Origin of the sequence: Mangrovimonas aestuarii (assembly GCF_028767185.1) — a bacterium.
GTDB lineage: Bacteria > Bacteroidota > Bacteroidia > Flavobacteriales > Flavobacteriaceae > Mangrovimonas_B > Mangrovimonas_B aestuarii.
The window spans coordinates 115,343-173,013 of record NZ_JARACK010000006.1; the positions used below are offsets into that span (position 1 = coordinate 115,343).

General features: G+C 36.4%; 45 protein-coding genes and 1 other RNA gene (2 of these 46 running past the window's edge). 28 read left to right on the forward strand and 18 right to left on the reverse strand.

Going from position 1 to position 57,671, the window contains the following annotated elements; translation table 11 throughout:
- Positions 1-370, reverse strand: the start of a protein-coding gene (locus PWU04_RS09195; protein ID WP_274475783.1) for an ATP-dependent helicase. It extends 1,967 nt beyond the left edge of the window; 370 of the gene's 2,337 nt are visible here — the first part of the coding sequence; its start codon is at positions 368-370; its stop codon lies off the left edge, out of view.
- 79 nt (positions 371-449) lie between these two features.
- Positions 450-2,033, reverse strand: a complete 1,584-nt coding sequence (locus PWU04_RS09200) for an AsmA family protein (protein ID WP_274475784.1) — start codon at positions 2,031-2,033, stop codon at positions 450-452.
- Positions 2,034-2,079: 46 nt separating this feature from the next.
- Between PWU04_RS09200 and PWU04_RS09205 the strand changes: the two genes are divergently transcribed.
- Both PWU04_RS09205 and PWU04_RS09210 read left to right on the forward strand, forming a co-directional pair.
- Complete coding sequence (locus tag PWU04_RS09205) at positions 2,080-3,639, forward strand: FMN-binding glutamate synthase family protein (protein WP_274475786.1); 1,560 nt, start codon at positions 2,080-2,082, stop codon at positions 3,637-3,639.
- A 129-nt stretch (positions 3,640-3,768) separates the two neighbouring features.
- On the forward strand, positions 3,769-4,290 hold the full coding sequence (locus PWU04_RS09210; RefSeq protein WP_274475787.1) for a DUF7935 family protein: 522 nt from the start codon (positions 3,769-3,771) through the stop codon (positions 4,288-4,290).
- Positions 4,291-4,294: 4 nt separating this feature from the next.
- Here the strand turns inward: PWU04_RS09210 and PWU04_RS09215 are convergent, their stop codons facing one another.
- The 4 genes from PWU04_RS09215 to PWU04_RS09230 form a co-directional block, all read right to left on the reverse strand.
- Positions 4,295-5,185 carry a patatin-like phospholipase family protein gene (locus tag PWU04_RS09215; RefSeq protein WP_274475788.1) on the reverse strand — a complete coding sequence of 297 codons (891 nt, stop codon included), beginning with the start codon at positions 5,183-5,185 and terminating at the stop codon, positions 4,295-4,297.
- A gap of 15 nt (positions 5,186-5,200) precedes the next feature.
- Positions 5,201-6,100, reverse strand: coding sequence for a patatin-like phospholipase family protein (locus PWU04_RS09220; RefSeq protein ID WP_274475789.1), 900 nt, complete (start codon positions 6,098-6,100; stop codon positions 5,201-5,203).
- Between the two features lie 2 nt (positions 6,101-6,102).
- Positions 6,103-8,109, reverse strand: a complete 2,007-nt coding sequence (locus tag PWU04_RS09225) for a M1 family metallopeptidase (RefSeq protein WP_274475791.1) — start codon at positions 8,107-8,109, stop codon at positions 6,103-6,105.
- A gap of 85 nt (positions 8,110-8,194) precedes the next feature.
- A complete protein-coding gene (locus PWU04_RS09230) occupies positions 8,195-9,880 on the reverse strand; it encodes a peptide-N-glycosidase F-related protein (RefSeq protein ID WP_274475792.1) in 1,686 nt (561 codons plus the stop codon).
- A 118-nt stretch (positions 9,881-9,998) separates the two neighbouring features.
- On the opposite strand from PWU04_RS09230, the gene recG reads away from it, so the two are divergent.
- Positions 9,999-12,101: an ATP-dependent DNA helicase RecG gene (gene recG, locus PWU04_RS09235; RefSeq protein WP_274475794.1), complete on the forward strand. Its 2,103-nt coding sequence runs from the start codon at positions 9,999-10,001 to the stop codon at positions 12,099-12,101.
- Positions 12,102-12,116: 15 nt separating this feature from the next.
- Here recG and PWU04_RS09240 read toward each other — a convergent pair whose 3' ends face one another.
- Together PWU04_RS09240 and PWU04_RS09245 are read right to left on the reverse strand one after the other, a co-directional pair.
- Positions 12,117-13,328, reverse strand: coding sequence for a peroxiredoxin family protein (locus PWU04_RS09240; RefSeq protein WP_274475795.1), 1,212 nt, complete (start codon positions 13,326-13,328; stop codon positions 12,117-12,119).
- Between the two features lie 128 nt (positions 13,329-13,456).
- Positions 13,457-13,750, reverse strand: a complete 294-nt coding sequence (locus tag PWU04_RS09245) for a hypothetical protein (protein ID WP_274475796.1) — start codon at positions 13,748-13,750, stop codon at positions 13,457-13,459.
- 124 nt (positions 13,751-13,874) lie between these two features.
- On the opposite strand from PWU04_RS09245, the gene pheT reads away from it, so the two are divergent.
- Both pheT and PWU04_RS09255 read left to right on the forward strand, forming a co-directional pair.
- Positions 13,875-16,301: a phenylalanine--tRNA ligase subunit beta gene (gene pheT, locus PWU04_RS09250; RefSeq protein WP_274475797.1), complete on the forward strand. Its 2,427-nt coding sequence runs from the start codon at positions 13,875-13,877 to the stop codon at positions 16,299-16,301.
- 124 nt (positions 16,302-16,425) lie between these two features.
- Positions 16,426-17,136 (forward strand): hypothetical protein, encoded by a 711-nt coding sequence (locus PWU04_RS09255; RefSeq protein ID WP_274475798.1) that lies wholly within the window; start codon positions 16,426-16,428, stop codon positions 17,134-17,136.
- On the opposite strand, the gene PWU04_RS09260 is transcribed toward PWU04_RS09255, so the two are convergent.
- Positions 17,126-17,866: a sulfite exporter TauE/SafE family protein gene (locus PWU04_RS09260; protein WP_274475799.1), complete on the reverse strand. Its 741-nt coding sequence runs from the start codon at positions 17,864-17,866 to the stop codon at positions 17,126-17,128. The two genes, PWU04_RS09255 and PWU04_RS09260, sit on opposite strands and share 11 nt — an antisense overlap.
- A 119-nt stretch (positions 17,867-17,985) precedes the next feature.
- Complete coding sequence (locus PWU04_RS09265; protein ID WP_274475801.1) at positions 17,986-18,177, reverse strand: cold-shock protein; 192 nt, start codon at positions 18,175-18,177, stop codon at positions 17,986-17,988.
- A 166-nt stretch (positions 18,178-18,343) separates the two neighbouring features.
- Between PWU04_RS09265 and PWU04_RS09270 the strand changes: the two genes are divergently transcribed.
- Positions 18,344-18,580 (forward strand): putative signal transducing protein, encoded by a 237-nt coding sequence (locus PWU04_RS09270; protein ID WP_274475804.1) that lies wholly within the window; start codon positions 18,344-18,346, stop codon positions 18,578-18,580.
- Positions 18,581-18,611: 31 nt separating this feature from the next.
- Here the strand turns inward: PWU04_RS09270 and PWU04_RS09275 are convergent, their stop codons facing one another.
- Positions 18,612-20,237, reverse strand: coding sequence for an ABC-F family ATP-binding cassette domain-containing protein (locus PWU04_RS09275; protein ID WP_274475806.1), 1,626 nt, complete (start codon positions 20,235-20,237; stop codon positions 18,612-18,614).
- 161 nt (positions 20,238-20,398) lie between these two features.
- Here PWU04_RS09275 and PWU04_RS09280 point away from each other — a divergent pair, with 161 nt between their 5' ends.
- A complete protein-coding gene (locus PWU04_RS09280; RefSeq protein ID WP_274475807.1) occupies positions 20,399-21,817 on the forward strand; it encodes a TlpA family protein disulfide reductase in 1,419 nt (472 codons plus the stop codon).
- Between the two features lie 72 nt (positions 21,818-21,889).
- Here the strand turns inward: PWU04_RS09280 and fsa are convergent, their stop codons facing one another.
- From fsa to ffs, 3 genes are all read right to left on the reverse strand, one after another.
- Positions 21,890-22,543 carry a fructose-6-phosphate aldolase gene (gene fsa / locus PWU04_RS09285; protein ID WP_274475808.1) on the reverse strand — a complete coding sequence of 218 codons (654 nt, stop codon included), beginning with the start codon at positions 22,541-22,543 and terminating at the stop codon, positions 21,890-21,892.
- A 44-nt stretch (positions 22,544-22,587) separates the two neighbouring features.
- A complete protein-coding gene (locus PWU04_RS09290; protein WP_274475810.1) occupies positions 22,588-23,391 on the reverse strand; it encodes an SDR family oxidoreductase in 804 nt (267 codons plus the stop codon).
- A 102-nt stretch (positions 23,392-23,493) separates the two neighbouring features.
- Positions 23,494-23,592, reverse strand: an RNA gene (gene ffs / locus PWU04_RS09295) — signal recognition particle sRNA small type.
- 89 nt (positions 23,593-23,681) lie between these two features.
- On the opposite strand from ffs, the gene PWU04_RS09300 reads away from it, so the two are divergent.
- From PWU04_RS09300 to PWU04_RS09350, 11 genes are all read left to right on the forward strand, one after another.
- Positions 23,682-24,719: a glutaminyl-peptide cyclotransferase gene (locus PWU04_RS09300; protein WP_274475811.1), complete on the forward strand. Its 1,038-nt coding sequence runs from the start codon at positions 23,682-23,684 to the stop codon at positions 24,717-24,719.
- A 20-nt stretch (positions 24,720-24,739) separates the two neighbouring features.
- On the forward strand, positions 24,740-25,132 hold the full coding sequence (locus PWU04_RS09305) for an acyl-CoA thioesterase (protein WP_274475812.1): 393 nt from the start codon (positions 24,740-24,742) through the stop codon (positions 25,130-25,132).
- A gap of 51 nt (positions 25,133-25,183) precedes the next feature.
- Positions 25,184-26,779 carry a hypothetical protein gene (locus PWU04_RS09310; protein ID WP_274475813.1) on the forward strand — a complete coding sequence of 532 codons (1,596 nt, stop codon included), beginning with the start codon at positions 25,184-25,186 and terminating at the stop codon, positions 26,777-26,779.
- 127 nt (positions 26,780-26,906) lie between these two features.
- Positions 26,907-27,464, forward strand: a complete 558-nt coding sequence (locus tag PWU04_RS09315) for a 2'-5' RNA ligase family protein (RefSeq protein WP_274475814.1) — start codon at positions 26,907-26,909, stop codon at positions 27,462-27,464.
- A 50-nt stretch (positions 27,465-27,514) separates the two neighbouring features.
- Positions 27,515-28,045, forward strand: coding sequence for a GNAT family N-acetyltransferase (locus PWU04_RS09320; RefSeq protein ID WP_274475815.1), 531 nt, complete (start codon positions 27,515-27,517; stop codon positions 28,043-28,045).
- 187 nt (positions 28,046-28,232) lie between these two features.
- Positions 28,233-28,682 (forward strand): MarR family winged helix-turn-helix transcriptional regulator, encoded by a 450-nt coding sequence (locus PWU04_RS09325; RefSeq protein ID WP_274475816.1) that lies wholly within the window; start codon positions 28,233-28,235, stop codon positions 28,680-28,682.
- A gap of 4 nt (positions 28,683-28,686) precedes the next feature.
- Positions 28,687-31,095, forward strand: a complete 2,409-nt coding sequence (locus PWU04_RS09330) for a 3-hydroxyacyl-CoA dehydrogenase/enoyl-CoA hydratase family protein (RefSeq protein ID WP_274475817.1) — start codon at positions 28,687-28,689, stop codon at positions 31,093-31,095.
- Between the two features lie 36 nt (positions 31,096-31,131).
- Positions 31,132-31,485 (forward strand): four helix bundle protein, encoded by a 354-nt coding sequence (locus tag PWU04_RS09335; RefSeq protein ID WP_274475819.1) that lies wholly within the window; start codon positions 31,132-31,134, stop codon positions 31,483-31,485.
- A gap of 39 nt (positions 31,486-31,524) precedes the next feature.
- A complete protein-coding gene (locus tag PWU04_RS09340) occupies positions 31,525-32,715 on the forward strand; it encodes an acetyl-CoA C-acyltransferase (protein WP_274475820.1) in 1,191 nt (396 codons plus the stop codon).
- A 104-nt stretch (positions 32,716-32,819) separates the two neighbouring features.
- Positions 32,820-34,634: an acyl-CoA dehydrogenase family protein gene (locus PWU04_RS09345; protein WP_274475821.1), complete on the forward strand. Its 1,815-nt coding sequence runs from the start codon at positions 32,820-32,822 to the stop codon at positions 34,632-34,634.
- A 124-nt stretch (positions 34,635-34,758) separates the two neighbouring features.
- Positions 34,759-36,399, forward strand: a complete 1,641-nt coding sequence (locus PWU04_RS09350; protein ID WP_274475822.1) for a M1 family metallopeptidase — start codon at positions 34,759-34,761, stop codon at positions 36,397-36,399.
- 87 nt (positions 36,400-36,486) lie between these two features.
- Here the strand turns inward: PWU04_RS09350 and PWU04_RS09355 are convergent, their stop codons facing one another.
- Positions 36,487-38,259: a glycoside hydrolase family 15 protein gene (locus PWU04_RS09355; protein WP_274475823.1), complete on the reverse strand. Its 1,773-nt coding sequence runs from the start codon at positions 38,257-38,259 to the stop codon at positions 36,487-36,489.
- 154 nt (positions 38,260-38,413) lie between these two features.
- Between PWU04_RS09355 and PWU04_RS09360 the strand changes: the two genes are divergently transcribed.
- From PWU04_RS09360 to PWU04_RS09405, 10 genes are all read left to right on the forward strand, one after another.
- Positions 38,414-40,630, forward strand: a complete 2,217-nt coding sequence (locus tag PWU04_RS09360) for a bifunctional alpha,alpha-trehalose-phosphate synthase (UDP-forming)/trehalose-phosphatase (protein ID WP_274475824.1) — start codon at positions 38,414-38,416, stop codon at positions 40,628-40,630.
- Between the two features lie 33 nt (positions 40,631-40,663).
- Positions 40,664-41,236, forward strand: a complete 573-nt coding sequence (locus PWU04_RS09365) for a YdeI/OmpD-associated family protein (protein ID WP_274475825.1) — start codon at positions 40,664-40,666, stop codon at positions 41,234-41,236.
- 323 nt (positions 41,237-41,559) lie between these two features.
- Complete coding sequence (locus PWU04_RS09370) at positions 41,560-42,795, forward strand: LamG-like jellyroll fold domain-containing protein (RefSeq protein WP_274475827.1); 1,236 nt, start codon at positions 41,560-41,562, stop codon at positions 42,793-42,795.
- A gap of 161 nt (positions 42,796-42,956) precedes the next feature.
- Positions 42,957-43,694, forward strand: coding sequence for a T9SS type A sorting domain-containing protein (locus PWU04_RS09375; protein WP_274475829.1), 738 nt, complete (start codon positions 42,957-42,959; stop codon positions 43,692-43,694).
- 161 nt (positions 43,695-43,855) lie between these two features.
- A complete protein-coding gene (locus tag PWU04_RS09380) occupies positions 43,856-46,066 on the forward strand; it encodes a LamG-like jellyroll fold domain-containing protein (RefSeq protein WP_274475831.1) in 2,211 nt (736 codons plus the stop codon).
- Positions 46,067-46,236: 170 nt separating this feature from the next.
- Positions 46,237-49,311 carry a LamG-like jellyroll fold domain-containing protein gene (locus PWU04_RS09385; RefSeq protein WP_274475833.1) on the forward strand — a complete coding sequence of 1,025 codons (3,075 nt, stop codon included), beginning with the start codon at positions 46,237-46,239 and terminating at the stop codon, positions 49,309-49,311.
- Between the two features lie 246 nt (positions 49,312-49,557).
- Complete coding sequence (locus tag PWU04_RS09390; RefSeq protein WP_274475835.1) at positions 49,558-50,949, forward strand: sensor histidine kinase; 1,392 nt, start codon at positions 49,558-49,560, stop codon at positions 50,947-50,949.
- A 3-nt stretch (positions 50,950-50,952) separates the two neighbouring features.
- Positions 50,953-51,660, forward strand: coding sequence for a response regulator transcription factor (locus PWU04_RS09395; protein WP_274475837.1), 708 nt, complete (start codon positions 50,953-50,955; stop codon positions 51,658-51,660).
- 505 nt (positions 51,661-52,165) lie between these two features.
- Positions 52,166-53,407: a LamG-like jellyroll fold domain-containing protein gene (locus PWU04_RS09400; protein ID WP_274475838.1), complete on the forward strand. Its 1,242-nt coding sequence runs from the start codon at positions 52,166-52,168 to the stop codon at positions 53,405-53,407.
- Positions 53,408-54,305: 898 nt separating this feature from the next.
- Positions 54,306-54,464: a T9SS type A sorting domain-containing protein gene (locus PWU04_RS09405; protein WP_274475839.1), complete on the forward strand. Its 159-nt coding sequence runs from the start codon at positions 54,306-54,308 to the stop codon at positions 54,462-54,464.
- 54 nt (positions 54,465-54,518) lie between these two features.
- Here PWU04_RS09405 and PWU04_RS09410 read toward each other — a convergent pair whose 3' ends face one another.
- The 3 genes from PWU04_RS09410 to guaB all read right to left on the reverse strand — a co-directional run.
- Positions 54,519-55,181: a DNA alkylation repair protein gene (locus tag PWU04_RS09410; RefSeq protein WP_274475840.1), complete on the reverse strand. Its 663-nt coding sequence runs from the start codon at positions 55,179-55,181 to the stop codon at positions 54,519-54,521.
- A gap of 98 nt (positions 55,182-55,279) precedes the next feature.
- Positions 55,280-56,731 (reverse strand): cell wall anchor protein, encoded by a 1,452-nt coding sequence (locus tag PWU04_RS09415; RefSeq protein ID WP_274475841.1) that lies wholly within the window; start codon positions 56,729-56,731, stop codon positions 55,280-55,282.
- A 172-nt stretch (positions 56,732-56,903) separates the two neighbouring features.
- On the reverse strand, positions 56,904-57,671 hold the 3' portion of the coding sequence (guaB, locus tag PWU04_RS09420; protein WP_274475842.1) for an IMP dehydrogenase. It continues 705 nt past the right edge of the window; the window shows 768 of its 1,473 coding nt (coding positions 706-1,473); its start codon lies beyond the right edge, outside the window — the gene reads right to left on this strand; its stop codon occupies positions 56,904-56,906.

Consider the following 57,671-nt stretch of genomic DNA (forward strand, 5'->3'; position numbering starts at 1 on the left):
TAGCTGAAATCAGCCTTTGGGAATCCTGTGAATCGTAAATAGTAAAATTGCTTGGATACCCTAAACGATCAGCTTCGAACCTTAAGATTTTAGCAAAAATGGAGTGAAAAGTTCCCATCCATAAATTCTTTGCTTCACTCTGACCGACAATAGACGCAATACGCTCTTTCATTTCACGTGCTGCCTTATTAGTAAATGTTAGCGAAAGAATATTAAAAGGATCTACACCTTGACTCATCAAATAGGCAATTCTGTAGGTAAGAACTCGAGTCTTCCCCGATCCTGCACCTGCGATAACTATCATTGGTCCATCTTTTTGGATTGTAGGTGCTAATTGTGCTTCGTTTAATTGACTTAAATACTTCTCCAAACCATTATCATTTTTACGCCGTGAAATTAATCAATGTTAGTTGTTTACCCTTAATATTTATCAATAATTATAAACAAATTTAGGGACTTTTACTAGTTAAGACCTTTAACAGAGCACCTTTGGTATTTTTCCAAATAAAATTAAAAACAGATTTTGTTTTGTCTCTTTCTATGCTCTTTATTTTAGTTTCTTTTTTTTGGTTTGATCTTTTACCACTATCCTTATCCACTACAAGATTTACAATCTTGGAAAGTAGTTTATTCTTCTCGGTTCCATCTTTCCTCAAAACAACCACGTTTAAATCATCGTACTTTATTTGCAGATCTATATTTGAACGTTTTGCATTTCCCTGAATGGCAAGCCTAGTATGATTTATTTCCCCTTCTAATTTGGATCTTAAATTGGGTTCTAAAAATTTATTCAATTGTTCTGCCTTAAGTTTTCCCAACCTAGCGTTAAAAGTAAATGCATCATCTGTATTATTAACATCAAAATTCCAATCCACATCAATTGGTGTATTTCCCATAAAATTAGACTTGACTTTAATTTTTGTTTTAATGGGAGATTTATAGGTATTTGACAAATTTTCGATAGATGCATTGAATTTTGAAAAATCCAGTGTCCCTCCTTTATTTTCCCATTTCACTTTTTCGGTATAGGAAATTTGCCCATCAACAATATTGACCTGATTTACATTTAATGAAAATGGCAAATCTCTCAACATTTCACTGTAAAGCTTCTTCACTGTTAAATCATTTGCAACCAATTTGTCCCGATACACATTAAGTTTGGGAGTCATGACACTCATCAATGAGGAATTTATACATAAGGTTGAGTCAGTAATGAATCTAAAATAAAAACCACTTAATCTCACACTATCGCAAATCAAATCAAAATGATCACGTTCTGTTTTTATTATTCTCGAAAAACGTTCTTTACTATACTTTGTATAAAGCTTTATCTTTGTGAAAACAGAGTTTTCTTTGCTTAAAACCGAATGAGACACATTTAATGTCTCGTACTCTCCTACAGCACATGTCAAATCGTTTAACGATAGTTGGTAATCGTCATAAAGAAATGGAACCTTCTCCTTCAAAGTGCTTTGGGCAGTCTCAACATCATCAATTTCAAAATCAAATTTAGTAACAGATACCATTGTAGAATCTGTTTCTTTATCCACCATTTTGAAGTTCCCATTTTTTACACACAATTGTTTAAACTCCAATCCTTTTTTTATCTTCTCAATATTTAATGTGTTATATTTTTTTGACGGAATAGCTTTGTAGTGATAATATACTATTGAAGGAGATACTAGCTCAATTCCACCAACACTAATTTTATCTGAAAGAAAATAGTTTAAGTAACTTACATTGTTTATCAAAAGCTTTTGAACTTCAACAGTAACAATGAAATCATTGGTTACTTCTCCTTTGTTTAAAACAGATAAATGATCAATCTGCAAATCTCCCTTTAACAAATTCAGGACAATGTCTTGATAGTCGACTTTCACTGTTTCAGGTAATGAATTCGCTAAATAATTTTCAATCTTATGAACCAAAATACTTTTGAGCACAAAAAAGCTTATCACTGCAAGAGTCAGCATTGATATTGACACCCAAACCACTCTTTTTCTTTGCTTTATCATTTTATAAAGATATGCCATTACATGAATTATTTTTTAAATAACTTTACTTACAAAGCTGAATTACATGGATACTATTTTAGATTTTTTAGCCAACCTAAATTGGTGGATGTGGATTTTAATTGCACTAATTATTATCGGCATTAGAGACGTGCTGCAACGTCCTCACACTATAAGTCACAACTTCCCAATCATTGGTCATTTACGTTATTTATTGGAAAGTATAGGCCCTGAAATGCGACAGTATTTTGTTGCTAACAACAGAGAGGAGTTACCATTTAACCGCATTGAACGTGGATGGATTTACGCCTCGGCTAAAAAAGAAAATAATTATGAAGGTTTTGGCACCGACCGCGATATATATGCCCATCAGCATATCTTTATAAACAATGCCATGATACCGTATAAAATTTCTCACGATCACCCCAATGCAGTTGATAAAACTTTCCTCCCTTGCGCAAAGGTTATGGGGCTTTACAATAAACGGGAAAAACCCTATCGCCCGGCTTCTGTGATTAATGTTTCTGCAATGAGTTTTGGATCGTTATCGGCAAGGGCAATTGAGTCGTTAAATCGTGGCGTAAAAATCGCCGATGCCTATCATAATACAGGCGAAGGAGGGCTTTCTCCATACCACAGCCACGGAGGCGACGTGATTTTTCAATTCGGAACTGCCTACTTTGGGGTTCGGGATATTCACGGAAACTTTTCAATGGCTAAACTAAAAGAACTTGTAAATACAAATTCTTTTATAAGGGCTATTGAGATAAAACTATCACAAGGTGCCAAACCGGGAAAAGGTGGGGTACTACCTGCAGCAAAAATTTCTCATGAAATTGCTCGCATTCGCGGGGTTGAAGTTGGTAAAGATGTACTCTCCCCTCCCAACCACTCTGCGTTTTCTAACGTTCCTGAAATGGTCGATTTCATTGAATCTATAGCGAAAGTAACCGGCTTACCCGTAGGGATTAAAGCTGCTATAGGGAAATTGGAGCAATGGTATGAACTGGCAGACATTATGAAGACAACTGGAAGAGGTCCAGACTTTATAACAGTTGATGGTGGTGAAGGAGGAACAGGAGCAGCCCCTCCTAGTTTTGCCGATCATGTTTCATTACCCTGGGTCTATGGATTTAGTGACCTTTACAAGGTTTTTCAAGAAAGAGGTTTAACCGACCGCATTGTTTTTATTGGTGGTGGAAAATTAGGTTTCCCAGCTAAAGCCGCAATGGCTTTTGCCATGGGAGCCGATTGTATTAACGTCGCTAGGGAGGCTATGATGAGTATAGGCTGTATTCAAGCTCAATCATGTCATACCAATACCTGTCCGAGTGGTGTTGCTACACAAAACAAATGGCTACAAAGAGGTATTGATGTCCCATTAAAATCATTACGATTGGGACAATATTTTAAAACCTTCAGAAAAGAGTTTGTTGAAATCACCCATGCGGCAGGATACGAACATCCTTGTCAATTTAAAATGGCTGATATTGATGTTAATGTAGATGATCATCACCTATCAAAGGAGCTTAGTAAAACTTACATGTACAACAAAACACCTGTTCCTTTCACCGACATGCAAACCTTAAAAGATTGCCCTTTCCTAGGGGGCAAGTATCGAAAATAATTTAATGAGGAAACCCTAGAGTAATTTCCAGAATGATGATTTACTTTGTTATTACAATAATGTAAATTTTTAAATGTTGTAAAGTTTGTAAAAACGCATTAAGTTTGCTCAAATTCATAAAAAACTCAAATGAACGCCGATAATATCATTAACCTATTTTCTTACGCAATTCCAACACTAATTACCGGAGCAATCGCCTATTACTTTTTTAAGGAACACACCAAAAATGAAGATGGCCGAAGACGATACATGCTTAAAAAGGATATGCAGGTAAAAGCTATGCCATTGCGTTTACAGGCTTACGAAAGAATGGTTTTGTTTTTAGAGCGAATCAGTCCTTCAAAGCTTTTAATACGTGTGTCACCTACATCGTCTAACAAAGAAAATTACGAATCTTTACTTATCAAAAATATTGAACAGGAATTCGAACATAACCTCTCTCAACAAATCTATCTTAGTGAAGAATGTTGGAACATCATTGTAGCTTCAAAAAATGCTACCATTCAGCTGATTCGCAAAGCAAGTATGTTAGAAAAAACGGACTCGGCCAATAAATTAAGAGAAGTTGTGCTTACCGAAATGATGGAAAAGCAACCTCCAAGTGATGCTGCTCTATCGTATATCAAAAAAGAAGTTAGTGAGATGTGGTAGTTAATTACTCCTCCACAAGATCTCTGTTTTTTGCATAATTAAATCCCTGCTCCCACCACTGTACCATCAATCGTTTACTAAATATCAAAGAATTTTCGGTAAGCTGTGTTGGGGTGTAGTATAGATTGAGCTTAGCATTGTTTGATTTTGCTGCCATTTTACCTATCATTACATCATGATGTTCTACTTGGTCTAATAAATGTCCGAAGAGATTAATCATTAAAGAAAAGGGATTTTTCCCCAAAACCTTAATCCTATCCAATTGTTCCGATTCCAGGATAATAGCATCTATTTCGGTTGCCCCTCTGTTAATTGCTTCTCGTATTGGGATTACACAGCCTAAGCCTCCATCTGCATATTCATAACCATTTACTTTCGCCAAGGACATAAAAGGAATATAGTTACAAGAAATCCAGATCCATTCACAAAACTCTTCGTAATTAAAATCATGAATGGATTTATATTCTACTTGTCCTTTAGATAAATTTGCAACGGTTACAACTACATCTTCTTTAGTGGACTTTATAAGCTCATATTCTTCTATGGTAAAGTTTTTCTTAATATTTCTTCTTAGCGCTTTACTTTCCCCAAAAGTGCGTTTTCTTTTAATAAACTGTAATACCGAGTTTATGTAATTGATTGAAACGTATTCCCTTCCGTCCTTTTTGTGCTGAACAAAAGGATTTATACTAAAAATATCACCTTGCTTAACATTAGTAAAAATATGATACAACTTTTCAACTTTATTCACTGCCAAAAACGGAATAAGCATACTTCCTGTTGAAGTTCCTAAAAACATATCGTACTCTTTACCCAACTCCTGCATAAGATATTGTGCAACACCCCCTGCAAAAGCACCTTTACTTCCTCCTCCCGATATAACTAATGCTCGCATACTTTGGTTTTAGCTCTATTCTAACTGACTTGTTTCTTGGTTCTTAAATTTCGCAAAATTATATCCGCTTTGCCACCACCCTATCATTTTCTCTTCCTTAAAAATGAGAGAATTGGTCGTTAAAACCGTTGGTGTGTAATAAAAATTGATGATAGCATCGTTATGTGTAGCTACGAATTTACCTATCCTAATATTTTGATGTTCTATACGATTTAACATAAAGTTAAACATATTTGTTAGTAAAGAAAAGGCATTTCTAGATGGTAATCGATTTAATTGGCTGATTTCAGTTTGAAGTATGATAGCATCGACCTCTTTTGCCCCCCTATTTATTGCTTCCTCGATAGGAACCATGGCCCCCATCCCTCCGTCTGCATATTCACAACCAAACTTTCTAACTAATGTCATGAACGGTGTATAATTACAGGAAATCCATATCCACTCACAAAAATCTTCATATTCCCAATCGTTAATAGATTTATACTCTACTTGATTTAATGATAAATTAGAAACTGTTACAATAATTTCTTTAGTAGATGATTTAAGTTTAATAAACTCATCTTCGGTAAATGTTTCCCTTATTAATTTTTTTAGGTTGTAACTTTCACCAAAAGTTTTGCTTCCCTTTAAAAAGTTCTTCAACACATTCAGGTGGTCAATGGCAATGGTATCAGTTCCATACTGTGTTTTTATGGTAAAAGGACATACATTAAAAATATGATCATTATTAACCGATGTGAATACTTTTTTAATTTTTTCAGTTTTATTCAAGGCCAAGTGCGACACTAACAAGCTACCTGTAGAGGTTCCCAGAAATAACTGGTAATCCCGTTCCATTTCTTCAATAAGATATTGCGCCACACCTCCGGCAAAAGCTCCCTTACTACCACCTCCAGAAATGACTAAAGCCTTCATTATTATTTTCCTGAATTTTGAATTTCGGTTATTGTTAAACCATACTTTGGGTTCTTTTTTAAAGCACTCAATAAATCCTTGGACGACTTTTTCAGACGCCAATTGAAATGTTTTGATGCATCTACAAGATTTTCTAACGCTTCCCTATTAAACAAATTCATGCTTCTTAGGTACATAAAAGCGCTCTCCCGTACCTGATAATCATATTGCGGAGAAGTGTAGGATACCAGCTCCTGAAAACAATCTTTTTTCTTTTCAGGTTGATAATCGGGTGTAGACAATGAAAGTACCAACCACAGCATGCGTACATTTTTATCATTGAACCCAACTACATCCTTTGTTTTATCTAAATACTTATATCTTTCATCAGGAAAGTTAACCCATAAATGATACAGTGCAGCTTCAATGGTTGCATATGAGGGGTCGTTTAAAAGGCTTTCGTAATCTGTTTTATATTCCAAAGGAATATTTGAAATAGATTGGGCAATGGCTTGCCTAACCTTAAGGTCATCGACTTGAAAAGCTGAAGCTAATCCGTCTACATTTAAATCAGTTACAATTTTTTGTTTTATTCTATAATTAGAGTCCGATTCCAGAAGTGCTTCACAGTCCATAGAAAAACACTCAATGGAAAGATAACCGTCAATCAGTTTGGATTTCTTTCTCAAATGATCAACAACATCATCAAATTCAAAAACATCGCTCTTAAGCCAAATATCCACAAATGAACTTAAATTCTTTTTACTCGTTTTTTCTATCTCCCTGATAAAATCATCGGTAGTAACGTTTTTGAATTTATACTTCGTCAAATAATTTTTCACTCCATTCCTAAATGCATCATCTCCTACTTCTTCCCGTAGCATATATAATGCCAAGGCTCCTTTTTGGTAGAATGTTAAACTACTCGATTTTGGATTAAGCAATGCAGTTCCATTACCTGCTTTTTCCTGATCTTTTAATTGTTCCGCAGACTCATAAAGTCCCCAATAGAAATGATCATCTCCAAACAACGAGCGTTCTGCCAACATAGCAAAATATGTAGCAAAGCCTTCCTGTAACCAATGGTGAGCACCTGAAGTTTCGGTAACTAAATCACCGAACCATTGATGTGCTAGCTCATGGGCATTTACGGTTACATAATTTCTATCCGGAAAGGATTGCTTATCAATAAAAAAAATATCTGAAAATATAGTGGCGCTTGTATTTTCCATACCTGAATACAAAAAGTCGTGCACTGGAATCTGCTTGTAATTTTGCCAAGGAAAAGGCACTCCTATTTCTTTCTCTAAAAAATCGAATATTTCCTTAGAATACCGATAAGTAGGTTCGACCCTATTTTCATACTCAGGATAATAATATAGGTTCATAGGAATTCCTCTAGAGGACTTTAAATTCTTCTGGCTATACTTTCCTATGGCTATTGCCAATAGGTAACTACTCATGGGTTTATCCATATCGTAGCTCCAACGTAAAAGTGAATCATTAACAATTACTTTTTTTAAAAGTTTTCCATTTGCTATAACCTCATACCCCTTGTTGAATGTAATAGATAAATCGAATTCAACTTTTTCGTTCATATCGTCAAAACTGGGCAACCAATGACTAGTGTATTTACCCTGCCCTTGTGTCCATATTTGATTTCTACCTGCGTTATCCCACCCCACAAAATACATTGCTTTTTTTGGATTAACAGAATATTTCATCACCAAGCTATGCTTACTGTTTTCTACCAGAGAATAAGGAATCAGTAATTGATTCTCACTTTCAATAAAAGCTACAGAATTATCATCAACTTCAACCCAATCAAATTGCATAGATCTTGCGTCAACCTTTATAGTATCAATATCAGCCAAAACATCGAAAGCATAGGTTACAGTTCCTGAAACCCTCTTCTCCAAGGGACTAATGAACAAATCTGCTTTAGCGTGGGTAAAATCCAATTTTTGAGATTCTTGAGACCAAACATAAAAGGAGGTAAAGACACTTAAGATAAATACTACATATTTCATACATCTAAGATACTAAAGCTTATCACAAAAAAGAAAGCACACTAAAAAATTAGTGTGCTTAAATATACTTTGGATTGTAAAAAAATTATTCTACGATTTCAGGTTTTTCTATTGGAGAATTGCTTTTTACAACAGCAAATGTTGATATTGCATAATATGCATGTGGATTCGAATTCGAAGATTGAAGGTCATTTGTCCAGTCTTCAAAATCATATTCAAAATCAAAAGCTCCTCCTGCCATGCTATTTGCAAACTGGTCCACTCTTACCGGAACAGCCATACCAGGACACCAGCCCGCTCTATCTGGAGACCAATTTCCATATTGAGGTTGTACTGGATTTTGTCCGCAACCAATAGGTCCCATTTCATGGGTAAACATAGCTGCATTATCAATTCTCACATCATGTGTTCTAAAACACCATTCAGCACAGGGTCTACCATCATTATCTGTTGGTGTTGCGTGTCCCCAACCAGTAATAATTGTTCTCAAATGCGTATTTTCTGCGTTGGCAGGAATATTCACGGTTTTAGTTAAATCAAAAGCAGATGCATCTTCACCATAAATCACACCCTGAAGAGAATTTCCATTATATTGGATCACTCTAGATATCGCGTAATAAGGGTAATCAGGTGTACCTTCAATATAGTCAAAATCAACTGTTACCAACCATCCATCAGCACCCCATACCTCAACAAATGTTCTTAACTCAACATTACCCGTCAACATTGATTTAAAGTCGGTCACATCTATTTCGAAACCACGATCCAATTGATGATTATCAACACCATAAGGAGTTATGTAACGCCCTAATTCATACCATTCACCTGAAGCAACATCCTTCACTTGAACGTTAGCATAAACATCCCAATCATTACATCCTCCTGTAGGACACTCCAACTTAACATACATCTTAATAGATTGCACATCACTTAAGTCCGACGGCAGGTTAAAGGTTTGTACAGAAGATTGGCTTAATCCACTACCAAAAGCCAAGTGTTGTTGATTATATGTTCTATAAGATTCAGGTCCACCAGTTCCCAATAATGAAACTTCAACACTTGTTACTGCTTCACTTTGAATGTTTAACATACCTTCAACCTCACCTACGATTTCCGGATTGAATTTCACATAAACAGTATTTACATTATTAGCATTAGCTGCAGAAATTTGAAGTGAAGTCTCAAAAGTTTCGTTGTCTAATGAAATCTCAAACCCTTCATTAGAAATTAATGATATATCATTTTCCAATTGATACCCCTTAACAGTAAAAGTTTCAACCGATGGTTCTGCGTTTATGGGAACACTTCCAAAGTTAAGCGATAGACTTGATACTTCTATAAAAGGCAATCCCTCACCCATCACATCTAGCACCACAGATTCAGCATCTTCTGACTCAAAAGTTATTGTCCCAGAAATATCACCAACGGCAGATTCTGCAGGAGCAAATCTTACATATACAATATTAGTTGAATTGTTGGCATCTTCCATAGTAATGGTAACCTGTTCTGTAAATGTTTCATCGTCCAATGACACTTCAAAATTATCTGAAGCATTAATAACCATCCCAGCATTTAAATTTTGTCCTTCAACAGATATATTTTTAGAGGCTGAGTGGCTAAGTACATCGGTTGCCTCAAAAATGGTTATTGCACCATTTACAGTAATTTGCGGTTCATTGGTTGTATCGTCATCACTACAGTTTGTTACCGCGATAAACAACAACAAAGCGCTGAAAAATGAAAGTTTCGTTTTGAGTTGAGTTAGTTTCATAAAGTTTATTTTTGTTTTAAGCGCCCTAAATTATAAATTATTAGCATTTTTTTTAGAAAACCTATACTTTAGTTTTCCAATTTTGTATAATCTGTAATAAAGCTATACTTTTCTGTTCATGCCTATTAACCTACAGACCCCAATTGATTATTTAAAAGGTGTTGGACCTAATCGCGCCGATTTATTACGTAAGGAAATGGGCGTACACACTTATCAAGATTTAATTAACCTGTTTCCTAACAGATATCTCGATCGTACCCAGTACTACAAAATTGGGCAATTGCAACCTAACAGTTCAGAAATACAAATCATTGGTCAGGTTGTTAGCCTACAGGAAGTAAAACAAAAACGCGGTAAACGACTAGTTGCTGTTTTCAAGGATGAAACAGGAAGTATGGAACTGGTTTGGTTCCGTGGCCATAAGTGGATAAAGGACAGTATTAAACTGCATAGATCCTATGTCATTTTTGGAAAAACCAATTTTTACAGTGGAAAATTCAGTATGCCCCACCCTGAAATGGAACTTCTTGAAGATCACAAAAAGAGTTTGCGATCTGCTATGCAACCTATATACCCTTCTACAGAAAAACTATCTAACAAAGGTATAACTAACCGTGTAACAGGTAAAATAATACAACAGCTGTTCGTTGAAACCAATGGCCGTTTTGCAGAAACTTTGCCTGAATCACTAATACAAGAGCTCAATTTAATGAGCAAACAGGAAGCACTTTTTAACATTCATTTTCCAAAAGACCAAAATCATCTTGCTCGAGCTCAGTTTAGGTTAAAGTTTGAAGAACTATTTTACATTCAGCTTCAACTCATTTTAAAAAACCTAATCAATAAATCGAAACTTAAAGGTTTTCCATTTGAAATCGTTGGAGACTATTTCAATACTTTTTTTAAATCCTGCCTACCTTTTGATTTGACAAACGCTCAAAAAAGGGTAATAAAAGAAATACGTAATGACATGGGTAGCAATGCCCAGATGAATCGACTTTTACAGGGAGATGTTGGCTCTGGAAAAACTATTGTAGCTTTAATGGCAATGTTATTAGCTTTGGACAACGGCTTTCAGGCCTGCTTAATGGCACCAACTGAAATCCTTGCCACTCAACATTACAATGGCCTATCTGACTATTGCGAATCTTTAGACATAAACATACAATTGCTTACTGGTTCAACAAGTACTTCATCCAGAAAAATTATACATCAAGAACTTGAAAATGGCGAACTACAAATTCTTATAGGTACACATGCACTTCTTGAAGACAAAGTAAAGTTTAAAAACCTAGGACTGGCTGTTATTGATGAACAACATCGCTTTGGTGTGGCACAACGCAGTAAACTTTGGAAGAAGAACATTACACCTCCCCATATATTGGTTATGACGGCAACACCTATTCCTCGAACACTTGCCATGTCTGTTTATGGTGATCTCGACATTTCGGTTATAGATGAACTTCCTCCGGGTCGACAAACCATCAAAACTGTTCATCGCTATGACAACAACCGGTTAAAGGTATTTGGTTTTGTTAGGGATGAAATTGCTAAAGGCCGTCAGGTTTACATTGTTTACCCTTTAATTCAAGAAAGTGAAAAAATGGATTATAAGGATTTGATGGACGGTTATGAAAGTATTGCCAGAGACTTTCCAGCCCCTAAATATCAAATCTCTATTGTTCATGGAAAAATGAAACCAGCAGACAAAGACTACGAAATGCAACGTTTTGCTAAGGGAGAAACTCAAATTATGGTGGCTACTACAGTAATTGAAGTTGGTGTAAATGTACCTAACGCATCGGTTATGATTATTGAAAGTGCCGAACGCTTTGGACTTTCACAGTTACATCAGCTAAGAGGTCGTGTAGGAAGAGGTGCTGAGCAGAGTTATTGTATTTTAATGACCAGCCATAAACTAAGCGATGACAGTAAAACACGCTTGGAAACCATGGTAAAAAGCAGTGATGGTTTTGAAATTGCCGAAGTAGACCTTAAACTTCGAGGACCTGGAGATATCATGGGAACACAACAAAGTGGCGTTCTTAACCTAAAAATAGCCAATATCGTAAAGGACAAAGATATTATGCAACATGCTAGATATCATGCAATGAAACTACTCAAACAGGACCCTAAACTTGCAAGCCCAAAAAATACCGTTGTTTTGGAAACCTACCGTCAATTGAGCAAGTTCAAAAATATTTGGAACTACATTAGTTAATCTAAATTATCATATTTACTCAGCAATAAGCTCATTTACAAAAATATTGAAGTCTTCTACAAACTCAATATATTTTTCACCCGTTGCCGGTCCATCAAATCCAGTGTGTATTTTTCTCACTTTTCCTTGTTTATCAATAAATATGCTTGTAGGATAAGACAGAACTTTATTTAACATTGGTAATTTTTCCTGGGCCTGCTCCTTGCTTGATGTTCCATATTGAGCCAAAAGCACAGGATATGTTATCCCTACGTCTTCTTTTAAACGTTCCAAATTCCCGATGGCTTTCTCCTGTGTTTTCACATACTCAAAAGCCAAGGCTACAACTTCTACTGGCTTATCTTTGTTTTCATTATAGTATTTTGAAAAAAAACGACTTTCATCCAAACAATTTGGACACCAACTTCCCATTAACTGAACTATGACAACCTTATTTTTAAACCTATCATCTTCTAAAGAAATTAAATTACCCATGACATCTGGAAAAGAAAAAGATACTTTGTCATATCCCGGATTAAGAAATGTTAAACTATCGGCATTTGGTAACTCAAATTCCTCATTACGTTTAGCTACAAAAGGTTCTTTAAAGTGGCTACCAGAATAAAATGTTCCAGTCATTGTAGAATCAGTTACTGTAGCGGTAAACAAATAAGCATGAGCTCCGTCGAAGGTAGATAGTTTTAACTTATTACCATCTATTACACCTTCCAAAAAACGATAATCTCCAGTAGTTGTCCTAAAGGTTCCTGTTACTTTTTGACCAGACTGCTTAAACACCCCTTGGGCCAAATACTTTTCTTCATAATCATTTGGGTTAAATATAGTTTCCCAATTCCCTGAAATATCAGTTTTGGACTTCTCTAAAACATCAAAACGTTCTTTTTCTCCCCAAACGGCTTCAAAAGATACTAATCTGTTTAAATTGGGGGTTATATACTTCCCTTTTAAAGTATCTCCATTAAATTTAGCCGCCAAATAACCCTCAAAAACAGGAGGATAAATAAATACTGAATCTTTTTTATAAATAACCTTATTTAAATGAATAATTTCTTCAGCATTATAAATTTCCATCGATTTATCACTAATCACCTTAAAATTAAAAGGTAAAACAGATGAGTCATTGACCTTGAGTTCTGCTCTATAAATACCTTTTTTAAGTTTTGGTTGAACCTTTTTTTGACAACCTATCAAACAAATCAAGCAAGTAATGGCAATAAATTTCCTCATATTTCTTAAAAATCCTGTGGTAAACAAATTCAATAACTCAAAAACAAAAAAAAAAAGACGCTAATTATAAATCAACGTCTTTTCTGTTTAGGCTTCTAACACTTAAAAATTAACTTAATTGCCCTGTATTATTTAGAAGCAGTAGCTAATTCTGCTTTATAATAATCTTCTTGATCAATTAGTACTGCCAACCTTTTCTCGTAAGCTTCTGCAGTCAGGGTGCCTTCATCTTTTAATTTCTTCAAGTGATCTTTTTCTACCTGAATTTGATCTAAATGTTCCTGAGCTAATTGAGCCTTAGTTTTTTGAGGGGCTGTAGCTTCTGTCTTAATAGCTGATTTTGATTGTTGTGCCATGGCACTTTGACTACCAGCCAGGGCTATGATGCCCACTACAGCTATTGCATAACTTAGTTTTTTCATAGGTATATTCGGATTTTAAAATTCGATTTTAGATTAATAAAAGGCTAAAAATACAATTTTTAGGTCAATGTTTGAATGCTATGACCAATATTTTATCTTTGCAGACTTAATATAAGCACCACATATGAAGATTTCTTATAATTGGATTAAACAATTCCTTAAAACAGATTGGACTGCAGAACAAACCGGCGAACTCCTTACAGATTTAGGTCTTGAAGTTGAAGGCATTGAGGCTTATCAATCTGTGAAAGGCGGATTGGAAGGTGTTGTTGTTGGTGAAGTACTAACTTGCGAACAACACCCAAATGCCGACAAATTAAAAATTACCACAGTAAATATCGGTCATGAAGAAGCAGTACAAATTGTTTGTGGTGCACCTAACGTGGCAGCAGGCCAAAAAGTACCTGTAGCAACAATTGGCACAACACTATATACCGAAGAAGGTGAAGCTTGGACTATCAAAAAAGGTAAAATCCGCGGAGAAGCCAGTTTTGGGATGATTTGTGCCGAAGACGAATTGGGTCTAGGGAAATCGCATGACGGAATCATGGTATTAGATGCCAAACTTAAGCCTGGTACCCCTGCAGCAGATATTTTTGAGGTAGAAAACGATCAAGTATTCGAAATCGGGTTAACTCCAAACCGCTCTGATGCCATGAGTCACTGGGGGACAGCTAGGGATTTAAGAGCTGGTCTTATACAGCGTGATATCCATACTGAAATGATTACACCTTCAGTAAGTGCTTTTTATGTTGAAAACAGAACACTTAAGATTGATGTTGATGTACTGAACAAAGATTTGGCTCCACGTTACTGTGGTGTGACAATGACAGGTTTAAAAGTTACTGAATCTCCAGATTGGTTAAAGCATCGCTTAAAAGCTATTGGATTAACCCCAAAGAACAACGTTGTTGACGCTACCAATTATGTCATGCATGAGTTGGGTCAACCACTCCACGCTTTCGATACTAGTAAAATAAGCGGTAATAAAATAGAAGTAAAGACCGTTAAAGCTGGCACTAAATTTATCACTTTAGATGAAGTAGAACGAGAACTACACGAAGATGATTTAATGATATGCGACTCGGAAAAACCAATGTGTATTGCAGGAGTTTTGGGTGGAATTGAATCTAGCGTTAGCCAATCTACAACCAGCATATTCCTTGAAAGTGCCTACTTTAATCCTGTTAGCATCAGAAAGACAGCAAAACGCCATGGTTTAAATACTGATGCTTCTTTTAGATTTGAGCGTGGTATCGATCCTAATATTACAGAGTACGCACTAAAACGAGCTGCACTTCTTATTCAAGAGCTAGCTGGTGGTGATGTTGCCTCCGATGTTATTGATTCTTATCCAAACAAGATTGAGGATAAAATTGTAAGACTAAGTTTTGAAAATGCCAAGAAGCTTATTGGAGAAGAACTTCCTAAAGAAACTATCAAGCGCATATTGACATCCTTAGATATTAAGGTAAATAACGTTACCGAAACAGGCTTAGGCCTAACGGTTCCAGCCTACAGAAATGACGTTTTGAGAGAGGCTGATGTTATTGAGGAAATATTAAGGGTTTATGGTTATAACAATATAGGTATTACCGAAAAACTAAATGCTTCAATTTCCAACAGCTCTAAATTTGAAGATTATAAGCTTCAGAATGTTATTGGAAACCAATTGGCATCACAGGGTTTTTTCGAAATGATGGCTAACTCACTTACAACTCCATCATACATCTCACTTAGTGAACAGCTAAAGGAAGATCACAATGTTACCATGCTTAATCCATTAAGTAATGACTTATCTGTTCTTAGACAGTCTATGTTATTTTCTGGATTGGAATCTTTAGCTTATAACATTAATCGAAAGCGCAATAGATTAAAGTTGTTTGAATTCGGAAAAACATATCATGATTTCAACGGAAATCGTGAAGAATTTAAACATCTTTCACTTTTTGTGACAGGAACAAAGTCATATGAAAGTTGGCATACTCCTGAACAGCCTAGTGATTTCTTCTATTTAAAGGGAATTATCAATGTTATTTTAGAACGTTTAGGCATTTCAAGATATAAAACTGCTCCAATCAATAATGATCTATTAAGCGAAGGGATGCTATACGAATTAGGCAAAATGCAATTGGTTAGTTTTGGTTTAGTTAAAAAAACTGTATTAAAGCATTTCGACATCGGTCAAGAAGTGCTGTATGCTGATTTCAATTGGGACGCCATAATAGATATGGCCAAGAGAAATAAAATATCTTTCCAGCCAATACCAAAATACCCTGAAGTACGTCGTGATTTTGCACTTTTGCTTGACAATAAAGTAACTTTTAACGAGATATACGATATTGCTGGAAAAACTGAAAAGAAACTTTTAAAGGCTGTTAATCTTTTCGACGTTTACCAAGGAAAAAATTTACCAGAAGGCAAAAAGAGTTATGCTGTGAGTTTTACATTCCAGGATGAAGAAAAGACTTTAACAGATAAGCAAATTGATAAGATAATGAATAAACTCCAAAAGAGTTTTGAAACACAACTGGGAGCCGAACTAAGGTAGCCCTGTCAATACAGATATAAGTTTAAAAGTCCTTAATTGCTATACATCAGCAATTAAGGATTTTTTTTTAACATCTATTCTCCTGCTGTTTTCGTAAATTTATGGGTATCAATCACTTGACAAAATGGGGGTAGATATAACATCTAAATTAAAAAAACACCGCAACAAGCAATTAGGTGGTAAAGCCATTTTAAACATGGTTAAAGCGTATTTGGATGAAGACCTCAAACACGACACACAAATTCACAACACTTTAGAAAAAGGATCTAAGAATGAAACAAATACTTTTGATTTGGATCTTCTTGATTCTGATAGAATCTTTCACATTGACTCAATAAAAAAAATATGTATTACTTACCGCCTGAGGTTTTTGGATAGTAGCCTATTTAAGGGAGATTATCCATACGAAGCTATTAAGGAAATAAAACGGCTTGAAGTTAAGCATAACATCAAACTCCATGGATTTAAAATTGTTGCTCCCAGCAAACTTTTTAAACTTGAAAACTACGACGATCCGTTACTATTTGCTCCTATCGGAAACGGTTATTATTTTTTAATTCATCATTGGGGAAATGAACTCAATAAATGGAGAAAATGGCTGATGTTGCCTTTCAAAAATTTGGATACTTTGATTGTAAGTGCTCTTTTAACAACCTTGCTCTTGACCTTATGTGTTCCATGGTCTGTTTACGACTCAGGAAAAGAAACATCTCAGTTTTTATTAGTATTCTTCTTTATGTTTAAAATTGTGGGATTTATCATTATTTTCTTTGGTATTAGTCGAGGAAAAAACTTCAACTCCGCTATTTGGAACAGCAAATATTTCAACCATTAATTTGAATAACGGTTTTGATTAAAGTCATAAGCCCTATTAGAAGAATTAAAATCAGTGATCCCTTTTTAAAATTCTCTTGAGATATTTTGTTTAGTATCAATTTACCTACGTAAGTACCTAAAAATCCTATTCCAACCAAAAAAGGGATATAAATAAGTACCTCATTGGTTACATATCCATTAAGTACATATACGACACTTCTACTAAAATCAACAAAAAAATCAATCCCTGCAGATGTTGCAATAAAGACTTGTTTTTCCAAATTAAAAGCAGCCATCGTAAGTCCACGAATAGCCCCACCAGTACCTAAAATTCCCGCCAACAAACCAGACAAACTCCCTCCTAGAGCAGCTTCTTTTTTATGTGGTTTAAAAACTAAATCCTTTTTAATAAGAAACAATAAACTTAAAGCAACCAAAAAGACACCTAAGAACAACTCCAGCAAAAATGCATCCAGGTACTTACTGGCAATACCTCCTAAAATCACAAAAAGTACTGCAGGAACTCCTATAGTGATCATTAACTGTTTACTTACTCCTTTTCTGAACAGTGCAATTTTACTTAGGTTACTTGCCACATGAAATAATGCTGTAATACCCAATACCGTTTGAAAAGGGAAATAAAAATTGGCAAGGGGCACAAAAAACACTGAAGATCCAAAGCCTCCAATAGTACCTATAATCTCTGCCAAAAGAGCCAGTAAAAGAAATGTGAATTCTAAATTTTTCAATACGGTTAGTATGGTTGTTATTCTAAATTTAAGAAAATAACAGCAACTTATACAGGAAAGTTATAAGCACAAAAAACCCTGCAAATTTGCAGGGTTTTCGTTCACATAAAAAATGAGAATTAAATAACTTTTACATTTATAGCGTTTAAGCCTTTTTTTCCTTCCTTTAATTCGAACTCTACAGCATCTCCTTGAGAAATTCTGTCTACTAATCCAGAAATGTGCACAAAATACTCGCTTGTAGAATTATCTTCAACAATAAATCCAAATCCTTTAGTTTCGTTGAAGAACTTAACTGTTCCGTTTTTCACTGTAATAAAATAATAAATTAATAAAGTCTAAAGATAACATTTAATAAATGCAATCGATAATAAATTAATTTATTTTTTTGGAAACAAAATGTAATTCAAACACGACAATAAATGCACTCCAAATATTTTGTATATTTATTAGACTATACCTTAAAAGCAAAGCCTAATGATAGAGTCTGAATACACACGAATATATACAGGAAGTTTTATTGTAATGCGTCGCATATTGGATGACCTTGAAGAAAAAGGTATCAACGCCATAGTTAAAGACGACTCCGAATCTGGAAGATTAGCAGGCTTCTTAGCTCCCATACCTGGACAACAAGAGCTTTATGTACACAACGACGAATTAGTCATTGCTATGGAAATTGTAAACACTGTTAAAGCTGAATTAGAGTTATAAAAAAAGTCCTGAAAAATCAGGACTTTTTGTTTTATGCTGTTACCGAGTACATTTGATTTCTCTGCTCCTTAATTTTAGGATCTTGCATATATTCATCAAACGTCATGTACCTATCAATTACTCCATTTGGCGTTAACTCTACAACACGGTTACCCACAGTTTGAGCAAACTCGTGATCGTGAGTCGTAAATAATACTGTTCCCTTAAAATTCTTTAAGGAATTGTTGAAAGCGGTAATACTTTCAAGGTCTAAGTGATTTGTTGGTTCGTCCAACATTAACACGTTAGCTCTAATCATCATCATTCTGGACAGCATACAACGTACTTTTTCCCCTCCTGATAACACGTTACACTTTTTTAAAGCTTCTTCTCCACTAAATATCATTTTACCTAAGAATCCACGAATATAAACCTCTTCGCGCTCTTCTTCTGTTGTAGCCCATTGACGCAACCAATCTACCAAAGTAAGTTCGCTGTTAAAGTATTCACTGTTGTCCAATGGCAAATACGATTGTGATGTTGTAACCCCCCAAGCATATTTCCCTGCATCTGCTGCTTGCTTACCGTTTATAATTTGATAAAAAGCTGTTGTAGCTCTTGAATCTCTTGAGAATACGACTACCTTATCGCCTTTAGCTAAGTTCAGATCAACATTCTTAAACAACAGTTCCCCATCAATTGAGGATTCCAATCCTTCGATGTTCAGGATTTGGTCTCCAGCCTCACGTTCACGTTCAAAAATAATTGCTGGATATCGACGACTTGATGGCTTTATCTCCTCGATATTTAACTTATCAATCATTTTCTTTCTACTGGTTGCCTGCTTACTTTTCGCCACGTTAGCACTAAAGCGAGCTATAAATTCCTGAAGTTCTTTTTTCTTTTCTTCAGCCTTCTTGTTCTGCTGTGCACGCTGTTTAGCTGCCAATTGAGAAGACTCGTACCAGAACGTATAATTACCAGAGAAGTGGTTTATTTTACCAAAGTCGATATCCGAAATGTGTGTACAAACCGCATCAAGGAAGTGACGGTCGTGAGATACTACAATCACACAATTGTCATAATTTGCCAAGAAGTTCTCCAACCAAGAAATAGTTTCATAATCCAGGTCGTTGGTAGGCTCATCCATAATTAGCACATCTGGATTACCAAAAAGAGCCTGAGCCAAAAGTACACGTACCTTTTGTTTACCGTCAAGGTCTTTCATCAAGGTATAGTGTAGATCTTCTTTGATCCCTAAGTTAGAAAGCATTGCTGCAGCATCACTTTCAGCATTCCAGCCATTCATTTCCTCAAACTGAACCTGAAGCTCTCCAATTTTCTCGGCATTCTCGTCTGAGTAATCTGCATAAAGGGCATCTATTTCAGTTTTAATTTTAAACAATGGCTTATTCCCCATTATTACAGTTTCTAAAACAGGATTCTCATCGTAGAGATTATGATTCTGCTCTAAAACAGACATACGCTTTCCCGATTCTAAATGGACATGACCGGAAGTAGCATCCATTTTTCCTGAAAGTATTTTTAAGAAGGTAGACTTTCCGGCACCATTTGCCCCAATAATACCGTAACAATTTCCTTGGTTAAACGTAGTGTTTACCTCGTCAAAAAGCACGCGCTTTCCAAATTGTACCGATAGGTTAGAAACTGATAACATAACAGTAATTTTAAATTTCCGCAAAAGTAGGCATTTCAGAGCATAAGACGAAACAAAACACAGTGTTATTAACATTTAACAGCGCATTAACAGCAGGTCTAATGCACAAGGCATATTTTTGTATTAGTGGTAATTGCGCCCGATAAACACCCACAAAACCTATGAGAGCTTTCTTTCTATATACAATATTAGCATTTTGCTTAATAAACTGTAGGCATAAAATACCTGAACCCCAAAGTGATTTCGCATATCTTGGAGGTGAGGTTATCAATGCTAACAGCAACTTTGTTGTTTTATACAAAGAACATACTGTTGTAGATACTGTTCCGTTAACAAACAATCGCTTTATATATAAAATAAACCACCTTGAGTCAGGTCTTTATACATTTGCTCATGGCGGTGAAATCCAAATGGTACTTTTAGAACCTCAAGACAGTATTATGTTTCGCTTAAACACCTTGGATTTTGATGAATCTTTAGTTTTTACAGGTAAGGGAGCTAAAAAAAACAACTACCTAATCAATATGTTCCTTGAAAATGAAAAGGAGAATGAAAAGGTATTAAAGTACAGCCAATCAAAACCCAAAACCTTTGAAAAAAGCCTCGATTCCTTGAAAGAAATTAAACTTAAACGTCTTGAGACTTTTAAAACAAAATTTGAAACAACCCCCTTATTTGATGAAATAGCTCAAGCTAATATTGACTATAATTACTACCTAAGTAAGGAAGTGTATCCTTTTGCATACTATGGCAGCAACGAATTGAAAAACCTTCAATCTCTACCCGAAGATTTTTACAGTTACAGAGAAAATATTGACTATAACAACAATGTCCTTAGAGATTATTTCCCTTATTACTATTTTCTAAGATATCATTTTAACAACCTAGCACTACAAGAACATTTCAAGCATTCAAACGATAGTGTTTTTGACAGAAAATCGCTTGATTACAACTTAGATAAAATTAAGTTAATCGATAGTTTGGTTTCAAACGATTCCATCAAAAATGGACTATTAAAAGATACAGCTATCAGGTTTTTAAATACAAATAAGAATGTTGATGAATATGACGCTCTAATAGACGCCTATTTAAAAAGCAGCACTAGCAAAACTCAAAAGAGACAAGTCTCTAACTTAGCAAATTCTTTAAAACGCCTGAGAACTGGCAGCTCTTTACCTAATATTGAAATTACTGATTACAACAATCAAGATTTATCTATTCATTCCATAATCGATAAGCCTACTGTGATTTACTTTTGGTCATATACCATTAAAGGACATTTTAAGGAAAGTCATTATAAGATAAAAAGCCTTAAAGCAAAATATCCAGAAGTAGATTTTATAGCAATCAATATTAACAGTGGCGACCCAAAGTTCTGGAAAACATCCTTAAAGGAATTTAACTTCCCAGCAGAAAATGAATATCAATTTAAATCGCCGCTTAGGGCTAAAGAAACCTTAGCTATTAACGCCATTAATAAGGTGATGATAGTAGATAAAAACAGTAAAATTGTTGATTGCAATGCCAATATGTTCTCTCCTATGTTCGAGGAAGAAATTTTAGGACTCATCAGCAAATAAACCGATATAGGATATTTGCATAAAAAAAACTCCAGTAGAACTGGAGCTTTTTTGGTTTATCAAGAGATAATATTAATTTCCTTTCTTATAATCTTCCAAGAATTTAGCTAGCCCAATGTCTGTAAGTGGGTGTTTCAACAAACCATCTATAGAGCTTAACGGTCCTGTCATTACATCGGCACCAATTTTAGCACAATCAATTACGTGCATAGTGTGACGTACAGAAGCCGCTAAAATTTGAGTTTGGAAAGCGTAGTTGTCATATATATGACGTATTTCAGAAATCAAGTTCAAGCCATCAGTTGAAATATCATCCAAACGACCGATAAAAGGAGACACATAAGTTGCTCCTGCTTTAGCAGCTAAAAGCGCTTGACCTGCAGAAAAAACCAAAGTTACATTGGTTTTAATTCCTCTTTCAGAGAAATATTTACAAGCCTTAACTCCATCTTTGGTCATAGGAAGCTTAATTACAATCTGCTCGTGTAATTCAGCTAATTCCTCTCCTTCTTTTACCATCCCTTTAAAATCGGTAGAGATTACCTCAGCACTTACATCACCGTCAACAATATTACAGATATCTACATAATGTTTTAAGATATTGTTTTTACCGGTAATTCCTTCCTTGGCCATTAACGACGGATTAGTTGTTACCCCATCTAAAACCCCTAGATCCTGAGCTTCTTTAATCTGGTCAAGATTAGCTGTATCAATAAAGAATTTCATATTTAATATGCTTTATAGTTGTGTTTTACATTTGCGCTGCGAAGTTACAACTTATAATGATTAAGCAGTAACTTTTCATAAACTTTGTCAGGCAATATGCGCTTAAGGACAATAGAGAATTTCTGCATGAACTCCCCTACTTTATAATGAACTTTTGGTTTATCGGTATTGATAATTTTATATACGGCTTTAGCCATTAATAAAGGATCTTTCCCAGTATCCACATGCTCATCCATCAACTTTAAGGTATTTCCGTATGGACCTTCATATGGTGACCCCGAATTAACTGGAGCATGAAAACGCCCCGAAGCAATATTGGTGGCAAAATCTCCAGGTGCTACGTTGGTCATATGAACATTGAAATCCTTCAATTCCATTCTGAATGCTTCAGTAAGTAACTCGAGTGCACCTTTACTGGCACTGTAAATCCCTCTGTAAGGCAAGCCCATGTAACCCGCTATAGATGTCACATTAATAATCAACCCTGATTTTTGTTTACGCATTTGTGGCAGAACAGCCTTGATGACGTTAATAGGTCCAAAAAAATTGGTTTCGAAATTGTTTTTAATTTCCTCATCAGGAATTTCCTCAATAGGACCAGTAATTCCAACACCAGCATTATTGATAAGTACATCCAAACGGCCCTCTGCTGTGATAACCTGCTCTACTGCAGATTTGATAGTTTCTGTATTTCTAACATCCAAGGCAACAATAGGAAACTTGCTCATTTTATAGTTTTCTGGAGAACGGCTCGTACCATAAACAGTCATTCCCTGTGAAGAAAGATATTCTCCAATACTTTTTCCTATTCCAGAAGAACCTCCAGTAATCAATACCACTTTAGACATAAACTTTTTGGGTTTAGGGTTAGAAGCGTCAAAAATACAAATAAATGACTCCTGAAAAATGAATATTTGGAAGAGTTTGAGAAGGTAACTTTAGCGCATAAAAAAAGGCAAGCTACCTACATCACACCGCTACGACCACTTACCTTTGCTGCGTTCCCGCCCTGGAGGATTCAGCAGGAGCTGGTTGTGTAGGACTTGCCGGGTGCAAATATACGACCTTTTAATTTCTTTGCAATGATTTTCTAAACTGATTTTTAATAAATATCTTGCCTCAAATAAAAAAACAACCCATGAAAACCATCAATCGTCTTAGTATCATATTATTATCAGCTATAACTTTTTCTTGCGGGAACTCAACCGAGAACAAAAAAAACGATTTTTCAATTGCTACTAACGCCCAAGGGAACAGTTTAACCATTGATGAAACTTTAAAAGTATCTCTTAACAACCCAAAAAAACACGAAATATCATCGGTAACCTATACTTTGGATGGTAAAACTATCTCAGAAAACACACCCCTTTCAAATTTTAAATTAGGAAAACACAAAATTGAGGCAATTGTCAAATTTGATGGCGAAACACAAACCATCACCCACCCTCTTCTTATTTTAAACACTAAAGCACCTAAAGTGCTAACTTTTGAAACGCGTAATATCTATCCGCACGACATTACTTCGTATACTCAAGGATTGGAATTTCACAACGACACCCTATATGAAAGCACTGGGCAATACGGTAGTTCTAAATTGAGAAAAGTTAACCACTTGACTGGTGATGTATACCAAAACATAGATCTTGAAAACATTTATTTCGGTGAGGGTCTTACTGTTTTAAATAATAAACTATATCAGTTAACATGGCAAAGAGGTCGGGGTTTTGTATACAATCCTACCACTTTGAAAAAAGAAAGCACTTTCAACTATGGTAACAGTAAAGAAGGTTGGGGATTGTGTAATGACGGAAAGGTAATCTATAAAAGTGATGGTACCGAGAAAATCTGGATTTTAGATCCAGAAACCCTTGCCGAGAAAAGTTACATTCAAGTGTACACCAATAAAGGAAAGATTGGTCGTATTAACGAAATGGAATGGATAGACGGAAAAATTTATGCCAATATTTACCAGCGCGATGGTGTAGCTGTCATCAACCCTAAAAACGGCGCAGTAGAAGCTGTAATTGATTTCAGTCCTTTGAAAAAAGAGATTACTCAGCACCCAAAATTGGACGTGCTTAATGGTATGGCCTTTAATCACAATACTAACACCCTATTTGTAACTGGAAAACTTTGGGACAAACTGTTTGAAGTAGTGGTAACCGAAAAACAATAGATAAAATCCAGACATCTACCATGGCAAAAGTTTACGAAACAATTATTGAAGTAACCGAAGAACACCTTGACCAACAAAACCACGTAAACAACGTAGTATACGTGCAATGGGTTCAAGATATTGCTTGGGCGCATTGGGATAAAACAGCAACCAAAGCCATGACAGATGCCTACTATTGGGTGATGATAAATCACTTTATAGAGTATAAAAAGGAAGCTAAACTTGGCGACAGCATTAAGGTGAAAACCTATATAGTTCGTTCCGAAGGCGTTCGCTGTGTAAGAGCAGTTGAGATAAGCAATGCCGATTCAGATGTTCTTTTGGCTAAATCGGAAACCCAGTGGTGTTTAATAAGCCGCAATAATAACCGACCTGCTCGAATACCGGAAGACATACAAGAGCTCTTCCTTTAGCCTAAGCCACTTTATCAAAAAAGTTTACTTTTACAGAAATTGAAACATCAGATGAAACGTACCTTATATTTTATATTCACAATTGGCTTTATCCTGTTATGGAGTTCTTGCCGCAAGGATTTTGAATTCACTCCAAACACTGGACAATTGGAATTTTCTAAGGATACAGTTTATCTCGACACGGTGTTTACTAATATTGGATCCAGCACCTATAATTTAAAAGTTTACAACCGCAGCAATGAAGACATTGTTATCCCTACTGTTAAGTTGAGCTCGGGAGCAAACTCATTTTATCGGATGACTATCGACGGGATGACAGGTCAGGACAATGCTGTCGGCAAGGTATTTGAAAATGTTGAATTATTGGCCAAAGACAGCATGTTCATCTTTATTGAAACCACTGCTGATATTGAGGCTTTGGCTGCATCTCAAACCCAATATCTTTATACCGAAGCCATTGAATTTGATAGCGGTGACGATCTTCAAAAGGTAGAATTGGTTACTTTGGTCAAAGATGCCATTTTTATCTACCCTCAACGCAGTACCAACCCAGAAACAGGAGAAACCATAATTGAGACTCTGAACTTCGATGTTGATGGAGATGGTATAGATGATGAAACAGAAATCCAAGGACGTTTTTTGGCAGATAACGAATTAACGTTCACTAACGAAAAACCATATGTAATTTATGGCTATGCAGGGGTTGACACAGGTAAAACCTTAACTGTTGAAGCAGGCGCAAGGGTACATTTTCATGCCAACTCCGGTTTATTGGTTACTAGCGGAGCTTCTCTACAAGTAAATGGAACACTTAGCAATAGCCCTGGGCTTTTGGAAGGCGAAGTTATTTTTGAAGGAGACAGATTGGAACCAGATTTCGAGGATGTTCCTGGTCAATGGGGAACCATTTGGTTGTTTAACAATAGTCAAAATAATAGCTTTGACCACGCTACAATAAAAAATGCCACTATAGGTATTCTAAGCGAAGGTAATCCAGATGCACCAACAGATAAACTCATATTAAAAAACACTCAAATTTACAACTCCAGTAATTTTGGGGTTTTAGGAAGAAACACCTCTATTAAAGGTGAAAATATTGTGATTAATAATTCTGGTCAAGTATCTTTTGCCGGTACATTTGGAGGAAAATATAATATGACACATTGCACCTTGGCAAACTACTGGAACAATAGTTTTAGACAATACCCATCTGTGCTAATAAACAACTTTGTTATTGATTCTGAAAACACAGCCTATATAGCCGACCTTGTCGAAGCCAACTTCAATAACTGTATCATTTATGGAAATGACAACCCTGAATTCCTTGTTGACGAACTGGAAGACGAAGCAGTTGTGTTCAACTTTAAATTCACCAATTGTTTACTCCGTTTTCAAGACAACAGTAATTTTTATAGTGGTGACAACTACGATTTTGACAATCCTGAACTTTACGAGAACATTATCTTCAATCAAAATCCAGATTTTAAGGATCCATTCAATAATGAAATGATTATCGGTGAGGAGTCAGCTGGGATTAACCAAGCCAATCAAGATTTTTCGAACCAAGTGCCTAACGACATTCTTAATGTAAATAGAACTTCAACACCTGACATAGGCGCTTACCAGCATACGGTTTTTGAAGAGTAACTTTTGTTGCCCTGTCCTGAAAACAAATTAATTCTTGGGTTTTCAACTATTGCGAGCAATACATAGTCAATAGTATTGAGCTTTACAGTTATTAATTCTTAACTTTAAGAATTAAATCATGCTCCTGATGAGCAAAACAGACCTTTACTTTATTTCAATTCTTCCTCCTAAGGATATTCACCAAAAGGTTAAGGAGATAAAAGAATCCTTAAAGGAGCGTTTTGGAGTTAGACGAGCCTTAAATGCTCCTGCACATATTACATTACAAATGCCCTTTAAACGGTCGGAGACTGAAATAAAACAGACTATCGAAACCCTAACCGATTTCGCACTGAAACAAGAATCATTTAAAATTGCGTTGGATGGATTTGGTCATTTTTCTTCAAACGTGATATACATTAAAATTAGAGATCACGAGAAGCTTAACAATTTGCAGCTAAACCTAAAAACACTTTTGCTTGACAAACTTAAATTCAAAAACACCGAAATCAATCATAAGTTTCATCCTCACTTAACAATTGCTACACGAGACCTCAGTAAAACACTCTACAAAACCATATGGACAGAATTTGAAAATAAACCGTTCAATACTGAATTCACTGCCAATGCCATTTTTCTATTGAAACACAATGGGAGATATTGGGACATTCATAAAAAAATTGATTTTTTAATAAACAACCCTTAAAAAACTCATTTAAAATTTTATTTTTGGTTGCCCAACCAAACAACCTACTTATGAATGTTTCAATCAGAAAAGAAAAGTTGACCGACTTTAAAGCCGTTAACGCACTGATAAAAAAAGCATTTGAAAACGATCCTCACAGCGAACACAATGAGCATCTTATTGTGAAACGTTTAAGGCTTACCAAAACCTTCATACCCGACTTTTCGATTGTAGCAGAATACGAAGGTAAGCCCGTAGGTTATATCCTTTTGACTCAGATTATCATTAAAGGAAAGAAAAAGAAAACGACAAGTTTGGCTTTGGCTCCTGTTGCCGTTTCACCGGAATTTCAAAACAAAGGCATAGGCACTCAACTTATAAACTATGCTCACAGCAAAGCAAAAGAACAAGGCTTCGAATCGATTGTTGTAATCGGACATGAAAATTATTATCCAAAGTTTGGATATTTAAAAGCGAGTAGCTTTGGCATAAACTTCCCCTTTGAGGCTCCTGATGAAAACTGTATGGCCATTGAACTCACTCCTGACTCCCTTAAAAGTGCAGCTGGTTTGGTAGAATATCCTAAGGCTTTTTTAGGGTAACAATTCAATTAAGTTTACACTCACCTATAAAATCGACATAAAGACGCTATCACTCGCTCTTTATGAAAACTTCACATAAACACCATAAACAAAACACAAACTCAACAAATATTTAACACTAATTTTTCATTATTTTATTATGCGTGCATAATATTTTTAATTATATTTGGTAGACCAATAATTTACCATGAAAGACAAAACAATTGATTACGTGCTAAGAACCACTTGGTTAGCAGTAAACAAGATGTATAATGAAGAAGCAGCTAAATTCGACAGTACTATGGCAACGGGTTTTGCGCTTTTGAGTATAGACCCAGAAAAAGGAACGCCATCTACCGCTTTGGGACCTAGGATGGGGATGGAAGCCACTAGCCTTTCACGTACCTTAAAATCTATGGAAGCAAAAGGTCTTATTGAACGCCGCCCCAACCCAAATGATGGACGTGGTGTGCTGATTTACCTAACCGATTTTGGCAAGGAAAAGCGCCAATATTCAAAAGACAGGGTTCTTACCTTTAACGAAACCGTGAAAAGACACGTAACTCCTGGGCAACTGGAGAATTTCTATGAAGTAGCAGAAACCATTAACGAATTAATATCGACCAAAAAAATTTACAATAAAAACGAATCCTATTAATACAATGAGTAAAAGAAGAATACAAAAAGTAGCCGTTATAGGTTCTGGAATTATGGGAAGCGGTATTGCATGTCATTTCGCCAATATTGGTGTGGATGTGCTATTGCTGGACATCGTTCCCCGCGAACTAAACGATGCCGAAAAAGCTAAAGGACTTACTCTAGAGGACAAAGCTGTAAGAAACCGTTTGGTGAACGACTCGCTTAAATCTGCATTGAAATCAAAACCGTCGCCAATATACCATCAAAATTTTGCCAATAGGATTAAGACAGGAAACCTTGAAGACGATATTAAAAAAGTTGGTGATGTAGATTGGATTATCGAAGTGGTTATCGAACGTTTGGACATAAAAAAACAAGTCTTCGAAACCCTAGATAAATACAGAAAACCAGGAACCCTGATTACATCGAACACTTCAGGGATTCCAATTAAATTTATGAGCGAAGGAAGAAGTGATGATTTCCAAAAGCATTTTTGTGGAACCCACTTTTTTAACCCAGCCCGTTACCTGAAACTGTTCGAAATCATTCCAGGACCTAAAACATCACAAGTAGTTCTTGACTTTTTAAATGGCTATGGCGAACAGTTCCTTGGGAAAACCTCTGTAATTGCTAAGGACACTCCTGCGTTTATAGGAAACCGTATTGGTATTTTCGGAATTCAAAGCCTATTTCATCAAGTGAAAGAAATGGGATTGACCATCGAAGAAGTTGACAAATTAACAGGACCAGTAATCGGTAGACCTAAATCAGCTACATTCCGTACAGTAGATGTGGTTGGATTGGATACTTTAGTTCATGTAGCCAACGGATTGTATGAAAACTGTCCGAATGATGAAGCTCATGAGCTTTTCAAACTGCCTGATTTTATTTCTACCATGCTTGAAAACAATTGGCTTGGAAGCAAAACGGGACAAGGATTCTATAAAAAAGTAAAAAACGATGATGGGTCGAGTGAAATCCTTTCCTTGGATTTGGACACTTTGGAATACCGCAAAAAGAAAAGCGCCAAATTCGCCACACTTGAATTAACGAAGACTGTAGATAAGGTTATCGACCGTTACAGTATTCTTGTAAATGGAAAGGATAAAGCCGGTGAGTTCTACCGTAAAAACTTTGCTGCCCTTTTTGCTTATGTTTCCAATCGCATACCAGAAATCACAGATGAGCTTTATAAGATTGACGATGCAATGAAGGCTGGTTTTGGATGGGAACATGGACCATTTCAAATTTGGGATGCCATAGGTGTTGAAAAGGGAATTGAAATCATGAAAGCTGAAGGTTATGAACCAGCAGCATGGGTTAACGAAATGCTTTCGTCTGGAAGTAAGTCGTTCTACACTATAACTGATGGTGCTACTTATTTTTATGATATTCCATCTAAAAAACAAACCAAAAAGCCTGGACAGGATGCTTTCATCATCTTGGACAACATCAGAAAAAGTAATGAGGTATTCAAAAACTCTGGTGTAGTTATCGAAGATCTAGGGGATGGCATCTTAAATATTGAATTCCAGAGTAAGATGAACACTATCGGTGGAGATGTTCTTGCAGGACTCAATAAGGCTGTTGACCTAGCTGAAAAAGATTTTGATGGACTTATTGTGGGGAATCAAGCAGCCAACTTCTCGGTTGGTGCCAATATCGGGATGATCTTTATGATGGCTGTAGAACAGGAATATGACGAATTGAACATGGCCATAAAATACTTCCAAGACACCATGATGCGCATGCGCTACTCCTCTATTCCGGTAATTGCTGCTCCTCACGGCATGGCTTTAGGTGGTGGGTGTGAACTGTCTATGCACGCCGATAAAGTTGTGGCCGCAGCCGAAACATATATCGGACTGGTTGAGTTTGGTGTTGGTGTTATTCCTGGTGGTGGAGGCTCTAAGGAAATGACTTTAAGAGCATCGGATACATTTAGAAAGAATGATGTTGAACTTAATGTGCTTCAAGAATACTTCCTAACAATTGGAATGGCTAAAGTATCTACTTCAGCATATGAAGCTTTTGACCTTGGAATTTTACAAAAAGGAAAGGATGTAATCGTAGTGAACAAAGACCGACAAATTGCTACAGCGAAATCCCATGCTAGACTTTTAGCAGATCAAGGATATACCAAACCAATTAAGCGCAATGACGTTAAGGTTTTAGGGAAACAGGCACTGGGAATGTTCTTAGTGGGAACAGACTCCATGGAAGCCGGTAAATATATCTCCGAACATGATAAGAAGATTGCTAATAAACTTGCATATGTAATGGCTGGAGGAGATTTGTCAGAACCTTCATTGGTTAGCGAACAATACTTACTTGATCTTGAAAGGGAAGCGTTCTTGAGTCTTTGTACAGAACGAAAAACATTGGAACGCATTCAACATATGCTGAAAACAGGGAAACCGTTGAGAAACTAAACTCAGTATTAAGTAACAAGTATAAAGTGTTAAGACATGCATCGTTTTAAAGAATTAAATATTTGGAAAAAGGCAATGGATATAGCAGAATCTAGTTACCGTCTTTCACATAGCTTTCCAAAAGAGGAAAAATATAATTTGACATCTCAAATCAGAAGAAGTGCGATTTCCATTCCATCTAATATTGCTGAAGGAACTGGAAGAAATTCCAATGGTGAATTCAAACAATTTTTAGGTATTGCTAATGGTTCTTCTTACGAATTGTTGACCCAACTATACTTATCCAAAAGATTGAAATTAACAACAAAAGAAAAAGTTAAACCTATAATAGATCAAGTCTTGGAAGTTTGCAAAATGAACTTTGCACTGCAAAAATCACTTGCAAAGTAGAGTCTTTGTACTTAATACTTTGTACTAACATCAAAATTTATGAAAACCGCATACATAGTAAAAGGATATAGAACAGCCGTAGGTAAAGCACCCCGAGGATTGTTCAGATTTAAAAGACCAGATGAACTGGCAGCAGAAACCATCGAATATATGATGAAAGAGCTGCCTCAACTGGACAAAAAACGTATTGACGACGTTATTGTTGGTAATGCCATGCCCGAAGCCGAACAAGGTTTAAACATGGCTCGATTAATCTCGCTAATGGGGTTAAAAACCGAGGACGTTCCCGGTGTAACTGTAAACAGGTATTGCGCATCTGGATTGGAAACCATTGGTATTGCTACTGCAAAAATACAAGCTGGAATGGCCGATTGTATTATCGCAGGTGGTGCCGAAAGCATGAGCTACATTCCTATGGGAGGGTATAAACCTGTACCGGACTACGCTGTTGCCAAAGAAGGTAACGAAGATTACTACTGGGGTATGGGACTAACAGCCGAAGCAGTAGCCAACCAATTTAAGGTATCTCGTGACGATCAGGATGAATTTGCATACAACTCCCACCAAAAAGCATTAAAAGCACAAGCAGAAAACCGTTTTCAAGATCAAATTGTACCGATCAATATCGAACAGGTTTACATTGATGCCAATGGTAAGAAAGCAACCCAAAATTACACAGTAAATAAAGACGAAGGTCCCAGAGCAGATACTAGCAAAGAAGTGTTAGCTAAACTACGTCCTGTATTTGCTGCTAACGGAAGTGTAACCGCAGGAAACTCATCCCAAATGAGTGATGGTGCAGCCTTTGTTATGGTGATGAGCGAAGAAATGGTTAAAGAATTAAACCTTGAACCTATAGCTCGTTTGGTAAACTATGCCGCTGCAGGGGTGGAACCTAGAATTATGGGAATTGGTCCAGTTAAAGCAATACCAAAGGCATTGAAACAAGCAGGACTTCAGCAAAAGGACATCGAACTGATCGAACTCAACGAAGCTTTTGCTTCACAGTCTTTAGCGGTAATTCGCAAGCTAGGATTAAACCAGGACATCGTTAATGTAAACGGAGGAGCTATAGCCTTAGGCCACCCACTCGGTTGTACCGGAGCAAAACTATCCGTTCAGCTATTTGACGAGATGCGCAAGCGTAACATGCAAGGCAAGTATGGTATGGTTACTATGTGTGTTGGTACCGGCCAAGGTGCTGCTGGGGTGTTTGAATTTTTAAATTAATTAGAACAAAGCTATTAGTATTAAGTACAAAGATTCAAATCTAATCCAATACTCAAGACTTAATTCTTGATACTTAATACACTTATCAAAAAACATAAAAAACTATGACTACACAAACCCAACAACAAGACCTGCTTCGCGGTGGACAGTTCTTAGTAAAGGAAACTAAATGCGAAGATGTATTTACTCCAGAAGATTTCTCTGAGGAGCAAAACATGATGAAAGAAGCAGTTATAGAATTCACCGACCGTGAAATCATTCCTAATAAGCCAAGGTTTGAACAAAAAGACTACGCTTTAACCGAGGAACTAATGAATAAAGCCGGAGACTTAGGTTTTCTTAGTGTGGCTGTTCCCCAAGAATATGGCGGACTTGAAATGGGGTTTGTGTCAACACTATTAGTATGTGATTATATTTCTGGGGCAACTGGCTCTTTTAGCACTGCATTTGGTGCACATACTGGAATTGGAACCCTACCAATCACACTCTATGGTACCGAAGCGCAAAAACAAAAGTATATTCCTAAGCTTGCAACTGGCGAATGGTTTGGTGCCTATTGTCTAACCGAACCTGGTGCCGGTAGTGATGCCAATTCCGGAAAAACCACTGCCACTTTATCTGAAGATGGTACGCACTACAAAATCAACGGGCAGAAAATGTGGATTTCCAATGCTGGTTTCTGCCGATTGATGATTGTTTTTGCTCGCATTGAAAACGATAAAAACATTACAGGATTTATTGTTGAATACGACCCGGAAAATCCTAACGGAATCACTTTAGGTGAGGAAGAACATAAATTGGGAATTAGAGCCTCCTCTACCCGTCAAGTGTTTTTTAGCGATACCATAGTACCTGTAGAAAACATGCTTTCTGAAAGAGGTAATGGTTTTAAAATAGCCATGAACGCGTTAAACGTAGGGAGAATAAAACTAGCTACGGCCTGTTTGGACTCACAACGCCGTATGACTACCACAGCTGTTAATTACGCAAACGAGCGCAAACAATTTAATACCCCCATCGCTGAATTTGGAGCTATCAAATCTAAGATTGCCGAAATGGCAACAAACACCTATGTGGGGGAGTCTGCCTGCTACAGAGCTGGAAAAAATATCGAAGATAGAATCGCTTTGCGAATTGAACAGGGTAACTCACACCAAGAAGCAGAACTCAAAGGCGTTGAAGAGTATGCTATTGAGTGCTCCATACTAAAAGTTGCCTTATCGGAAGATCTCCAGATCTGTTCTGATGAAGGTATCCAGATTTTTGGTGGAATGGGCTTCTCTGAAGACACTCCTATGGAATCAGCCTGGAGAGATGCCAGAATTACGAGAATCTACGAAGGAACGAACGAAATCAACCGTATGTTATGTGTAGGTATGTTGGTTAAAAAAGCCATGAAAGGACATGTAGATTTATTGGGGCCGGCCATGAAGGTTCAGGAAGAACTCATGGGAATTCCATCGTTTGACACTCCTGATTATTCTGAGCTTTTTGCCGAAGAAAAGGAAATGATCTCTAAGCTTAAGAAAGTATTCCTAATGGTAGCTGGAGCTGCGGTACAGAAATTTGGTCCAGATTTAGAAAAACAGCAACAACTGTTATTGGCAGCATCAAACATTCTTATTGAAACCTATATGGCTGAATCGGCTATTTTAAGGACTGAAAAGAATGTGAATCGTTTTGGAGAGAAGGATCAAGAAGCACAAATTGCGATGTCTAAATTGTACCTTTATAATGCTGTTGACATTGTTATCAAGAATGCCAAGGAAGGTATTGTTTCTTTTGCAGAAGGTGATGAACAGCGCATGATGCTTATGGGATTAAAACGTTTTACCAAATATTCCAACCAACCTAACGTGGTTGCTTTAAGAACCCTTATTGCCGATAAGGTTAAATCTGAAAACAAGTATTGTTTTTAATACCTTTAATTTTTTGTTTTAGTATTTAGTTGTTTGAAAAACGCTCCGGGAATTTCGGAGCGTTTTTTGCTTAAATTACCTTAGACAATCACTATTTTCATATTTTTATAGGCAAATTTATCCCATGAACAAAGTACCCTTTCTAATAGCCGCGTTAGCATTATCACTCAATATCCAAGCGCAATTACTTCAGGACAAGACTAAGTTTACAGAGCAAGACACGCTTAGGGGAAGTATTACGCCCGAACGAGTTTGGTGGGATTTAACTTATTACGATTTAAGCCTACAGGTTTTTCCTGAATCTAAATCCATTAAAGGAAAAAATACCGTTCAATATACCGTTCTTGAACCTCAACAAATAATGCAGATTGATTTACAGTCTCCATTAAAAATCACCAAAGTGGTTCAAAATGGAGAGGAATTAAAGTTTGAGGATAACATCAACGCTCATTTTATTTATTTGACTGAAAAGCAGAAAAAAGGCACCACAAACTCGGTTGATATTTATTATGAAGGTAAGCCAAGAGAAGCTGTAAATGCCCCTTGGGATGGAGGTGTATCGTGGAAAGCAGACAACAATGGTAATCCATTTATAGCAAGTTCCTGTCAAGGCTTGGGAGCAAGTGTTTGGTGGCCCTGTAAAGACCATATGTACGATGAAGTGGATAGCATGGATATTCATATTAGAGTTCCCAAAGGATTAATGGATGTTTCAAACGGAAAACCTACAGGCTCAAAAAAACACAACGATGGCACCACAACTTATAGCTGGACGGTTAAAAACCCTATAAACAATTATGGGGTGAATATGAATGTTGGAGACTACGTTCATTTTTCGGAAAAGTACGATGGCGAAAAAGGTGTTCTTGACATGAACTATTATGTATTGCGTGACAACCTTGAAAAAGCGAAAAAACAATTCAAAGATGCCCCAAGAACCATAGAAGCTTTGGAACATTGGTTTGGTCCCTACCCATTTTACGAAGACGGTTATAAACTGGTAGAAGTACCGTATTTAGGAATGGAACACCAAAGCTCCGTGACTTATGGCAACCGCTTTGAAAATGGATATTTAGGTCGTGATTTATCTGGAACAGGCTGGGGATTAAAATTTGACTTTATCATTGTTCATGAAACAGGTCATGAGTGGTTTGCCAACAACATTACCAATAAGGACATTGCCGACATGTGGATCCATGAAAGCTTCACGGCCTATTCAGAAAGTTTGTTTTTGGATTATTTTTACGGAAAGAAAGCTGCCTCAGAATATATGATCGGTACACGAAAAGGTGTTCTTAACGACCGACCAATAATAGGTGTTTATAATGTTAACCATGAAGGCTCAAGCGATATGTACTACAAAGGCGCTAACATGTTACACACTCTTCGCCAACTTATTGAAAACGATGAAAAATGGAGACAAATCCTTAGAGGCCTTAACAAAGACTTTTACCACCAAACAGTAACAACTCAACAAATAGAAAGCTATTTGAGCAAACATACTGGAATTGACCTTACAGAGTTTTTCAATCAGTATTTAAGGGATGTTCGTATTCCAACTATTGAATACAAAATGAACGGAAAAGATTTTGAATTCAGATATACTAACATTGTAAAAGGTTTCGATATGCCAATACAAATTATTATTGACGGAGAAACGAAATGGATATACCCTACCGCCAATTGGAAAACAATCGAACTGCCTTCAAAACAAGCCAAAATAAATTTTGTTCCTGACTTTTATATTGAAAAAATAGCGATTTAAAAGCTGGTTTAAAAAACATAACTGTCAGTTCGAGCGCCCGCCTGTCGAACGGATAGGAAGTCGAAACCATAAAATTACTTAGTTGTTTTAAGAAACAGGTTCAGAAAATTTTATCGCAGTTTCAATAAGGGCTAAATGAGAGTAAGCCTGGGGGAAATTCCCCAATAAACGCTTGGTCTTAAAATCGATATCCTCACTAAACAATCCCAAATGGTTGCCATAGGACAATAATTTATCGAACAATTCCTTTGCTTTGTCACGTTCTCCTATACTGAACAAGCTATTTATAAACCAAAACGTACAAATGGTAAACGACGAAGACGGTAACCCAAAATCGTCCTTATTTTTATAACGATATAACAACCCTTCAAAACAAAGTTCTTTTTCAATAGCCTTAACTGTTTTAACGTATTTTGGATTGTGGGCTTCAATAAATCCGTAAGGTTCCATCAAAAGTACCGAAGCATCTAAATCATTAGACCCATATGATTGTGTAAAAGCTTGGGCTTTTTCGTTCCATGCTTTTGAATGAATGTCATTGGCTATTTCAGCCTCTAAAAGTTCCCATTTGGATATTTTCGACTCTTTTTCTAAAATCCGGGCTACACTCAACGCCCTATTCACTGCAACCCAACATAATACTTTAGAAAATGTAAAATGTCGTTCTTCAGTTCTAAACTCCCAAATCCCCTTATCAGGCTCTCTCCAGTGCTTGCTCACCACCCAAACAATGCCTTTAGTAACACTCCACAGTTCTTCAATATTGTCGACATCCGACCTGAAATGAATGAGTTGTTGATGAATTACATCCATCAAGATTCCAAAAATATCATTCTGCTTTTGCTTATAGGCCGCATTACCAACCCGAACAGGTTTGGAGCCTTCGTAACCGTCCAAATGATCCAGAAAATATTCGGTAAGCACTTTTTCACGATTAATGCCATACATGATCTGAAGCTTTTCATCCTTATCTGGCATAAGCTCAATAATAAATTTCAAAAACCGGCGTACAATATTACGATGCCCTAATTTTGACGAGACCTTAATCACCATCGATGCATCGCGAATCCAACAAAATCGGTAATCCCAATTACGTACCTCTCCAATAGTTTCCGGAAGCGAGGTTGTAACCGCAGCCAAAACGGCACCCGACTTCTGATAACTCAATAATTTTAGTGTGATGGCACTTCGTATAATCTGTTCGTTATACGCTGTATAAGCAGGAATTCTGTCAATCCAATTCAACCAATATACTTTGGTTCGTTCCAACTCCAAATACACATCTTCTACCGAGGGTTCCTTAATTTTCTCATGATAGGACATTAAAAAATAACCATCACTTACAAGTGAAATTGTATCACCATTAACAATAGTATCTTTTTCAAAATTGCTGTATAAAAATAAGGTATCAAAACTATCTCCATTTGTAAGGCTTACAATAAACTCAGGTTTTACATAGCTAATGGTTTTCCCGTTAGCGTACTCCAGCTTTGGATTGTACTCTACTTTGAATGTTGGTTTACCTTTGACCAATCTAATATAACGAACCACTTCAGGGGGACAATAATACCCACGAGTATCTTTACGATATCTCGGCATAAAATCCCTTACCTCAAAAGCATCCATTCCATTGGTAAAATGCGTTACCAGGATACTGGTTCCCTGAATATAACTTTGGGTTATTGCGTAATCATCGTCAACAATAAATTCAAAGCTACCACCTATATTTTCATCCAATATTTTAGCAAAAACCGACGAGGAATCAAACTCTGGCAAACAGCACCAATCTAATGACGCTGTTTGAGATATTAAAGCAGCACTCCTACAATTCCCAATAACTCCATAATTCAAATTATCCATACTAAGAATTATTTATCAACCCGATTATCATTGTCCAAAACCACATCTAACATTAACATATTACAATCTGATTATTAATTTATTAAACAGCTCCTTCTGAAACCATAATTTTTCATTAAATTAAGGAAATTCTTAATCCAACCCAACTTGAAAAATGAATAAAACAATAATAGTTTCCAACAGGTTACCCTTACAAATAAAAAAAAGTAACGGCTCTATCGAAGTAAAACCTAGCATTGGCGGATTGGCTACTGGTTTAAAATCAGTACACGCCGAGGGCAACGGCATTTGGGTTGGTTGGTCTGGATTAACGGAAGAGGAGTTACTAGGGTTGGACAACACAAAAAAACAGAAAGTAACGAATGCCATTAGCAAAGAAAAATGTGCTTCGGTTTCCTTAACCCAAAAAGATATCGATGCCTACTATTACGGCTTTAGCAACAGAACATTGTGGCCTCTACTTCATTACTTTTTAGAATACACAGAATTTGACAACGAACAATGGCAAACCTATAAAGCCGTAAACGCTAAATTCGCCAAAACGGTTTTAGAACATATTGAAGACGGTGATACTGTTTGGGTTCACGACTATCAGTTACTGTTGCTCCCAAAATTGATAAAAGATAAAAAACCTAATGTTTCCATTGGATTCTTTTTACACATCCCTTTTCCATCCTACGAAATTTTAAGGGTATTCCCTTGGCGTGAAGCTCTTTTGGAGGGTATGTTAGGTGCCGATTTAATTGGCTTTCATACCTACGATTACGAACGTCACTTTTTGAGTGCCATAAAACGAATTTTAAAGCTTGAGGTTAACTTTAATGAAATCACCTATCAGGATAGAATTATTAAAGTGGATTCATTCCCAATGGGTATCGATTTTGAAAAGTTCCATCAAGCAGCCCTTGAACACGAAAAACTGCCAACAGAAGCTCAGACCGAACTCAATTTAAGACTCAAAGAGCACCATAAAACAGCACCAGACGCAAAAATTATACTTTCGATAGACCGAATGGATTACACTAAAGGTATTCCCAACCGTATTAAAGCTTTCGAATACTTTTTGGAAAAATATCCTCAGTTTAAGGAAAAGGTAAGATTGATTATGCTTGCTGTTCCCTCTCGCTCGATGGTCCCTCAATATCAAAGGCTAAAAAGTGAAACAGACGAACTAGTTGGCAGGATAAACGGAAAATTTGCGGCCGTGAACTGGACACCAATATGGTACTTTTACCGCTCTATGCCCTTCAATAATTTAATAGATCTTTACACCTCTGCCCATGTGGCACTAATCACTCCTCTAAGGGACGGCATGAACTTAGTCGCTAAAGAATATATTGCTACTCGAACCAATGATGACGGCGTTCTTATTCTTAGTGAAATGGCTGGAGCAGCCAACGAAATGAACGAAGCCCTTTTAATCAACCCCAATAATTACGAAGAAGTTGCCAACACAATAAAACAGGCATTGGAAATGCCTTTAGAAGAACAAAGGGCTAGAAATAAAACCCTCAAGGAACGCTTAGCACGATACAATGTAGAAAAATGGGCTAATGAATTTATGACCTCCTTACAAGCCACCAATAAAATAAGAGAAGCTATTGTGGTCAAAAAATTAAATAAAAACATTAAAAAAGAACTCCTCAAAAAGTTCTACACTGCTAAAAAACGCATGCTGTTTTTGGATTACGATGGTACATTGGTCGGCTTTAAGAATAACCCGCAAAACGCCAGTCCAGATAAAAACCTATACCAACTTGTTGATAAACTGACAAACATCCCCAACACAGAAGTAACTATAATTAGCGGACGTGATAGGGAAACCCTCAGCAAATGGTTTAATCAATCCAATTGCAACCTTATAACAGACCACGGGGTTTGGCTAAAACAAAATGGTAGTGATTGGGAAACTCTAGAACAGCTAAAAAACAACTGGATGACAAACATCCTCCCTGTTTTGGAAACCTTTGTCGACAGAACCCCTGGTAGCTTTGTAGAAAGAAAAAACTATTCACTTGCTTGGCACTATAGAAGGGTTGACCCTGAACTCGGACAAAAAAGAACTGCCGAACTTAAAGATGTGTTAACCAGTTTAATTGAAAACAACGAACTTACCGTTCTAGACGGGAATAAAGTGCTTGAAATAAAAAGCAGTAATGTAAACAAAGGGCGAGCTGCAAACCGCCTACTCGCAAACAAAACATACGACTTCATTATGGCAATTGGAGATGACTGGACAGATGAGTATATGTTTGAAGCACTACCAAAGGCTGCTGAAACCATAAAAGTTGGGTACAAAAAAACTAAAGCAAAATACTACATTAAAAACACAGCTGAAGTGAGAAATTTATTGGACAATTTCATCAAATAATTAAGCAGTTAAATTAAAAAAAACTACAGTCTGATGACCGAAGAAAAACCATTGCTCTATTTTAAAACCCAAGACGACTGGTATACTTGGCTAGAGGATAACCACCAAAATCATTCAGGCGTTTATTTGATTCTATATAAACTGGAAACCAATGTTCCAACCCTAAGATGGGAAGAAGCTGTAAAAGTTGCTCTTTGCTTTGGATGGATCGATTCCACCGTAAAACGATTGGATCATCAAAAAAGAAGACAATACTTCTGTCCTAGAAACCCAAAAAGTGCTTGGAGCGCATTAAACAAATCATACATTGATGAATTAGAAAAAGACGGACTCATACACCAAAGCGGTAGTAATCTTATTGAAGAAGCTAAACAAAACGGTTCCTGGAACGCCCTCGACGATGTTGAAAACCTTGTTATTCCTCCAGAACTTCAAGCAGCCTTTTCAAAACAGCCCAAAGCCTTTTCAAACTTTTCGAACTTTCCTCCCTCCTCCCAAAAAAGCTATCTATACTGGTTGTTTTTGGCAAAACGCGAAACCACTCGCCAAAAGCGTATTTCATCTATTATTGAATATTGTTTAAAGAACCTTAAAACACGTCCATAATCACAAAAAACAATTTTCTTTGCTTGTCATTTAACATATAATCTTCTCCGCTAAAATCATCCTTTTTCTATTTTAATTAAGTTTAATAAATGACAACTCATTATGGTTCATCCAACTACATAAAAAGCAGTGATTTTTTTGTATTGAAAAGCTTCAAAATATCGCTTTTATAATATTTACTTTTTATAAAAGTCAACCTCAGAACACACATTGGTATTAAGTTTATCTTATTGAAAATTTCGATTTAAAAACACTTATTAACTTAAATTAACATTTTGATTTTTTTATATATTAGCACTTTAAACCAAAATTAACTAACTAAAATGATTAGAAAATTACTTTCTTTAAAGTCGCTATTTTGCGCACTTACTTTAACAGGGTTAACAGCAAGTGCACAAAACGGTTTGAATTTTGACGGTTCTTATGATTATATTGGAACTTCTTACGATGGTTCTGATATTATGGGAACATCTTCACGTACCATTGAAGCTTGGATAAACGTACCCACTACTGCAACTGCAAATCCCCACTTTATTACCGATTATGGTGTTTGGGCTATAGGTAATAGATTTACCCTTAACGTGAATAGTAATCACCAACTTCGTATTGAAGTGAGTGGATGGGGCTTTGATGGCACAACAGCTCTAAACGATGGTTTATGGCATCATGTTGCCGTGACCTATGATGGTACTGACTTTAACCTATTTGTTGATGGCGTTAATGAAGGTGGAGCTCAACAGTCATCTGTTACAGTTGAAACTACTTTAGGGTCTGACCTTAAGATTGGAAGTAGGATTACTGGCACTGATAACTTTCATGGTTCTATTGACGAAGTTCGTGTATGGAATATTGCCAGAACGCAAGAAGAAATTCAAGGCACTATGAACACAGAAATTTGCGAAGCAACTTCCAATCTTGTAGCTTACTACAAGTTAAATGAAGGTACAGCAGGTGGTGACAATGCCGATTTCTATTACGTAACTGATGCCGTGAGCGGAAATAATGGTATACTATATAATTTTGCTTTGAACGGAGACACCTCAAACTGGGTTTCAGGTGCAAGCATTACAGAAACAGTTAGTATCGACGCTACTGTTAGCAGTGACGACACTACGCTAACCGCCAATCAGCCAGATGCCACATACCAATGGGTAGATGTAGATAATGCTAATGCGCCTATTGCTGACGAAACAAACCAAACCTTTACGCCTAATGTTAGTGGTAACTACGCTGTAGAAATTACTATGGGTGGATGTACGGAAACTTCTGAAACTGTTAATTTCACAACAGGTACATTAAGCTTAAACGACAACGTATTTGCTAACAGCATCCGTTTATATCCTAACCCAACAAGCAACTACATTAATGTAAACCTAGGTGACACCTATACAACGGTAAACGCTAGTCTACTTTCTGTTAGTGGTCGTGTAGTGGCTCAAAAAACGGTAAGTAATGCCAATGCATTTCAAATGGATTTAAACCATGCTACTGGATTGTACTTCTTGAATATCTCTACAGACAATGGTAAATCTGCCATCTTAAAAGTAGTAAAGAAGTAACATTTACAGAATAACCTAACTAACTAAAAAAAACCTCAAGGCACCTTGAGGTTTTTTTTATGGGTAAAACGTAATTAGCAAAAACATTTCGGTTAAGGTAAGTTAAGTATTACATAAGTATTGAATTTAAACATAATTTCACGCAAAGAAATTAACAACCTATGAAAAAACAACTACTATTATGCTGCTTTGCAGCTTTAGGTACTATTAACGCCATTGGTCAAACAACTTTTGATTGGGAAACGATTCCCGCACCTATTAGTACTACATCACTAACCGAAACAAAGGATGGAATAACAGCAACATTTTCAGATTCTGATTCGTCAAACAATGTTACTTCCTTAGCAAATATTTCATACGGAGGATCTGGCAATTGTATTTTTAGCAGTAATTCAGATAGTGTTGAATTTACTTTTGATACCCCCGTAAATGTCATTTCTATTCTGGCCATGAATGGTAATCCGCCTGAGACCTATACCTTTACTCCTACTGGAGGTACAAACAGTCCAGTAATTATTAATTTCACGAGTAATGCCTCTCAAGTGCAACTTAACTGGACTGCCGTAACATCATTTACCGTTACAGCAGAAAACCTCACGCCAATTATCTTTGACAACTTAATTGTTCAAAACGCCACTTTAAGTACTCCTAATGTAGCCATGGAAAACATAACCATTTACCCTAACCCAACAAGCAACTATATTAATGTTAGTTTAGGTGACACCTATACAACGGTAAACGCTAGTCTACTTTCTGTTAGTGGTCGTGTAGTGGCTCAAAAAACGGTAAGTAATGCCAATGCATTTCAAATGGATTTAAACCATGCTGCTGGATTGTACTTCTTGAATATCTCTACAGACAATGGTAAATCTGCCATCTTAAAAGTAGTAAAGAAGTAACATTCACAGAAAAAAAAAACTAACTACAAAAAAACCTCAAGGCTACCTTGAGGTTTTTTTTATTAATGAAAGTAATAGGAAAGCACCATCAGTTAACGTAAGTTAAATATGACTTAAATATTAAATTTAAACATAATTTCACGGCAAATAATTAACAAACTATGAAAAAACAATTACTTTCTTTGAAAACGCTTTTTTGTGCGCTTTCATTTATGGGACTTAGTGCAAACGCCCAAAACGGATTGAATTTCGACGGTACTAACGATTACGTTGAAACTACATTTCCTGGAATTGCTGGTAACGGTACACGTACCGTTGAAGCTTGGGTTAAAACAGAATATACTTCAAGCCAGAGATTTATCCTTTCTATGGGGCAAATTAGTCTAGGTGCTGGTGCTCGATTTTCCCTAAAAAGCACAGGATCATCATCACCAAAATTCAGAATAGAAATTGGCGGTGGCGGTATAACCGGTAATACAACCCTAACATCAGGCACTTGGCATCACGTTGCTGTTGTGTATGACAATGCTGCAACCAACCAATACACCCTATATGTTGATGGTAACCCAGATGCTTCAGGCTCTATAGGCACTGCGTTGAACACGCCTAGCGGTGTAAACAATATGCACATAGGGTCTAATGCTGCAGATACCCCTGAGACACAAAATCACTTTTTTAAAGGAAATATTGATGAAGTAAGAGTTTGGAATGTTGCCAGAACACAAGCTGAAATTCAAGCCTCTATGAATGAGGAAATTTGTGAATCCACTTCAGGTTTGGTAGCCTACTACAAACTAAATGAAGGTACTGCAGGAGTTGACAATACAGGAATAACAACTGCAACGGATCTTGTTGATGGTAATGATGGTACTTTATCAGGATTTGGACTAATAAGTGGTAATACCTCTAACTGGGTTACAGGTAAGGATGGATTAACTGCTTTTTCCATAGACAATACGGTGAGTAGTGACGACACGACGTTAACAGCCAACCAAACTGGTGCTACTTACCAATGGGTAGATGTTGACAATGCCAATGCTCCTATTGCTGATGAAACAAACCAAACCTTTACGCCTTCTGCAAGTGGTAACTATGCTGTAGAAATTACTATGGGGGGATGTGTAGAAACTTCTGAGACTATCGCCTTCACTGCTCAAGATCCAATAGAAACTGGTATTTCATTAAATTTTGATGGTGTAGACGACTATGTTTCAACACCTTTTGCTGGTGTTCTTGGTTCTAACGACAGAACTTTTGAAGCATGGGTCTATGTTCCCTCTACTAATGCTCCCACGAGCAACATGGCAATTGTAGATTATGGTATTAACACCTCCGGAGGTAGAAATACATTTACAGTTAATGCCGATAATGGTAGACTTGCTTTTGTTGCAGGTGGCACAAATGGGGTCATGGTGTCGGCTGAGAATGTTGTACCTACCGACACATGGACTCATGTTACTTTTGTTCTAAATAGTGGCGTTGGATCTTTTTATGTAAACGGTGTAAGCGTATCTTTAGATACTAGTAACAGCAATTGGTCTAGTAATTTATCTGGTGTTAATACACCTTCTGGAAATGAAAATGTAATTATTGGTAAACGTGTTATTGGTAGTAGTGATCAAAATCTATTCTATGGAAACATTGATGAGGTTCGTATATGGAACGTTGCAAGGACCGAAACAGAACTTCAAGCCGATATGAACAGCGAGCTTTGTGCTTCACCAGCAGGTCTTGTTGCCTACTACAAACTGAACGAAGGTACAGTTGACAGTGACAATGCCGGAGTATTGATTGCAAATGATGCTGCAGGAACCAACAACGGTACTTTAAACGGCTTTGCCTTGACAACAGGATCTACTTCCAACTGGACAAACGGTGCGGGCTTAACAGCTGTAGCAATTATCGACGCCACTGTTAGCAGTGATGATACAACACTTACAGCCAACCAAACAGATGCTACTTACCAATGGGTAGATGTAGATAACGCCAATGCTCCTATTCCTGGTGAAACAAACCAAACGTTTACACCCTCTGTAAATGGAAACTTCGCTGTAGAAATTACCTTAGGTGCTTGTACAGAAACATCGCAAACAGTAAACTTTACTACCTTGGGTCTTAACGACAACGTTTTTGCTAACAGCATCCGTTTATATCCTAACCCTACAAGCAACCTCATTAACGTGAACTTAGGTGACACCTATACAACGGTAAACGCTAGCCTACTTTCTGTTAATGGTCGTGTAGTGGCCCAAAAAACAGTAAGTAATACAAGTGCTTTCCAAATGGATTTAAACCAAGCGGCAGGATTGTACTTCTTGAACATCACTACAGATAATGATAAAACTGCTATTTTAAAAGTAGTAAAGAAGTAATTTACCACTATAACATAACCCTACATATTAACAACAAAAACCTCAAGGCAAGCCTTGAGGTTTTTTTATATATAAATGTAACTAGCAAAACCAACATTGGTTAACATAAGTTAACAACAATGATTTATATAAATTTTAACATAGTTTCACGGCAAATAATTAACAAAATTATGAAAAAACAATTACTCTCTTTGAAAACGCTTTTTTGTGCGCTTTCGTTAACTGGATTGGCTTCAACCGCACAAAATGGATTGAATTTCGATGGTGTAGACGACAAAATCCAAACATCTTTTTCTGGGGTATTGGGAACAAACAACAGAACCTTTGAAGCTTGGGTTTATGTTCCTTCAACTGCACCTGCTTCTAACTTAGCCATTATGGATTATGGGGTTAGTAGTGTTGGTTCTAGAAATACATTTATGGTTGCTGGAGACAGAAGTTTGAAGTTTATTTCCGGAGGAACCAACGCAAACATTAGTACAGCGGCGTTTACTGTACCAGAAGGCACATGGACTCACGTAGCTTTTGTTTTAAACAGTGGTACTGGTAGCCTATACATCAATGGTGCCGTACTTGCTTCTGGTTCTTTATCGGCTGTTAACACACCATCAGGAAATGAAAATGTAATTATTGGAGAACGTGTTTCCGGTGGTTCTACATTATTTAACGGAGATATCGATGAAGTTAGAATATGGGACGTAGCAAGAACCGAAACAGAGATTCAAGCCTCTATGAATGAGGAAGTTTGTGAATCTACTTCAGGTTTGGTTGCCTACTACAAGCTAAATGAAGGTACTGCAGGAGTTGACAATACAGGAATAACAACTGCAACGGATCTTGTTGATGGTAATGATGGTACTTTATCAGGATTTGGATTAACTAGCGGTAACACCTCTAACTGGGTTACTGGTAAGGATGGATTAACTACTTTTTCCATAGACAATACGGTGAGTAGTGACGATACTACGTTAACAGCCAACCAAGCAGGTGCTACTTACCAATGGGTAGATGTAGATAATGCCAATGCTCCTATTGCTGATGAAACAAACCAAACCTTTACGCCTTCTGCAAGTGGTAATTATGCAGTAGAAATTACTGCGGGTGGATGTGTGGAAACTTCTGAAACTATCGCATTCACTGCTCAAGATCCAATAGAATCAGGAATTTCATTGAACTTTGATGGTGTAGACGATTATGTACAAACCACTTGTCCAGGGGTAGCCAATAACGGTGCGCGTACTGTTGAAGCTTGGATAAAAACCACCAAAAACTCCAACCCAAGTGAAGGAGGCAGTCAAAGTGTGATTGTAGATTGGGGCTCAACAACTAATGGAAAGCGATTCACTTTTAATATCCTATGGGGTAATGCTATTCGACTTGAAGTAGCCGGTGCCGGACTTAATGGTACTGTAGCTGTAAACGATGGCAACTGGCACCATGTTGCAGTTACCTTCAACCCAAGTGGAAACACCATGTCGCTTTACGTTGATGGTGTATTGGATACTTCAGGAATTATGTCCACAGTTAATACAGGTACTGCAACAAACGTTCGCATAGGTAGCCGCATAGACAATGTCAATCCTTTTGAGGGTAGTATTGATGAAGTTCGTATTTGGGATGTGGCCAGAACTCAAGCAGAGATTCAAGCCGACATGAATAACGAGCTTTGCGATGACACGCCTAACTTAATAGGATATTACAAATTAAATGAAGGTACTGCAGACAGCGATAATACTGGAGTATTGACTGCTAATGATGACTCAGGTGACAATAATGGTACTTTAAACGGGTTTGCTCTAACCACAGGTTCTACTTCTAACTGGACTAACGGAGCTAGCGTAACAGCTGCAGCATCTATAGATGCTACAGTTAGCAGTGATGACTCAACATTAACCGCCAACCAAACTGGTGCTACTTACCAATGGTTAGACTCTGCTTTAGAACCTATTCTTGGTGAAACTAACCAGACCTTTACACCATCTGCTGACGGAAACTACGCAGTAGAAATCACTATGGGTGGATGTGTAGAAACTTCTGAGACGGTCGCCTTCACTACTCAAGATCCAATTGAACAAGGAATTTCATTAAACTTTGACGGTACCAATGATTATATTCAAACCACGTTCGACGGTACTGGTGTTCTAGGAAATTCTCCCCGTACTATTGAAGCTTGGATAAAAATACCTAGTACTTCATCCTCAGATGCTCGTGTTATTGCTGATTATGGGAAATTTTCTAACGCTGAACCAGGAAAACGATTTACTTTTAATGTAAATCCTAACCACCTTCTTCGTATTGAAGTTGAAGGGTGGGGATTTAATGGAACCACAGCTCTTAACGATAATTTATGGCACCATGTAGCCGTAACTTATGACGGCACTAACTTCAGCCTTTATGTTGATGGAGTAATTGAAGGAAGCCCTCAACAAGCTCTAACCACAGTACAGACTACTGCAGAAACCGACCTTATGATTGGTTCAAGAATTGATGAATTTAAATTTTTTCAAGGATCAATTGACGAAGTTCGCGTATGGAGCGAGGCTAGAAGTTTAGCTGATTTAACTGCCAATATGAATAATGAGCTTTGCGAAAACACTCCAAACCTAGTTGCCTACTACAAGTTAAACGAAGGAATTGTAAACGGTGAAAACACAGCAACATTAACAGCAATAGATAACACTGGAAGTAATAACGGTACTTTAAATGGATTTGCCTTGACAACAGGTTCTACTTCTAACTGGACAAACGGTGCAGGTTTAACAACTGCTGTAACTATAGACGCAACTATCAGCAGTGACGATACTACTCTAACAGCCAACCAAGCAGGCGCTACTTACCAATGGGTTGATGTAGACAATGCTAACGCTCCTATTGCTGATGAAACAAACCAAACGTTCTCTCCTACTGTAAACGGTAACTACGCTGTAGAGATCACTTTAGGCGGTTGTACAGAAACATCTGAAACCGTAAACTTTACTACCTTAGGATTAAACGACAACGTTTTTTCTAACAACATCCGTTTATATCCTAACCCTACAAGCAACTACATTAATGTAAACTTAGGTGATACCTATATAACGGTAAACGCTAGTCTACTTTCTGTTAATGGTCGTGTAGTGGCTCAAAAAACTGTAAGTAATACTAGTGCTTTCCAAATGGATTTAAACCAAGCGGCTGGATTGTACTTCTTGAACATCACTACAGATAATGGTAAATCTGCTATTTTAAAAGTAGTGAAGAAATAATTTCACCCAATAACTAACCTTACAAACAATAAAACCTCAAGTTACCTTGAGGTTTTATTTTACCTAAACACTAAAGGTTAATAACAGTTAATAAGCATTTCCCCTAACATTTACCTCTTAATTTTGAACATTTTTTAAATTATCCTGAAAGCAGTCACTTGTAAACGTGAATAAGCATTGTTTATAATGATACTAATGGACTATAATATAAGATGCATTCTCAAGATTTTCAATTATTTTTGAAACATGGAGTTAAAAACTAAAAGGCTTATAATAGGAGCTATATTTACTTTGGTGGCATTTACTGTCATTCAAGCCTTTCTTATATTCAATACCTATAAACTAAAACGCGAACTGTCTTTAGTAGATGCCAGAAGTGCCATTCAGGAAATTTTTCGTTCCTCAGATATGGACTCTTTATTCTGGATTAACAGAAATGACTTTCTTTACCAATTGGAAGAGTATCGTAAGGGGAACATAACAAAACAAACGTTATTATCGAATTTCCAGGAAAAGTCAGAATTACTAAATAAAGAAATTACCCTGCTCTTTCAAGAGAAAATTAACAGGTATAATCTAGGGTTTGATGTAAACTTTAAAGTAGTACCTGATGAAATTAATATATCAAATGCTAACGCTAATAATCCTGAACAAATATTAAACCAGTCCCAGGGCGAAATTCCATTTCTTGGAAGTGATTTTTCTCTTGACAATGCTGTGCTCATAAATAATAGCTCTTGGACAGTTTTACACGAATTTGAAAATAATGGCATTCCTGATAATGTTTTCTTAAAGTTTCATTCCAAAGTTTACATGAAAACAGATAGATGGTTAGCAACTGTTATAAAAGAACTCACGGGCTTATTCATCCTGTTTATTTTCCTTTATGCCTTTGTGGTTTTCTTGTTGTTTTATTCCATACACAATCTTAGTAAACAAAAAACACTTACAGATATTAAAACCGATTTCATTAATAATATAACCCACGAACTAAATACACCTTTAACCACCCTTTCTGTAGCTATAAAAACACTAACAGATCAGTCTTCACAAAATAACAATGACATCTCAGAGCAGGCCATAGCTATAATTAACAGGCAAAATATACGTTTACAAAGTTTAGTTAAACAGGTAACCCGAAATAGTGTAAACTACACCCAAATAAAGCTTAAAGAGGAAACATTCAACTTATCGCAGTTTGTCTCAGAAATTGTAGACGATTATTCACTTACTTTAAAAGACTTAAATAAAGACATTACTTTAGAGAAAAACATAGCAGACACTGAAACTTTTATAGTTGCCGATAAATTTTATTTGGAAACAGCTATTATCAACCTTCTCAATAATGCTGTAAAATATGGTGCCTCCAAAATAAAGGTATCTTATAAATTTGATGAAACGTCTCAAAAACACCATATTGTAATAGTTGATAATGGAATAGGTATTCCTAAAAAAGACCAAAAATTGGTATTCGAAAAGTTCTATAAAGTAAGTGAAAACAACCATCATAGTTATAAAGGCTTAGGATTAGGTCTTTATTATACCCAGCAAATTATTAAAGCACACTTTGGTTCAATAGAATTAAAAAGCAAAAAATTAGCAGGAAGCACATTTACAATTACAATTCCAAAAAAGTAGCCCATGAAACTTATATTATTAGCAGAAGATGATCACGATTTAGGAACTATTCTAAAACAATACCTTGAGTTAAATAAGTATAATGTTCTTTGGGAACAAGATGGAGAATCGGCATATAAAGCGTTTCAAACTACCACTCCAGACATATGTATTTTGGATATTATGATGCCCAAAATCGATGGCTTTACTCTAGCAAAAAAAATAATAGACGAGGCACCACAAATGCCTTTCTTATTCCTAACATCAAGAACTTCTAAAGAGGATATTATTAAAGGCCTTAAACTTGGAGCCGACGACTATGTTACTAAACCTTTTGAAGTGGAAGAACTGCTCCTTAGAATAACCAATATTATTAAGCGTGCCAAACAACAAGCTTATGCCGATTATAAAAAATTGCCAAAAGAACCCATTAATATAGGCAATTACATTTTTGATGCTAAAAATCTTGAACTCAACATAAATGACAAGACAATTAAACTTACCGAAAAAGAAAGCCAACTGATCTTTTTTCTATACAACCATCGAAACCAACTCATAAAAAGGGAATACATACTTACCCAACTTTGGAAGAAAAACGACTTTTTTTCTGGCCGTAGCATGGATGTGTTTATAAGTAGAGTTAGAAAATATTTTACCGATGACGACAATATTTCAATTAATAGCATTCGTGGTATTGGCTTAGAATTTAGAACAGAAAAAGAAAGAGATTAATAACTCTTAAACTTTTGAATGGTTTTAAATTCTCAAACAAGATTTGTTGTGAAGTTCTATAAATATTAACATTTTTAAGAAGTAATGATTACACCTTAGCTTAGGTTTTTTAACCAACCCTAAGCATAAGCCTTGTCTACATTATGAATCATTTTGATAACCATTCTAAATGATTTGAACTTTAACGGAACTTATTAATTGCCTGTTTTTGCATGCATTCAGTAAACAAAATGGTATTAATTTGTAAATACACTGTTTTCCTTCTTTTAAACCGACACATAAACACCTTACTAACGTCTTTATATTCGGCTTTATAACCCAAAATCATTTAATTTTTTAACAATAACAAACATAGCAATCGAAAGTTGACTAGAATTAACCTATACTTAATGCTGTTTAATACTCACCATGTATGAGAATTTACTCCAATAAGGTTAATGCAGGTTAATAAATGTGTTTTATTCAGACTAGCTGTTAAATTCACACCGAATTAATCTAAACTAGCATGAAAAAACAACTACTTTCTTTAAAAACTCTTTTTTATGCCCTTGCTTTAACAGGGGTTACGGCAACAGCCCAAAACGGGTTGGATTTTGACGGTATTGATGATTATGTGCAAACCACTTGTCCGGGAGTAGCCAATAACGGCGCTCGTACTGTTGAAGCTTGGATAAAAACCACCAAAAACTCCAACCCTAGTGAAGGTGGTAGTCAAAGTGTAATTGTAGACTGGGGTTCTACAAGCTCTAACGGTAAGCGATTCACCTTTAACGTCCTTTGGTCCAATGCCATTCGACTAGAAATAGCTGGCTCAGGACTGAGTGGTACTATAGCAGTAAACGACGGCAACTGGCACCATGTAGCAGTTACCTTCGATCCAAGTGGAAACACAATGTCTCTCTATGTTGATGGTGTTTTGGATACTGCGGGAATTATGTCATCGGTCAATTCAGGCATAACCACAAACGTTCGTATAGGGAAACGTATAGACAATGCAAGTCCTTTTCAAGGCAGTATTGATGAAGTTCGCATTTGGGATGTAGCAAGGACTCAAGCAGAGATTCAAGCAGACATGAATAACGAGCTTTGCGATAATACCCCTAACTTAATAGGATATTATAAATTAAACGAAGGTACCGCAGATGGCGATAACACAGGTTTAACTACAGCCTTTGATACTGTAAACAGTAATGATGGAACACTTAGCGGCTTTGATTTAACAACTGGATCAACATCCAATTGGGTAGCAGGAGCCAGTATAACAACTACTCCAATTATAGATAATACCGTTAGTAACGACAATTCCACCCTTACTGCAAACCAAACTGGTGCCACTTATCAATGGGTAGACTTCGCTAACGAACCTATTCTAGGAGAAACGAACCAAACGTTCACACCAACTGCCGACGGTAATTACGCGGTGGAAATCACTATGGGAGGTTGTACAGTAGTATCAGAAACTATAAACTTTACAACTGGATCGTTGAGCATAAACGACAACTTATTTGCCAACAGTATTCGTTTGTACCCCAACCCTACTAACAATAATATTAACGTAAATTTAGGTGACACCTATACAACGGTAAACGCAAAATTACTTTCAGTTAACGGAAGAGTTATTGCAAACAAAACCTTTAATAACACCAGTGAACTAAACATGGGCATTAACCATGCTGCTGGGATTTATTTCTTAAACATTATAACTGGCACCGGTAAATCCGCTGTACTAAAAGTGATCAAGAGGTAATTTATTTTAGTTAGTTAACAATAAACTCTCCACGCTCACCCATGGAGAGTTTTCTATTTTACAATTGTTTGTAATAAAATGATTCTTTATAAAACCTGTAACATCGTAAAAAACACAAACTTTCCATTAGCCTAGAAACAGATAAAACACATAAAATAGTCTTCCATATATAAAATGAAGAAGCAATCATTCTTTATTATCAGTTAATCAAAATTAAACAGGATTACCAAAATATAAACTTGGTTAACAGTAGTTAATAGCGTCTATTTATAAGATCAACTTTATATATTAAAGTCCTAATTAAACCATTAATCATGAATAACAAATAACTTCCATAAAATCTCTTTCTGTTCCCATTGCTTCTATAAAGATTACGGAATAGAAATCACAATTGGAAGCTATACCATAGTATTAGAAACTTGAAAAAGTTACTTTCCGTAAACGGAAGTGTAATATGAAACAAAACATATAGTAACACCGGTGAACTAAACATGGATATAAACCATGCACTGGGATTTATTTCTTGAACATTACAAAAGACAACGGTAAATACGCTGTATTTAAAGTAGTAAAGAAGTAATTTTTTTTAGTTAATTTTGGTTAAACTCTCCTGGTTCTTTCTAGGGGAGTTTTTTTGTTTACTATCAATTCACTTTAACGAGATAAAAGATAAATACAAGCACTACAACAACTTTATAGATAAAGTTATATCGACAATTCAAATATTTAACAAATCACAACTCTCTCATTATCAATCGTGTCACAATTTGTCCACATGATGTCACACTTTGTCTAATAATATCAAATGCTTTCAATGATTATTAATTGTAGGTTTGAAAACAATTATTTGTTACTCAAGTAATAATCACTGTAAACAGCGATGCATTTACAACTAAAAATGCAAAAACTTTCTGTTAACAGATGTATTATAGCATACAAAACACATAATAACAGCAGTGAACTAAACATGGATATTAACCATGCTGCTGGGATTTATTTCTTGAACATTAGAACAGGTAACGGTAAATCCGCTGTATTGAAAGTAGTAAAGAAGTAATTTTTTTTAGTTAATTTTGGTTAAACTCCCCTATTTCACCCTAGGGGAGTTTTTTTATCTCAACGCCTCTTTAACAGTCAAATGAGAAAGTTTTTCTCTGTATGAATTAACAAATGCTTCAACTTCGTCCCTATTGGTTTTGGCATACTCCCTTAAAGTCCATCCAATCGCCTTTCTTATAAAAAAGTCTTTTTCGTGAGCAACTTGCAAACAGTACTTAAAAAGTAATTTTGAATCGGTATCTTCTTTGTATTTCAACTGAAACAATAAGGCACTTCGTCTAATCCATAAGTTATCGTCTTTGCACCAACTATCCATGACCTTAATCTGTTCTGGATTACGCTTTAAATAATTCCCTAAGACTTTAGCAGCCAACATATCTACAGTATCCCACCAAGAATGGATTTCTATCATTTTCTTTATAAAAGGAATAGCGTCATATTCCAGTTTTTTATGGTACTTTACCAGTATATCAAGAGCTAATTGATGAAACTCCCGTTCAGGTTGATCGTAACACAATCTACAAATCTCAATAATTTCACTTTCTGAACATGGCTTTAAGGAATCTATGAGAGGTTTGGTTAAAGTTCTTCGCTGTGGTGTTTTCAATCCAAAATGTGGAAATTTACCTTTTAAATAAGCTGTTTGCTTGGCAGCTTCTTCGGGATTAGCGTGCGCTGTAAATTCTTGTTTTATTTCTTCTATAAGTGTATTCATTTACATAAATAAAGTCGTTCACTAATGATGCTAGTTATAAAAAACAAAACCTGACTATAAAGACAGGTTTTCTATCAGGGATATAAATCTATAAAAAATTAATTAGCGACTAAGTTCATGGAAACAACATCCAAATCACCACTGCCACTATACCGTTCAGCCCATAATTCCAAATAGTCACCTGGAGCCAATTCTATCGATCCTACGATAGCTACAGCACCTATATCATCATTACTACCTACTTCGCGATACACTCTTGTATTCTCTACAACAGAAGCACTCCCCCCCAATTCGCCCTTAGCTATATAAAAAATAAAAATGTTGTTTACATTTTCTCCCTTAAACGAAATACTGGCATTTACCTGAAAGTGTCTCGTTTTGGAGCCATCGTAAACAATTCTATTGTCACCAGATCTTAAAAACCTAAACAGTCCACTGCTTGTTGTACTTCCCTCTAATTTTTTTCTACTTCCAGATCCAGTACCATTAAACGCATTATTAATGCCCGTTCCTACAGAAGCATTTAGATTAATATCGCCTGTGGCATTACTATCTGTTTCTAAAGCTATTCCTGGAGAGTCTATATCCCAATTGTTTGTAAAGTTATAACCATCATAAGATCCCGATGAATATTCAACTACCATATCTCCATCACCATTAAAATTTATTTCGGTTATGGACCCTGAAGTACTAACGGTTGGATTTGCACTCACATCTATACCTGCTTCACCACTGTTTGCAACAACCCTCCCATTTGCCAATTGGAAATAGTTAAAGGTTCCTGAGGCAGTTAAAAAAGTCCCTGTATTAGAATCTGTCCAAAATACATTAGACATGAAGAATGAATCAATGTCCGAGACAACAAGTCCATCATTGTTGGCACTGAACTGAGTAATACTAAAAAAACTTACTCCTAAAGTACTAAGACTACCTAAACTGCTAGCTCCTAAAACTATAACGTTGTTAACTATAAGATTTTCACTTGAACTAGCACTAATATCAAAGACCTCACTACCATTTCCATTTATCGTTACCAAACGAATGCTTCCACCTGTTGCTCCTTGAAACAAAGGTCCTGAAGTTTCGTTTGTTAAAATATCTTCTCCAGAATCACCTCCTGCAATGTAAGCCCCATTTAAATCTATTGGATAATCGAAAGCTATTTCACCATTTATCTCATAAAGGTAATCTGTTGTTAAAAGGTATTTCGCCCCACCTCCTGCACTTAATTCATCACTCAGGTCTGCAACACTTTTCACTAGCTTGTATTTATCTCTATAAGTTGCTCCTGCTAATTGTATCCAGTTATCTCCGTCATTATAATAAAACGCATTTTCATCTGTATCGAACACTAACAACCCCTCTGCCGGGTTACTAATATTGGTACGCTGCGTTGTTGTCATTCTGGGGGTTAACATACCCTGATTCGTAGAAGTAAGATCTAATATGGATGATGGATCGGGGCTTGTCGTTCCTATGCCTACTTGCGACCATCCGTAATTAATACATAAGCAAAACATTACCAGACTAATAATAGTTGAAAGTTTCATATTTAGGAGATTTATGGGGTTATTAATTTGTTGTAAAGATAATGTTACAAAAATCATTTTGTAAAAAAAATCCTAAATATAAACTTAAACAATGATAAAAATCATTACTTATTTATACACAAAAAAACCCGCCAAATGGCGGGTTTTTGTTTATAATGATTACAACTGTCAATTATCTAGAATAATTTGGCGCTTCCTTAGTAATAGTAACATTGTGTGGGTGACTTTCATGAATACCACTAGAAGTAATTTTCACAAACTTGGCATTTTCCTTAAGGGCCTCTATATCCTTAGCGCCACAATACCCCATACCGGCACGCAATCCTCCTACAAATTGGTGAATGCTCTCAAACAATTCTCCTTTGTAAGGCACACGACCAACAATTCCTTCTGGCACAAGCTTTTTAATATCGTCTTCCACATCTTGGAAGTAACGATCTTTACTGCCTTGTTTCATTGCCTCAACAGATCCCATACCACGGTAAGATTTAAACTTACGTCCTTCGTAAATAATGGTTTCTCCGGGAGACTCTTTTGTTCCTGCCAATAACGATCCTAACATAACACAATCGGCACCGGCAGCTAGAGCTTTAGGGATATCGCCTGTATAACGAATACCTCCATCTGCAATAACTGGTACACCGGTTCCTTTTAGAGCTGCAGATACTTCAAGTACAGCAGAGAACTGAGGGAAACCTACACCAGCCACTACACGCGTAGTACAGATAGAACCTGGTCCAATACCAACTTTAACAGCATCGGCACCCGCTTCCGCTAAATATTTAGCTGCTTCGGCAGTGGCAATATTACCCACTATCACATCCAACTCTGGGAATTTAGACTTGACGTCTTTCAAAACGCTTACCACACCTTTAGTATGTCCATGTGCAGTATCTATTATAATCGCATCAACCCCTGCATTCACCAAAGCCTCAGCACG

Bases quoted from the DNA above. Each gene is read 5' to 3' on its own strand.
- PWU04_RS09200 (WP_274475784.1), bottom strand. From the start codon at position 2,033: ATGGCATATCTTTATAAAATGATAAAGCAAAGAAAAAGAGTGGTTTGG.
- PWU04_RS09205 (WP_274475786.1), top strand. From the start codon at position 2,080: ATGGATACTATTTTAGATTTTTTAGCCAACCTAAATTGGTGGATGTGG.
- PWU04_RS09210 (WP_274475787.1), top strand. From the start codon at position 3,769: ATGAACGCCGATAATATCATTAACCTATTTTCTTACGCAATTCCAACA.
- PWU04_RS09215 (WP_274475788.1), bottom strand. From the start codon at position 5,185: ATGCGAGCATTAGTTATATCGGGAGGAGGAAGTAAAGGTGCTTTTGCA.
- PWU04_RS09220 (WP_274475789.1), bottom strand. From the start codon at position 6,100: ATGAAGGCTTTAGTCATTTCTGGAGGTGGTAGTAAGGGAGCTTTTGCC.
- PWU04_RS09225 (WP_274475791.1), bottom strand. From the start codon at position 8,109: ATGAAATATGTAGTATTTATCTTAAGTGTCTTTACCTCCTTTTATGTT.
- PWU04_RS09230 (WP_274475792.1), bottom strand. From the start codon at position 9,880: ATGAAACTAACTCAACTCAAAACGAAACTTTCATTTTTCAGCGCTTTG.
- recG (WP_274475794.1), top strand. From the start codon at position 9,999: ATGCCTATTAACCTACAGACCCCAATTGATTATTTAAAAGGTGTTGGA.
- PWU04_RS09240 (WP_274475795.1), bottom strand. From the start codon at position 13,328: ATGAGGAAATTTATTGCCATTACTTGCTTGATTTGTTTGATAGGTTGT.
- PWU04_RS09245 (WP_274475796.1), bottom strand. From the start codon at position 13,750: ATGAAAAAACTAAGTTATGCAATAGCTGTAGTGGGCATCATAGCCCTG.
- pheT (WP_274475797.1), top strand. From the start codon at position 13,875: ATGAAGATTTCTTATAATTGGATTAAACAATTCCTTAAAACAGATTGG.
- PWU04_RS09255 (WP_274475798.1), top strand. From the start codon at position 16,426: ATGGGGGTAGATATAACATCTAAATTAAAAAAACACCGCAACAAGCAA.
- PWU04_RS09270 (WP_274475804.1), top strand. From the start codon at position 18,344: ATGATAGAGTCTGAATACACACGAATATATACAGGAAGTTTTATTGTA.
- PWU04_RS09275 (WP_274475806.1), bottom strand. From the start codon at position 20,237: ATGTTATCAGTTTCTAACCTATCGGTACAATTTGGAAAGCGCGTGCTT.
- PWU04_RS09280 (WP_274475807.1), top strand. From the start codon at position 20,399: ATGAGAGCTTTCTTTCTATATACAATATTAGCATTTTGCTTAATAAAC.
- fsa (WP_274475808.1), bottom strand. From the start codon at position 22,543: ATGAAATTCTTTATTGATACAGCTAATCTTGACCAGATTAAAGAAGCT.
- PWU04_RS09290 (WP_274475810.1), bottom strand. From the start codon at position 23,391: ATGTCTAAAGTGGTATTGATTACTGGAGGTTCTTCTGGAATAGGAAAA.
- PWU04_RS09300 (WP_274475811.1), top strand. From the start codon at position 23,682: ATGAAAACCATCAATCGTCTTAGTATCATATTATTATCAGCTATAACT.
- PWU04_RS09305 (WP_274475812.1), top strand. From the start codon at position 24,740: ATGGCAAAAGTTTACGAAACAATTATTGAAGTAACCGAAGAACACCTT.
- PWU04_RS09310 (WP_274475813.1), top strand. From the start codon at position 25,184: ATGAAACGTACCTTATATTTTATATTCACAATTGGCTTTATCCTGTTA.
- PWU04_RS09315 (WP_274475814.1), top strand. From the start codon at position 26,907: ATGAGCAAAACAGACCTTTACTTTATTTCAATTCTTCCTCCTAAGGAT.
- PWU04_RS09320 (WP_274475815.1), top strand. From the start codon at position 27,515: ATGAATGTTTCAATCAGAAAAGAAAAGTTGACCGACTTTAAAGCCGTT.
- PWU04_RS09325 (WP_274475816.1), top strand. From the start codon at position 28,233: ATGAAAGACAAAACAATTGATTACGTGCTAAGAACCACTTGGTTAGCA.
- PWU04_RS09330 (WP_274475817.1), top strand. From the start codon at position 28,687: ATGAGTAAAAGAAGAATACAAAAAGTAGCCGTTATAGGTTCTGGAATT.
- PWU04_RS09335 (WP_274475819.1), top strand. From the start codon at position 31,132: ATGCATCGTTTTAAAGAATTAAATATTTGGAAAAAGGCAATGGATATA.
- PWU04_RS09340 (WP_274475820.1), top strand. From the start codon at position 31,525: ATGAAAACCGCATACATAGTAAAAGGATATAGAACAGCCGTAGGTAAA.
- PWU04_RS09345 (WP_274475821.1), top strand. From the start codon at position 32,820: ATGACTACACAAACCCAACAACAAGACCTGCTTCGCGGTGGACAGTTC.
- PWU04_RS09350 (WP_274475822.1), top strand. From the start codon at position 34,759: ATGAACAAAGTACCCTTTCTAATAGCCGCGTTAGCATTATCACTCAAT.
- PWU04_RS09355 (WP_274475823.1), bottom strand. From the start codon at position 38,259: ATGGATAATTTGAATTATGGAGTTATTGGGAATTGTAGGAGTGCTGCT.
- PWU04_RS09360 (WP_274475824.1), top strand. From the start codon at position 38,414: ATGAATAAAACAATAATAGTTTCCAACAGGTTACCCTTACAAATAAAA.
- PWU04_RS09365 (WP_274475825.1), top strand. From the start codon at position 40,664: ATGACCGAAGAAAAACCATTGCTCTATTTTAAAACCCAAGACGACTGG.
- PWU04_RS09370 (WP_274475827.1), top strand. From the start codon at position 41,560: ATGATTAGAAAATTACTTTCTTTAAAGTCGCTATTTTGCGCACTTACT.
- PWU04_RS09375 (WP_274475829.1), top strand. From the start codon at position 42,957: ATGAAAAAACAACTACTATTATGCTGCTTTGCAGCTTTAGGTACTATT.
- PWU04_RS09380 (WP_274475831.1), top strand. From the start codon at position 43,856: ATGAAAAAACAATTACTTTCTTTGAAAACGCTTTTTTGTGCGCTTTCA.
- PWU04_RS09385 (WP_274475833.1), top strand. From the start codon at position 46,237: ATGAAAAAACAATTACTCTCTTTGAAAACGCTTTTTTGTGCGCTTTCG.
- PWU04_RS09390 (WP_274475835.1), top strand. From the start codon at position 49,558: ATGGAGTTAAAAACTAAAAGGCTTATAATAGGAGCTATATTTACTTTG.
- PWU04_RS09395 (WP_274475837.1), top strand. From the start codon at position 50,953: ATGAAACTTATATTATTAGCAGAAGATGATCACGATTTAGGAACTATT.
- PWU04_RS09400 (WP_274475838.1), top strand. From the start codon at position 52,166: ATGAAAAAACAACTACTTTCTTTAAAAACTCTTTTTTATGCCCTTGCT.
- PWU04_RS09405 (WP_274475839.1), top strand. From the start codon at position 54,306: ATGCAAAAACTTTCTGTTAACAGATGTATTATAGCATACAAAACACAT.
- PWU04_RS09410 (WP_274475840.1), bottom strand. From the start codon at position 55,181: ATGAATACACTTATAGAAGAAATAAAACAAGAATTTACAGCGCACGCT.
- PWU04_RS09415 (WP_274475841.1), bottom strand. From the start codon at position 56,731: ATGAAACTTTCAACTATTATTAGTCTGGTAATGTTTTGCTTATGTATT.